This is a genomic window from Bradyrhizobium zhengyangense (assembly GCF_022012435.1).
Classification (GTDB): domain Bacteria; phylum Pseudomonadota; class Alphaproteobacteria; order Rhizobiales; family Xanthobacteraceae; genus Bradyrhizobium; species Bradyrhizobium zhengyangense.
Map to the genome: position 1 here is coordinate 520,001 of NZ_JAKLUA010000003.1, position 55,408 is coordinate 575,408.

Sequence of the window (55,408 nt, forward strand, 5' to 3'; positions counted from 1 at the left end):
TTGTTGCGATAGGCCAACAGGGGTGAAGGTGTCACGCGAGGCGCTCTCGACCGCAGCCCGATCGTGCTTGGTCGGCCCCCCTGCCGCTCTATGTTGCGCTGCGAACGCCAAATCCATGGCCTTGCGGGTCTTCACTGTCGGTCCGTCCCCCAAATTGCATAATTCAAATGCTCGGGGCATCCTGATTCCATGACTTTGATTTTCATTCTCGTGGCAGTCATTGCCGCTGTTGCGCTGACGGAACGGAACGTTGAACATCTGCCGTTCGCGATCGCGGCGCTCCTGTTCAATGCTGCCCTGTTGCTGCTGCTTCTTGCCGATGTCGAGAGGGCGATCCTGCTGTCCGGCATGCTGGCGGTGGCAATCGCCGGCATATCCTCAGTCAAGTTCGACCACAGCGCACTCAAGCTGACCGTCTCTGATTTGCCCCTGGCGTTTGCGGGCACGGTCCCATTTTTTGTCTTGCAATACCCGCGCATGATGCTGGGCGTTCTGGCAGGAAGCGCGCTCTTCGCCTTCGCTTCGGGCGCGGTTCTGCTCTATGCGGCGGGGTCTCCCGTTCCCGCCACATTGCGGGTTCTCTTGTTCCTTCTGGCGCTCATCGGCTTTGCCAAGGCTTCCGCGTCAAAGGGCGTTGCGTCCTTGCGGCTTACTCTGACGCAAGGGCGGTGCTTCTACGCGACCTTCATGGCCTCGCTGGTCGACCCCGCTTGCTGGCGACAGTTCGGCGCGTTGGCGCTGAGCGATATCGCGAGCGAGCCACTGCCCTTGAGGGAGGCGGTGCCAGCGCGTTCCACCTGTTCGCCCGACATTATCGTGATCCAGCACGAGTCCGTCTTCGACCCGCGTATTTTCGGCCTGCCGGTCGAGTCGAGTGTGGAGGCTTTCCTGTCCCCGCCAGGTGCGGAATTTGGCCACCTGAACGTCGACATCTTTGGTGGAGGGTCGTGGCAAACCGAATTCAGCCTGCTGACCGGTCTTTCAAGCGCCAGCTTCGGTTCGAGCGCCTACTATCTCTTCAAGAAGGGCGCCGGCCGTTTTCATAGCAGCTTGCCGCGTTCCCTGGCGTCGCTCGGCTACAAGACGACACTGATATCCAGCTGCCGCCGCGGATTCCTCAGCTACGATAAATTCTACGGCTCGATCGGCATCGACGAGCGCATCTTCGTCGACGAACTTCCTCCGCCATTCGATACCAGGCGTTTCGAGGCAACAAATTCCGATGCAGTGTTTCTGGATGCGGTCGTCAATGCCTATGCCAAGAGGGTCGCTCACGACCAGACACCGAGATTCCTTTATGCGCTGACCAATTTCAATCACGGTCCGCACAGCAGGCAGCTGGTGCCCTCAGGTCGACTCGAGAAAGAACGCGCCTTTGCCAAGGCCAGCCTCCCCAATGCCGAATACGCCGAGTACTACACGCGACTGGCAGAGACCGCGTCGGCCTGGCAAGCCGCCAGAGCCAAGCTGGCAAGCAGCTTTCCTGACCGGCCTGTCCTCATCGTGCATTACGGGGATCATCAACCCGTGCTGACGAAGCAGATCGATCGACAGCTGAAACGACCGGGAGATGGGCGGAGAGCGTTTCGTACCTTCTACGCGATTGAAGCCCTCAATATCCCGCACTTCAGCCCCGGACGAGGCGCCGACCTCGATATCGCCTTCCTTGGCACTGTCGCCCTGCAACGGGCCGGCATTGCGCTCGATCCGATATTTGCCACCCGCGCGAGCTTGCTGGATGACTGCCGGGAAGCTTACTTCGCATCAGCCTCCGAACGGAAACGTCGTTTCCATCGCACGCTTGTGGATCTGGGGCTCATAGACCTGGGGCCGAGCGCCCGGCAAGCTCGTTAAGCTTGCCGCGCTTTCTCCGTTCCCTCCCCCCTTGTGGGGGAGGGTCAGGGAGGGGGGTGCCACACGGGGACGCCATCCGTGGCGCCCCCACACACACGACACATCTTCAACAACCGGCACCTTTTCCTGGGCTACTCCTCTCCCTAGCCCTTCCCCACAAGGGGGGAGGGAATGCACCTTCGTCGGCGCGCCAGTCGAATCTCATCCATCAGACTTTTGTGTTTTCACCTTCGATCCAGAAGCTCGCGAATCTTCAGCGCCAGCCTTGCCTGAGTGACGGGCTTTTCCAGCAGATCGACCCCCTCGTCGAGGCGCCCCTGGTGAACGACTGCGTTGCGCGAGTAACCGGTCATGTAGAGAATCTTCAGCTTGGGCCTGACCTGCTGCGCGCGCCGTCCCAGCTCACGACCATTGATGCCGGGCATGACGACATCGGTCAGAAGCAGATCCAGGTGCTGATCCTCCTGCAATAAAATGGTCATGGCGGCCTGCGCGCTGCCGGCAGCCAGGACCCGATAGTTGAGATCGCGCAGGACGTCCGAAACGTAGGTCCTGAGATCGACATCGTCTTCGACGACGAGAATGGTTTCTACAGCGGCGCCTTCCGCTACGAACTCGTCCGCATCCTCGGAGCTGGGCTGCGCACTGCCCGCGTGACGCGGGAAGTACATCTTGATGCTCGTGCCTTCCCCGACCTCGCTGTAGATCTTCACATGTCCGCCGGACTGTTTGACGAAGCCGTAGACCTGGCTCAGGCCAAGACCGGTCCCCTGTCCAGGCTCCTTGGTCGTGAAAAACGGCTCGAACGCGTGATTGAGGACCTCCGGCGTCATGCCGCTGCCGGTATCGCTGACGCTGATGACGACATATTGGCCGGCTGCGAGCTCCGGGTTCGCACGCGAATAGTCTTCGTCAGCGGAGACATTGGCCGCCTCGATGGTCAGCTTCCCGCCGTCAGGCATCGCATCACGGGCATTGATCGCAAGGTTGACGATGGTCGATTCCAGATGGTTCACGTCCGCCTCGATCTGCCAGAGGCCGGCGCCGCCGACCGTCTGCACTTCGATGCGCTCACCCAATGTGCGCTGAAGGAACTCCTGGAGCCCACTCAGGAAGCCGTTGAGGTTGATCGGCTTTGGGTCGAGCGCCTGACGGCGCGAGAAGGCGAGCAACCGAGATGTCAGCGCCGCGGCACGTTGCGCGCCGCGCTTCGCGTTTGCAAGCGCGCGATGGAGGTTCGGTCCTCCGACATTGCGGCTGTTGCGTTCTGCATTCTCGAGATTTCCCAGCACGATCATCAGGAGATTGTTGAAGTCATGAGCGATGCCGCCGCTGAGCTGTCCGACCGCTTCGAGCTTCTGGGATGCAACCAGTTGCTCCTGGACCCGCTGAAGCTCGTCCTGGGCCTGCTTCCGCTCGGTGAGATCGCGCGTGACCTTCGCAAAGCCGATGATCGTGCCGCTTTCGTCGGTAATCCTGTCGATGACGACAGAGGCCCAGAAGCGCGTGCCGTCCTTGCGCAACCGCCAGCCCTCGGATTCGAACCGCCCTTTTTCGGCGGCCTCCCTCAGCGCCAATTTCGGCACGCCCTTTTCAAGATCCTCTGGCGTGTAGAAGGTGCTGAAATGTCGGCCGATGATCTCCTCCGGCCGATACCCCTTGATGCGCTCGGCGCCGGGGTTCCAGGTCGCGACATTGCCGGAAGGATCGAGTTGAAAAATGGCGTAGTCGACGACGGCTTCAACGAGGCGGCGATATCGTCGCTCGCTTTCCAGGAGGTCGTTATGGGCCTGTTGCCGCTCGGTGATGTCTCTCGTCACCTTCGCGAACCCGACGAGACCGCCTTCCTCGTCACGGATGGCGTCGAGAACGACGAGCGCCCAGAACCGGCTGCCATCCTTTCTGACGCGCCAGCCTTCGGACGCAAAGCGTCCTGTCTCCGACGCGGTGGCCAGCGCCTTGGCGGGTAGGCCCTTCTGCCGATCTTCAGGCGTGTAAAAGGTCGAAAAAGGCTTTCCGATGATCTCGTCGGCCACGTAACCCTTGAGCCGTTCAGCGCCCTTGTTCCAGGTCCTGATCAAGCCGTTGGTATCGAGCATGAAGATGGCGTAATCGACGATCCCGTTAATGAGCAACTCAAGGCTTCGGGGATCCGCGGCGGCGGTTGTTTTCATTCAACGAGGACTCTGGAGGCGGAATGGAGATAATTCGCCACCACTTGACAGGTTCCCGCGGAATAGTGATCCCGCCGGTTCCAGGGAAGCGTGTCCTCATGGCTTAAGCTTCGGCCGCCGCCAACCAAAAGGGCAGCTCATTCAGCGGGTGCGGACTGATCCAAAGCCGGGCGAGCGTCGTATAGCAGACGGAGGCCCGAATGGAGCGCGACAACGTCCTGCAATTCCCCTGTCCCGATCACGGTCTGTCATCAGATGAGTTCGTCTCCGAGCTCACAAGGCTCTGTGATGAGCTGGCATCGGAATTCCCGGGTGGGAACGAATTTGGCGCGTTTGACGAGCAGCTGATGCGCATCGAGAAATCGAGCATCCTGCTGGCAAGCATCAGTCAGCTGGTGTCACGGGGTGGCGACCGCCTGCGGGCAGCTGAGTCATTCGAGCGGATCATGCGTTCAGTAGCCGAGCTTCGCTCCGAAATCGAGGGATATGGATCGCTCGAAGAGCCCGTTTGTAAGCTCACTCGAGGTCCGGCGGATCAGCCGCATCCGACCATCAGTCAGTTTGATTCGATCAAATCCGAATCCCAAGAGACTCTCTCATTCACCTCTTGACAGTCACGCTGACCTCTCCTCCGACGTCAGGTTTGAACCAAGAACGCTACAGCTCCGAAAGATGGGTACGAAGCCGGCCTGTGAGACCGTCCTTTGCGTCCGACCTCACGCGATCTCTGCCAGCGCGACGGATAAGCCATCCATCCAATGAAATTGGTCCCGCGCCACCGATCGCAAGGCTGATCAGACCGGCAAGATAGAGAAGGATGTGCTCGTAACCCACCGGGCCGAACTTCACTCCGTCCGGAGAAATACCCGCGAGCTTGACGGAGAAGAAGCCGTAATGGAGATGGACCGTGAAGAGCGCAGCCAGCAACACGACCGACAACGGCACGCTCGCCGCTGCGACGAACGCGCCGCACAGCACGCAGAGGCCTCCAATCAGTTCGGTTACCGTGGTAGCCCAGGCAAAGAACAGCGGAAGAGGCACATTAAGGGCGTGCAGGAAGGCCGCGAAGCTCTCGGGGCCGCGGCTCAGCTTCGCCCACCCATGGATGATGAAGCCATAGCCCACGATGAGGCGAAGCGGCCATGCGCTCCAGCCCGAAAGATTGCCGGCCAGTTTCGTCCAGCCGGCGATCAAGAAGCGTTGGCGGTCCGATGACAATGCACTCACGAGGTCCATCCTGATTCTTGTGCTTGAGTGCGCACCGATCGCTCTACAGGCTTAAGCGGATCTTAAGGGCAGGTCCTCCGTCACCAGGTCAGGAAGCGCCGGCCGCCGTAATAGCCGCCCGCCGCGGTCGTCGACATCGCGATCGGATACCACGTGATCACGAATAGCGGACTGTCATCGAAGCAGTTGAGCGCATAGAACGTGGCAGCGATCGCGCCCGCGGCGAGACCCGCCACTGCGCCGGTCAATCCCGGATCGCACGAGGCTCCGCTACGCAGCAGGATGAGGAAACATGTCAGCGGAGCCAGAGCCAGAACCGGAATCAGCGTCATGCAGTTCACCGAGTTCGAACCGACCAGGCGAACCATCCACAGCGAGGGGGGCACGAGATCGAGCTCGAACGCCGTCGCCGCAAGCAACAGGCAAAGCGGCACCATGAGTACTTCGAACCGGCATCGGCGCCACATTGCAGGCGCGGCCAACCGGTAGGCCAGCGTCGTAGCTGGCACGGCAAGTGCAAGTGTAACCACGAATTTGAACAGAAACCGCCAGGTCTCGGCCGCGGCCGCAATGTCCGGCCTGGGACCGATCGCTGCAAAGAAAACTACAGCGTCGAAGGCGACCCCCGAGGCGGTGGCGTAGACGAAGGAGCGAAGAAAGGAGCGCCGCGGGCCGATGTCGGCCACCAGTGCGTTGATGAGTTGCTCCGTTTTCATCGCCCTGTGCTCCTGCGATGTGCAAGCTCCGGTCTCACGACGTCTTGGTCACAAAGCGGAGGACCGCGCTGGATCGCCGAGTCCGGACGGGGGCCTTGTCCGAAGGCAACGGCCACACGATCTCGGCGCGCAGTCCGCTGCGGTCGCCGCGGTTGACGAGATTAAGTCGGGCCCCGTTGGCTCGCAGAGCCAGCTCGACGATTGACAGCCCCAGCCCACTGCCGCTGGGGCGCTTCAGACGGCCGCGGAAGAAGCGACGTGTGACGAGTTTCAGTTCGTCCGGCGGGATCCCGGGACCTTCGTCCTCGACGGCGATCACGAGCGCGTCGGCATCGCTGTTGACGCGCCAGCGCACCAGGCCGGAGTCAAAAGTGTGTTCAACAGCATTCTCATGCAGATTGCGTAGTGCTACCGCGAGCAGTGCCGCGTTTGCCGTTACCGTCGTCCTGCTTAATGCCGGCTCGATCTCCACGCGGATGCGGTCATGGCCCCGGGCGGCGTCAACGATCTCGTCGATGGCGGCTCCGAGATTGACGGCGGCGTCTGGTCGTGCGTCGTGGCGGGCATCGAGATCCGCCATTGCCAGCAATTGCCGAACGAGCCGCGTGGTGCGGTCGACCGCAATGAGGATCTGCCGCAGCGCCCGCTCGCGCGCCGGCGGATCGCTGGCGCTGATCGCGACTTGCGCCTGGGTCCGCAGGCCTGCAAGCGGCGTGCGAAGCTCGTGGGCTGCAAACGCCGTAATCTCGCGCTCATGTTGCCGCGCGCTTTCGACCTTCTCGAAGAGCGCGTTGAGGGCGGCCGTCATCGGCAGGATCTCGGGCGGGGCCCGATCCGCCTGCACCGGGCTCATGTCATCCGCGCCGCGGGTCTGAAGTTCGCGCGCAAGCGTGCGTAGCGGCCGCAAGCCGCTGGAGAGGCTAGACCAGATCAGGAAACCGAGCAGTGGAACGATCAGCAGCGTCGGAGTAAGAAGCCCCTTGATGATGCCAGCGACCAGATGCTCGCGAATGCCGAGGCGATCGCCGACCAGCACGCGGATGCCCTTGTCGGCATCCTCGACGGTGAAGACGCGCCAGCTCTCGCCGTCGATGTCGCGTTGGGAGAAGCCGCTTTCGGTATCGCTGAGTCTGGCGCGCGGTGCCCCACTCGACCGCGCGACCAGACGGCCGTCGAGCGACCATATCTGGCAGGAAAGCTGGCGCTCGTAGATCGGTATTCCGTCAAGCGCGTCGTGGCTTGCCTCAGGGGTCGCGACGCCCTTGGTTGGCACGAGCGAAGCCACCATGCGCGCGGCTTCCTGGAGCCGGGCGTCGAGCACACTTTCAACCTCATGCTTTGTGCCGACATAGATCCATCCGATGGCGAACAGCCAGATCACGCCTGTAGCCGCCACCAGGATCAGGAAGAGTCTCGTCCGCAGCGACATCATTATGCGCCCACCCGGATGCGGTAACCGATTCCGCGCACGGTCTCGATCGCGTGTCGTCCGAGCTTGGCGCGGAGCTTGTGGATGTGGACCTCCACAGTATTGCTCTCGATCTCCTCTTGCCAGCCGTAGAGGCTGGCCTCCAGCGCGTCCTTGGAACGCAGCACGCCTGGCCGCTCCATCAGCGCCTGCAGCACGGCGAATTCGCGCCGCGACAAGCTGACCCTCTCGCCATTCGCGGCCGCCGACATGGTGGCAGGATCAAGCACGATGCCGTTGCAGGACAGCAGCGGCGAAGCCCGCCCATTTTGACGCCGAGCGATGGCGCGCAGCCGCGCGCCGAGTTCATCCAGGTCGAACGGCTTGCCGAGATAGTCGTCTGCACCCGCATCGAGGCCCTTGACGCGATCGGCGATTTCGTCGAGCGCGGTCAACAGCAGCACCGGCGTGCGGTCGCCGGCCGCCCGCAGGTCGGCGAGCAGATCGAGCCCAGACCCGTCCGGGAGCATAAGGTCGAGAACGAGAGCATCGAATTCGCTGCTTGCCAGCGCGGCACGTCCGTCCGCGCAGCTCTCCACAACGTCGAGCGTAGCGCCGAACATGCCGAGCCCGGTCCGCAAACCATCTGACAGGACAGGATCGTCTTCGACGACGAGAATACGCATGGCTTTGTCCTCTGCCGTCAAGCCCGTCGCCCTTCAGCCTTAAGGCTGGCTTAAGGTGAGCTCGCCAGATCGACGTTCGCAATCAGGCGAGGCTTTCCATGTCTTACGTGCGGACGATCTGGTTTGTTACCTTTCTCCTTCAGGCCTTTTGGCTCGGCGCGGCCGCGGCGGGACCGAAGCCACCCGACGAGGCCTTCAGATTCGACGTCACACAAGGTGAAGAGGAAGGTGTCGAGCTCTTCTGGTCGATTGAACCGGGGTACTATCTTTATCGTGACCGGATCGCGGCAAGCCTCGGTGGCGAGGCGCTCAAGGTCGTGACCACACGGGGCGAGACCAAGGACGATCCAACCTTCGGACCGACCGAGGTCTACCACCACCAAGCGACCGCTCTTATCAACGCGCTGCCGGAAACTGGCGAGCTTCACGTCACCTATCAGGGCTGCGGCGAGAATACGATCTGCTATCCGCCGATCACGAAGGTCATCGACCTCGCAACGTTGATCGTTCGCGATGCCGACGATAGAAAGGAGGAGATGCGTTCGCTGTCCGCGTCGGCGGCCGAGGATCCGGCGCCTACGGTTCCTGGTGACGTTTCGCCTGCCAGTGCGACCACACCTGATCTGGGCGGCAACCTCCTTCCGACCTTGCTCGCCTTTCTCGGTTTCGGAGTGCTGCTCGCCTTCACGCCGTGCGTTCTTCCCATGGTGCCGATTCTGTCGGGCATGCTGACGCGCTCTGCTGAGAAGCTATCGCCGGCGCAGGGCTTTCTGCTGTCCGCATCCTACGTGCTCGCGATGGCAAGCGCCTATGGCGTGCTCGGAGTTTTCGCCGCCTGGTTCGGTGGCAACCTTCAGGCGATCTTGCAGACTCCGGGCGCCGTCGCCCTGATGAGTCTAATGTTCGTGATGTTGGCTCTCTCGATGTTCGGATTCTATGAGCTGCAGGGACCGCATGCGTGGAGCGCGCGGCTGACGCTCGGGGCGGGCCGCCCAGGATCGATCGGCGGGGCAGCGCTGCTCGGTTTCACCTCCGCTCTCATCGTCGGTCCTTGCGTTACGCCGCCGCTGGCGGTGGCCTTGGTCTATATTGCGCAGACCGGAAAAGCGATGCGCGGCTCGGCGGCACTGTTCTCGCTCGGTCTAGGCATGGGCCTGCCGTTGCTGGTGGTTGGGGCCTTCGGAGCGACAGCTCTGCCCAAGTCCGGGCCGTGGCTGGTTCGTGTCAAGCAAGCGTTCGGCATCGTCTTCATCGGCGTCGCAATCTGGATGATGTCACGGATCTTGCCACTGCCCTTGATCGCAATCGCGTGGGGAGCGTTTTTCGTCGGGATCGCATTTTGGCTCGGGTGGCCGCAACCGGACGGCGCCCGATCCACGCCGCACTGGGGACGTGTGGCGTCCGCAATGGCAGCCGGTACGCTCGCGATCTATGGTGGGCTTGTGACCATTGGAGGCATCACCGGATGGTACGCGCCTCTGCAGCCATTCGCATGGGCGGGTGTGACCCTGCCCATCTCCGCATCTGGCCTCGAATCCGACGGCTTTCAAACGATAACCAATGAGCATGATCTCGACACGGCCATCGCCACCGCCAGTGTGGAGGGGCGCCCCGTCCTGATCGATTTTTCGGCCGAGTGGTGCACTGAGTGCCGGTTGATGGAGCGTACCGTCTTCGCGGATGAGGCGGTGCGCCAGCGGCTGAGGACGCTGCGTCTGATCCGGGCCGACATGACACGGTACAACCTCGCGAGCAGGAGGCTCATGGAGCGGTTCGAGGTGGTTGGCCCTCCAACGCTGGTCTTTCTCAACGCCACAGGCCGGGAAGTCGACGGCACCAGAACGATCGGCGCGACCGCCGTGCGCGACCTCCTGGACAAGATCTCCGTAGCCGAACGCGGTTAACGCAAGCATCTCCTGGAGCAACACATGAGTAAAGCAGTTTCCCGCTCGACCTTCCTCCGCCTTGCCGGAACCGCCGCGCTATTGCTCACCAAGACCTTCGCGCGCAGCGCTGAAAACGAAATCACAAGCGAGATGATCCTTGCTGATCCCGAAGCGCCGACAGCGGGCAATCCTGAAGGCGATATCACGATCGTGGACTTCTTCGACTATAATTGTCCGTTCTGTAAGGATGCCGCCGTTCATCTCGAGCGTCTCGTGAAGGCGGACGGAAAGATAAAACTCGTCTACAAGGACTGGCCGGTGCTGGCCCCAAGCTCGATCGTCGGCGCTAAGCTCGCGCTTGGAGCAAGATACCAGGATAAATATCTCGCTGCGCATCACGCCCTGATGAGTGTCCCCGGCTACGGAATTCCGCAGCAGCAGATGATCGACGCAGTGCGTAACTCCGGCGTCGACATGAACCGCCTCAATGCCGACATCAAGGCAAACGACGCGGCTATCACCGGTCTGCTCAAGCGAAACCTGGCGATTGCCGACGCGGTCGGCTTCCAGGGAACGCCGGGCTTCCTCGTCGGCCCCTACAAGGTCAATCAGGCGCTCACATACGACGGTTTCCAGCACGTCGTGGCCGACGCCCGCGCCAGGCAAGCCGGTCAGAAGGCCGATTGACGCAACTAAACTCGAGAACTCCAACTTATGCTCGCAAATTTTCAGAGAATCGCCAGGACACTCTTCGTGGCGATCGCACTTCCCTTGACCGCGGCAGGATGCGTTACAACCGATGCGCCCCGCCTTGCCGAACGCGATTCGGCCGGCGCAGGACATTATGCGGCGATACCCTCGGAGAAGTTCACCGTCGATGCGATCGACGTGTCGTCGGTCGACCCGCGCTTTCTGCGCCAAGTCGTCGATTACCGTACGACGGAGCCCCCTGGAACGATCGTAGTCGATCCGCATAATCGCTTTCTGTACCTCGTCAAAGAAGGCGGCAGGGCCGTTCGCTACGGAGTCGGGGTTGGTCGCGCCGGCCTCGAATTCACGGGCACGGCGAACATCCAGCTCAAGCGGGAATGGCCGCACTGGACCCCGACCGAGGCGATGATCGCGCGTGAGCCGAAGCGCTATGCCAGATGGGCGGGCGGCATGGACGGCGGAGAGAGTAATCCGCTCGGCGCGCGAGCGCTCTATCTGTTCAGGGGCGGACAAGACACCCGCTATCGCATCCACGGCACGACCGAGCCGGAATCGATTGGAAAGGCGGTCTCGTCCGGATGCATCCGCATGATGAATCAGGACATCATTGATCTCTACGGGCAGGTGCCTCTGCACACGAAAGTCGTGGTGCTCTAGGAGCTTGTCATTCGTCAGGCCAGTTGGAATTTTGCAGGACTACGCGATATCCATCGCAGTCTTCGAACGTGACGCCATGTGTTTCCCAGAAGGGATTGAAAGGCTGAACCGGACAATAGCCGCGATTCTGCATGCGCGAGATAGCCGCTTCCCACTCCGATCTCAGGGGAAAATAGAAGACGAGGAGGTTCTCTTTGCTCGGTGCCCTGCCCGCATCGTGGCCGTGTGCCCGGGTAAACTCAAGATGGTAGGATTCTCCGGGGCGCCCCAGCATGACGCCGTCGAAACCCTCGTGTTGTTCAAAGCGATAAAGCTCGCTGAGTCCAAGCCCGACCTTGTAGAACGCGATGACTGCGTCGAGATCGTTGGTGGGACGCGCGATACGAAGCAAAGTCTGGGCTTTCATGCGATTTGCTTTCCTGGGCTGAGCTTAACGAACGCCGCCTCCATCGCCTTGCGCGTCTTGATCGTCTCGCTGTTCGCGTCGAACTCGACGTCGCTCCAGCGCACGATCTCGCCATGGGCGACGTCGTGCTTCAGCTTGAGCCGATGGGCGAGGCCGATCGGCAGGGCACCGGCCTTCAGGCTCGTGGCTGCCGGCACCAGCTTGCCCCATACGGTGTAGCCGCCTTCGCCGTCGAGCATTTCGCCGGCGCGCAAGTTGCGCTTGGCGACCGCCGCGACGTCGCCGCGGAAGCCGTATGGCTGGCCGGTCGGCTCGCCTCGTAGCGCAGCCGACAGCACCGAGATGTTCAGCTCGAGCCCGATCAGATGATAGGGCTTGTACATCGCGGCAAAGCGCCCGCTGGCGTCGGTCTTCAGGCCATACTGCCTGAAGCAGTCGGCGGCGTAGTCGTTCGGCGCCTCCAGCACGACATAGACGCCCCAGCGCAAATCGCGAAACACCGGCCGGCCGTCGCGTTCCAGCGAAGAGACGACCTCGACGACGCCCGACCGCTCCAGCACGCCGCCGCGCGACCGCGGCCGCATGATGTGCGGCAGATCGTCGACACCGCAGGGCGGAAACAGAAGTCCCTCCGAGGGCACGTCGAGGGCGCAAGCATTTGCGATCGCGGCCATCTCGATGGCCGATTTGGTCCCGTCGAGGAAGGAGTTGAACATCTGCGGGTTCATGCCGGCCGACTGCGCTTCGCCGGCGGTGAGACCATAATGCTGCCAGACGCCGTCAGGCGTCACGTCGTGATAGGCAGGCAGATATTTCGTTCCTTTGCCGGCGGCGACGACGCGAAAACCTGTGGCGCGCGCCCAGTCGACCATCTCGGCGGTCAGCGCCGGCTGGTCACCATAGGCGAGCGAATAGACCACGCCTGCCTTGCGCGCTTCCTCGGCCAGCAGCGGGCCTGCCAGTACCTCCGCCTCCACGTTCACCATCACGATGTGCTTGCCCGCCGCGATTGCCGCGCGCGCGTGACGGATTCCGACGGCGGGATTGCCGGTCGCCTCCACCACCACATCCATCGCCCCGCCGGCGATGGCGCGTGCGCCGTCATCGGTGAAGACGGTTTTGGCGATGCGCTCGGCGTCCCAGCCGACGGTGCGGCAGGCCTCGCGCGCGCGGTCGCGGTCGATGTCGACGATGATAGGCACTTCGAGCCCCGGCGTGTGTGGCACCTGCGCGAGGAACATCGAGCCAAATTTGCCGGCGCCGATCAGCGCGACACGGACAGGTTTTCCGGCGGACGCGCGGGCCTGGAGGAGGCGGAAGAGGTTCATGTTGGAAATCCGTAGGTGCAACAATCAAAGGTCGTCGTCATTCCGGGGCGCGCGAAGCGCGAGCCCGGAATCCATCCATCCACAGTCTCTGCGGCCCAATTGATTCCGGGTTCGCGCCCAAGGGGGCGCGCCCCGGAATGACAGATCACTCCGCCGCCTGCCGCGGCGCTCTTGCAAGCCGTACCAGCGCGTCATCAGCCACCGTCTTGATCGGCGTGAAATCGCGGTGCGCGATATACTCCGGCCGCGTCGGGGTGCGGATGTAGTTCGAGACCGCGTTCAGCGTCAGGTACACGATCTTGCGCGGATACGGCGTGATGTTGCCGCTCGAGCCATGCACGAGATTGCCGTGGAACATCAGCATGCCGCCGGGCTTGCCGGTCGGCGCGACGATGCCGCCCTGCTTGACGAGGCGCGTCACCGTGTCCTCGTCCAGCGTCCACAGCGGATAGGAGGTGGTGGCGAGGTCATGGGAGGCTTCGAGATCGCCGGCGTCCTGGCTGCGCGGCACCAGCATCAAGGGACCATTGATCGGCATCACCTCGTCGAGGAAGATCGCGATGTTCATCGCGCGGGGTTCCGGCATGCCGTCGTCGCGCTTCCAGGTGCCATAATCCTGATGCCACTGCCAGACGTCGCCGGTGAAGGCCGATTTCGCGTTGATCTTGAACTGGTGCATGTAGACAGGCTCGCCGAAAACCTGCTCGACCGGCTCGATCATGCGCGGATGCGCGCCGAGAATACGGAAGGCCTCGTTGTAGAGATGCGCGGCAAAGGCCGTGCGCGGCGCGCCGCTCTTCTCGCGCCAGACCTCCGGCCGGTTGGTATCATAAATGCCGACCGCCTCGCGCGCGAGGAGATCGACCTCCTCCTGGGTAAACAGTTCGGGCAGGAACAGCCAGCCCTCGCGTTGGAAGAACTCCAATTGCTCCTGGGACAGTTTCATGGGTCGTCCTCCTGTATTGTTCTTGTTGTCATTCCGGGGCGCGCGAAGCGCGAGCCCGGAATCCATTCATCCTCAGTCTCTGCCGTCCGATGGATTCCGGGCTCGGTCCTGCGGACCGCCCCGGAATGACGGCGCGTGTTGCAGCTACGCCGCCACCTCGTCCGTCGCCCTCAATCTCTCCTCAGTCATCCGTCCCGCCGTCTGCGCGTGGGCCAGCGCCGCGCGCTCGGCCGCGTCAGCGTCGCCTGAGAGAATGTGCTTGGCGATATCGGCGTGTTCCGCCCAGGCGCTGCCGCGATAGTCGAGCTCGGACAGCACGGTTGCCATCGAGCGGCGCATATGCGGCCATTGCGGCGTGATCGTTTCCTCGATCACGGGATTGCCTGCGAGCTGATAGATGGCGCGGTGGAATTCGACATCGAGCGCGATCAGATCCGTGAGCGCGGTCTTGCGATCGATGCGGCGTCCGGCGGCGAGCGCCGCCTCAAGCCGCGCGCGACCGGCGGCATCAGTTGCGGCACGCTGGGCTGCAAGCCGGGCCGCGAGCGCGTCGACGGCGCCGCGCACCTCGTAGAGCTGGCGGATCCGCGCGGGATTGAGCTGGGTGACCTCAAAGCCGCGTTTGCCGCTTTCGGCGACGAGGCCTTGTCGATGCAACAGATGCAGCGCGTGCGACACCGGCTGGCGCGAGACGCCGAGCTTGTCGGCGAGCTCGTTCTGGCGGATGCGCTGGCCGGGCTGAAGCGTGCGATCGGAGATCGCCTCCAGGATCCGGGCATAGACCTGGTCGATCAGGTTCGGGAGCGGGTCGAGAGGAATCACGCCGGCGGGCTCCAAGAAGGGAATACGGAATTCCGTATGCGAAGATATCGCCAGAGGGCGAGCCCGTCAATATTGTCGTTTTTGGTCGCGTAAGCCTTTGATTCTATTAGAGCGGTCTACTGTGCATGGGGTTGTTTCGGTGGGTAGGGCCGCCTCAGATCTCCAGCACCTCCACATCCAGCGCGGCAACCCGCTCTGCATCGGCCATGGCCTCAATCCCGGCGATGCGGTCCCCGTTGAAGGTAAGGCGCAGCGCGATGCGCAGATGTCCGCCGAGGATGACAGCGACCCCGATCGCGCCATCGACCAGCGCGGTGCGCGCCGCCTGGGCGCGACCCTTGTAGAGTTGCGCAATCGCCACCGCGCCGCGGACCTCCGGCGGCGAGCCCAGCCGCACCACGGCGTCGTCGGCGCGCAACACGACATCGGGGTCGAGCACCGCCAGCAATCCTTCGAAATCGCCTTCGCGCGAGGCCTTGAGAAAAGCATCGACGATCGTGCGCTGATGCGACAGGTCAGCCTCCGGCACCGGTACGCCCTGCACGCGTCGCCGCGCGCGGCTTGCCAATTGCCTGGAGGCATCGACCGAGCGCCCGACGATCGGCGCGATCTCCTCGAAGGGCACTGCGAACATGTCATGCAGCACGAAGGCGAGCCGCTCCGCCGGCTGCAAGGTCTCCAGCACGACCAGCAGCGCCGCGCCGACGGAATCGGCCATCTCCGCCTCCCGCTCCCGCGTCTCGTCGACCGGCTCGGGTACATGCGGGCCCATCGGATCCTCCTTGCGCGACTTGCGCGCGCGCAGCATGTCGAGGCAGATGCGGGCGACCACGGTGGTCAGCCAGCCTCTCAGGTTCGCGACGTCGGACGTGTCGCTGCGGCTCAGCCGCAGCCACGCCTCCTGCACGGCATCGTCGACCTCGCCGCGCGAGCCCAGCATCCGGTAGGCGACGGCGCGCAGATGGTCGCGGTTGGCCTCGAACTGCAGGGTCAGAAAATTTTCTTCGGTCATCGGTCACAGTCCCTCGTCGCGATCCGTCATGCCCAAGACGAAGCCAATCCGGCAGATGTGACCGGAACCTTCGAAATTCGATCTATGGAGACGAGACATGATGCACGCCCGCATGAATCACCCGGTGATGGTCCTGCCCGAGGCCATGAACCTCCTTCAAGCCCTCGCCAACCTCACCAAGCAAGGCCTGCCGGAAAAGCTCCTGGAACTGGTGCATCTGCGCGCCAGCCAGATCAACGGCTGCAGCGTCTGCGTCGACATGCATCCCAAGATCGCCCGCAAGCTGGGCGAAACCGACGAGCGATTGTTCGCAGTCTCCGCCTGGCGGGAGGCGCCCTATTTCTCCGACGCCGAACGCGCCGCGCTGGCGCTGACGGAGGCGGTCACGCGCGTTGCCGATCGCGAGGATCCGGTGCCGGACGCGATCTGGAACGAGGCCGCCAAGCATTTTGACGAGCGCGAGCTCGCAACCCTGATCCTCGCGATCGCGACGATCAACGTCTGGAACCGGCTGAACGCGACCATCAAGATGCCTGTCGGCGTCTGGAAGGTGTGAGGCCTTTCCCTGTATGCGAGGCGAGAGCTACTCCGTCAGGAACCGGCTCACCGCCTCGCCAAACTCCAGCGGCGCCTGCTCGAACATCCAGTGTCCAGCATTGGGAATCACCGCCGTCTTGCTACCGGCGATGTGCGCGGCCAGCACGCGCCACATCACCGACAGGCTGCCGGTGGTGGCGCCGCCGCCGATCAGCAGCGTCGGCGTCTTGATTGCCTGCGCATCGCTGAGAGTGTAAGGCCGCCGCTGCTCATTGATCTGGCCGAGGAAGGTCAGCGTGTTGTCGCGCAATTGCTGCTTGGCCGTCGCCGGCACGCGCCGCCACGAGCCGTCGCCTTCGATGCCTTCATAGAAATTTTGCAGCGCGCCTTCGATGTCGCCGGCGCGGATCATCTCGACCGAGCGTATCGTCTTCGCCGCGAGCGGTGGGTAGGCAGGCGTGCCTTCCGGCACCGGCAGGCTGGCGTCGAGATCGCCGCCGGGCTCGGCCAGCACAAGTTTTCGCAACAGCTCAGGCCGCGCCTGCGCGACGCGGAAGGCGATGTGCCCGCCGCGCGAATGGCCCATCAGGTCGACTGGTCCGGGTTCGACCTGTTCGATGAAGGCGATCACGTCAGAGACGTGCTGCGCCATCTTGTAGTCATCGCCGACGGCGTCCCAATGTTCAGGGAAGAAATGCCGCAGGCTGACCGCGATCACGCGATGATTGGCCGATAGCGGGCCGAGCACCGAATACCAGGTGCGGAAATCCCCGAGCGTGCCATGCACGCAGACCAGCGGATGGCCCTCGCCGACTTCGAGATAGGCCATGTCGTAACCGTTGACGCGGAAGCTCTGCATGATTCAGCTCGCCAGAAAGTCGAGGACGACTTCGGAATATTTCTGCGGCGCCTGCTCGAACATCGGATGCGTCGCGTTCGGGATGATCGCCGTCCTGGAATAGGGTACGTGTGCCGCGAGCGCGTGCAGCACTTTCGGCAGCAGGCCCTTGGTCCGCGCGCCCAGGATGAACAGCGTCGGCATCAGAATCGCCTCCGCATCCGCTTTGGAGAAAGGCGGGCGGTTGTCGCGGACCTGGCCGATCAGCGTGTACGCGTTGTCGCGCAGATTCTGCTTCACCATCGCCGGCAGCCGCGGCCAGGTGCCGGCGCCCTCCAGCGTGTCGACGAACACGGCGAGACCGCCATCGACATTGCCGGCTGCGATCTTCTCGGCCGAAGCCGTGAAGCGCGCCAGCAGCGGCGACGGGCCGCCAGCATAGTCGGGATCAAGGCTCGCATCGAGCTCGCCGCCGGGCTCGGCAAGAACGAGCCGCCGCAGCAGATCAGGCCGCTGCTGCGCCACGCGGAAGCTGATGTGGCCGCCGCGGGAGTGGCCCATCAGATCGACCGGGCCGAGGTCGAGCTTCTCAATGAAGGCGATGACGTCACTAACATGCTGGACGATCGAATAGGTATCGCCGACGCCATTCCACTTGGCCGGAAAGAAGTGCCTCAGGCTGGGGACGATCATCCGGTGCCGCTGCGTCAACGGCCCGAGCACGCAGCCCCAGACGCGGAAGTCGGAGAGCGAGCCATGCACGCAGACCAGCGGCGGCCTGTCTCTGTCCTCGCCCACGTCGAGATAGGGCATGTCGTATCCAAGGACGTGGAGGCTTTGCATTCTCGGCTCGCGGAAAGGTGTGCGGAACTCCTGTGCAAGATTCCCGGAAACCGGGTGGATCGCAACTATTTCCAAGCCTAGATTTAGACCGAGATCACATTGGGGGCATGCGAGAGGACGCAAGCCAGGAACCAAGCCATGACCGACCAGCATTTCGCCCTGTTCGACACCAGAATCGGCCTCTGCGCCATCGCCTGGGGCCCGCGCGGCATCAACGGCACGCAGCTTCCGATGGGCGGCGAGCAGAAGATCCGCACCCGGATCAGCCAGCGCCATGCCGACGCCACCGAGGCGGAGCCGACTCCCGAGGTGCAGCACGCGATCGACCGCATGACCAAACTGCTCGCGGGCGAACGCGACGACCTCACCGATATCGAGCTCGATCTCGACGGCGTTCCCGAGTTCAACCGCGGCGTCTACGAGATCGCCCGCGCCATCCCGCCCGGCAAGACCATCACCTATGGCGACATCGCCAAGCAGCTCGGTGGCGTCCAGTTGTCGCGCGACGTCGGCCAGGCGCTCGGCCGCAACCCCTGTCCGATCGTCGTGCCCTGCCACCGTGTGCTCGCTGCCGGCAACAAGCCCGGCGGCTTTTCGGCGAATGGCGGCGTGGTGACGAAGCTGAAGATGCTCGAGATCGAAGGCGCGCTGGTGAACCACACGCCGAGTTTGTTTGATTGAGCCTTAAATCTTCGCCGCGGTTTTCGGCCAGTACTTGTCGCGCAGATGCCGCTTCACCAGCTTGCCCGTCGGCGTGCGCGGCAGCTCGGCTTCGAAATCAATCGAGCGCGGGCATTTGATGGCGGAGAGGCGGGTCTTGCAGTAGGCGATCAACTCGGCCTCGAGCTGCTTGCCGGCGCTCTTCATGTCGTGCGGCTGCACCACCGCCTTGACCTCTTCGCCCATCTCCTCGTTCGGCACGCCGAACACGGCGACGTCGGCGATTTCGGGGTGCGTGATCAGCACGTCCTCGGTTTCTTGCGGGTAAATGTTCACCCCGCCCGAGATGATCATGTAGGACTTGCGGTCGGTGAGGAACAGGAAGCCGTCCTTGTCGAGATAGCCGACGTCGCCGAGCGTCGACCATCCCTTGGCGTTGTAGGCCTTCTTCGTCTTCTCGGGGTCGTTGTGATAGGTGAAGGCTGGCGCGTCGGCGAAATACACCGTGCCGATCTCGCCAACCGGCTGCTCCTCGTCGTTCTCGTCCAAAATCTTGATCTTGCCGACTACGGCGCGGCCGACGCTGCCGCGATGCTCCAGCCATTGCTGCGAGTTGCAGACGGTGACGCCGTTGCCTTCCGAGCCAGCATAATACTCGATCAGGATCGGCCCCCACCATTCGATCATCTTGGCCTTCACGTCGACCGGGCAGGGTGCGGCGGCGTGGATTGCGCCCTTCAGCGTCGAGACATCGTATTTGGCGCGGACCTCGTCCGGCAGCTTCAGCATGCGCACGAACATGGTCGGTACGAGCTGGGATTGGGTGACCTTGTACTTCTCGACGAGCTTTAAGAATTCCTCGGCGTCGAAATGCTCCATGATGATGGAGGTGCCGCCCAGCACGATCGCCATCATGTTGAAGCGCAGAGGAGCCGCATGATAGAGCGGTGCCGGCGACAGATATGTGCTCTCGGCATTCATGCCGCACATGTCGGCGCAGAGCACGCGCAGGAATGCGTTCGGCACCTCAATCTTGTTGCCTTCGAACGCTTTCTTTATGCCCTTGGGTCGGCCGGTCGTGCCCGACGAATACAGCATGTCGTAACCGGCGACCTCGTCCGCGATCGGCGTGGTCGGTTGCGCCGCTGCCTCTTTGTCGTAGGAGCGGAAGCCGGGCAGGGGCTCGTCGACCATGTAGAAGATCGGTTCGCCCGGTGCGCCCTTGACCAGGTCCTTGATCTGCTCAGCGCATTTCGGCGTGGTGATCACGACCTTGGCGCCGCAATCGCCGATGATGTAGTCGATCTCGTCCTGCTTCAGGTAGCGGCTGATCGCGGTGTAATAGAGCCCGCTGCGTTGCGCGGCCCAGCAGATCTCCATGAAGGCGAGGCGGTTCTCCATCAACAGCGCGATGTGGTCGCCGGCTTTCAAGCCGAGCGAGCGGAACAGCTGCGCGCCCTGGTTCGAGAGTTCGTCGAGCTCGCGATAGGTGATCGCCTTGCCGGTCCCGGCCATCTGGTAGGCGATCTTGTCAGGCGTGCTCTTCGCGTAGATGGACGGATGCGTCATGGCGTTTCCTAAAAAAAAGAGGCGAGCGGTGAATGGCGATAGGGGCGGAAGCCACTCCCCATCACCAGTCACCACTCGCCATTTGTTCTTCGCTTTTCTTCTTACAGTCGTTCGACGATCGTCACGTTGGCCATTCCGCCGCCTTCGCACATGGTCTGGAGACCATAGCGCTTGCCGCGCTGGTGCAGCGCGTGGACCAGCGTCGTCATCAGCTTGGTGCCGGAGCCGCCGAGTGGATGACCGAGTGCGATGGCGCCGCCATTGACGTTGAGGCGCGCTGGATCGGCACCGGTGGTCTTCAGCCAGCCCGTCGGCACCGAGGCGAAGGCCTCGTTGACCTCGAACAGGTCGATGTCGTCGACCTTCATGCCGGCCTTCTCCAGCGCCTTCTTGGTGGCGTGCAGCGGCGCATCGAGCATGATGACGGGATCGCCGCCGGTCATGGTCAAGTGGTGGATGCGTGCGAGCGGCTTCACACCGAGCTGCTTGAGGCCGCGCTCGTTGACGACCATGACGCCCGAGGCGCCGTCGCAGATCTGGCTGGCGCTGGCGGCAGTCAGCTTGCCGTTCTCGGCGATCAGCTTGACGCCCTTGATGCCTTCGAGCGTGGCGTCGAAGCGGATGCCTTCGTCGATGTGGTGGGTGTCCTTGCTGCCGTCGGCTCTGACAATCTCGAGAGGCACGATCTCCTTCTTGAAGTGACCCGCCTGGGTGGCCGCAATTGCGCGCTGATGGCTCTGGAACGAATATTCGTCGAGGTCATCCTTCGACAGCCCATACTTCTCGGCCATCATCTCGGCGCCGGTGAACTGGCTGAATACGATGTTCGGATATCTCGCCTCGATGCCAGGGCTCTTGTAATTGCCAAAGCCGTTCTTGGCAGGCAGCTGCGAGGACAGGCCCATCGGCACGCGCGTCATGGATTCCACGCCGGCCGCGATCACCACGTCCATGGTGCCGGACATCACGGCCTGTGCTGCAAAGTGCAACGCCTGCTGCGAGGAGCCGCACTGACGGTCGATCGAGGTGCCCGGCACGCTCTCCGGCAGCTTCGAGGCCATGATCGCGTTGCGCGCGACGTTGTTGGACTGCTCTCCGACCTGCATCACGCAGCCCATGATCACGTCCTCGACCAGCGCGGGATCGACCTTGGTGCGATCGACCAGTTCGTCCAGCACCTTGGCAGCGAGATCGGCCGGATGCCAGCCGGCGAGGCGGCCCCCCTTGCGCCCGCCCGCGGTACGCGCAGCGGCGACGATATAAGCCTCGGCCATTTCGGTCTCTCCCATGATTGTTCTGAATTGGGTTTTCGGGGTTTTAAGGGCCGGGATATCGTTTAGTCAATCGATCAATTAACTCTTGTGGGGAGGCGCTGCTTGGGCTTATCTGCGGCCCGCTTGAGGCGACGAGGACAAGGGATCTCCGTGACTACCAGTGTACCGAGCAGGCTCCCTAGCGGAAGAAATTCCACGGCAGAGAAATTGCTCGTGGCCGCAAGCGAGTTGATGATCGAACGCTCCTCGATCGAGATCTCGCTCTCCGACATTGCCCAGAAGTCAGGCGCCAACGCAGCGCTGGTCAAATATCATTTCGGCAACAAGGACGGCCTGCTGCTGGCGCTGCTCGCGCGCGATGCCGCGACCGAAATGTCCAATCTCGAATATCTGCTGGCGCAGCCGATTACAGCGACGGCAAAACTGAAGCTGCACATCGCCGGCATCATCCGCGCTTATCACCGGTTCCCTTACATGAACCGGCTGATCCATTATCTGCTGCACGAGAGCGTTGCCGGCTCCGCCGATGAAGTCTCGAAATTCTTCGTCGCGCCGCTGCTCGACTTTCATCGCCGCCTGCTCGACGAAGGCGTCAGCCGCGGTGAATTCCGACAGACCGATCCGGTGTTGTTCTACACCAGCCTGATCGGCGCTTGCGATCATCTGTTCTTCGGCCGGCACGCGATGTCTCGCGCGACCGGCGTCGGCCCGGTCACCGACGAAGTCTGCCGGCAATACATCAAGCACATGGAAACGCTGATCTGCGGTGGCATCCTCACGCAAGCCGAGGAAGCTGCTGCCGCCGGATAATCCGGCCAGGACTCATAAGTAAGTCTAGAGAAGAAACGCCCAAGGAAAGGTAGCCTGTCATGGAATTGAAAGACGTAGCCGTTCTCATCACCGGTGGTGGCTCGGGTCTCGGCGAAGCGACCGCGCGCGCCATGGCGGCCAAGGGCGCCAAGATCGGCGTGATCGACCAGAACAAGGAGAACGCCGAGAAGGTCGCCGCGGAAGTGAAGGGCATCGCGCTTCATGCCGACGTCACCAGCGAGGAGCAGATCAAGGCTGCGATCGCCAAGGCGGAAGCCGCGCATAGCGTTGCTCGCGTGCTGATGAACTGCGCCGGCATCGGCGGTTCGCAGCGCATCGTCGGCCGCGATGGCGTCTACCCGCTCGAAAAGTTCGCGCGTATCATCAACGTCAATCTGATCGGCACGTTCAACTGCCTGCGACTGTTCGCCGAGCGCCTCGTCACGATCGAGCCTGTTGGTGAGGAGCGCGGCGTCATCATCAACACCGCGTCGGTGGCCGCCTATGAAGGCCAGATCGGCCAGATCGCCTATTCGGCCTCGAAGGGCGGCGTTGTCGGTTTGACCTTGCCTGCCGCACGCGATCTCGCGAGCCAGAAGATTCGCGTCAACACCATCGCGCCCGGCTTATTCTTCACGCCGCTGCTGATGGGTCTCAATGAGGAGGCGCGCAAGAGCCTGGGCGCTCAGGTGCCGCATCCCTCGCGCCTTGGCGATGCCAAGGAGTACGGCGCACTCGCCGTGCACATCGTCGAGAACGCGATGCTCAACGGCGAGACCATCCGCCTCGACGGCGCCATCCGCATGGCTCCGCGGTAGGCTCTTCCCTTCTCTCCTTGTGGGAGAAGGTGGCATAGGCGGCCTCCGGCCGCCGTCCTTAGTAGGACGCCGATGCTTTGCATCGGCTATAGCGCCGGATGAGAGGTTCTCTCCACGGAGACAGACCCCTCACCCAAGCGAGTATGTGGCTAGCGAAGTACATGCCCTCTCCCACAAGGGGAGAGGGCGCAGCAATCGGCGCCGTGACTCGCGGCTAGCACGAGGCTTTCCATGTCCCAACCGCTGCTGATCGAGCATGACGACGGCGTCGACCGGGTGACGCTCAATCGGCCTGACAGTCTCAACGCGCTCGATCCTGCGCTGATCGATGCGCTCAACGTCTATTTCCAGGGACTCCAGCGCAACCGCGACACACGCGTCGTCGTGCTACGCGGTGCCGGCAAGAATTTTTGCGCCGGCCTCGATCTGAAGGCGGCGATGGCGCGCCGCGCCGGGCAGCAGGAGCCGCCTGGCGTCACGGAGTCGCTGGATTCGCAGCGACGCATCGCCGACATCGTGATGCTGATGCGCCGCTGTCCGCAGCCGATCCTGTCGCTGGTGCAGGGCGCGGCGGCCGGCGGCGGTTTTGCGCTGGCGCTGGCCTCCGACATTCGCATTGCGACGAAGTCGGCGCGGATGAACTGCGCCTTCATCAAGCTCGGCCTTGGCGGCTGCGACATCGGCACCAGCTATTTCCTGCCGCGGCTGGTCGGCGTGTCGGTGGCGTCGGAACTGATCCTCACGGGACGCTTCATCGGCGCGGAGCGGGCACTTGCGGTCGGGCTCGTCTCTGAGGTCGTGGACGAAGACAAGCTCGACGCGGCCGCCGAGCCTTACGTCGATGCGATGATCACGGCCTCGCCGGTGGGGCTGCGCCTGTCAAAGGAATGTCTTAACATGAGCGTCGATGCAGGATCGCTGGAAGCCGCGATCGCGATGGAGGACCGCAACCAGGTCCTGTGCAGCCGCTCCGAGGAATTTTCGGAAGGCATCAGGGCCTTCCTTGAGAAGCGAAAGCCTGTCTATATCAAGCGCTGAACAACGAATATCCGCAAAGGACAAGAAATTCCGGGAGACGCAAAATGAGTGGAAGCGCGGCGGCGGTGATGTCAAAGCCCGCCTTTCGCAGGGTCGAGTGGCTCGCGCGCGACATCGATGTCGAGCGCCGCGCTGATGGCACGGTGGTGCTGAAGTCGCGCATTCCGCTGCAGGCTTACGAAAAGCATCTTCCGGCTTCGCTGGCGAAATGGGCCAGGGAAGCGCCCGAGCGCATCTGGCTCGCGCAGCGCGGCGGCCCGAACCGCGAATGGCGAAAAGTCTCGTATGGCGAAGCCAAGCGCACGGTCGATGCGCTGACGCAGGCGCTGCTGAATCTCAAACTCGACGGACGCCCGGTCGCGATCCTCTCCGGCAATTCGATCGAGCACGCGCTGATGACGCAGGCGGCGATGCAGGCACGCGTCCCGGCGGCCCCGGTGTCGCCGGCTTACTCCTTGATGAGCCATGATCACGTCAAGCTGAAGTATCTGTTTGACCTGATCAAGCCGGCTGTGGTGATGGTGCAGGACGGCCCGACCTTCGAAAAGGCGCTGAAAGCCCTCGATCTCACCGGCGTCACTGTCGTGCACGTCTCCCGGCCCTGTGAGGGCGTCAAGAGCGTCAGCTTTGCCGACCTTGCGGCAACACCTGTGACGAAGGATGTCGAGGAGTCGATCGCGAAGATCACGCCCGACACCGTCGGCAAGTTGCTGTTCACGTCGGGCTCGACCGGCATGCCCAAGGCCGTCATCAATACGCAAGAGATGATGTGCGCCAATGCCGCGATGATGATGCAGGTGCGGCCGCGCATCCCGGGCGGTCCGCTGCCGGTGGTGCTGGACTGGATGCCGTGGAATCACACCATGGGCGGCAATGCCGCGTTCCATCCGGTGCTGGTCGATGGCGGCACGCTCTATATCGACGACGGCCGGCCGATGCCGGGACAGCTCGAGGAGACGATCAGGAATCTCCGCGAGATCTCGCCGACTTATTATGCCAACGTGCCGGCCGGCTATGCTGCGCTGGCGGCGGCGATGGAAAAGGACGACGCGCTGTGCCGCTCCTTCTTCAAGAACCTTTCGATTATGGCCTATGGCGGTGCGCGGCTGCCCGACGATCTCTACGATCGCATGCAGGCGCTTGCGGTCAAGACCACCGGTGAGCGCATCGTGTTCTACACTGGCTGGGGTTCGACCGAGACCGCGCCGACTTCGACCGGCACCTATTGGGACACCGAACGCGTCGGCCTGATCGGCCTGCCGTTCCCCGGCGTCGAGCTGAAGATGGTGCCGTGCGGCTCGAAATACGAGTTGCGGCTGCGCGGCGTCAACGTCACGCCTGGCTATTTCGGCCAGCCCGATCTCACCAAGAAGATGTTCGACGAAGAAGGCTTTTACTGCATCGGCGACGCCGGCATTTTCGTCGACGACAACGATCCGGTGAAGGGCATCATCTTTGCGGGTCGGGTCGTCGAGGACTTCAAGCTCACCACCGGCACGTTCGTTCATGTCGGCTCGCTCCGCACCGACGCGATCGCGGCGGCGACGCCGGTCGTGCATGACGCGCTGGTTGCAGGGCAGGATCGCGCTTTCATCGGGCTCCTTGCCTGGCCGAACCTGCATGCATGCCGCCAGCTCGTCGGCAATCCCGATCTCAGCTTCGAGGATGCGGTGAAGCATCCCGAGGTGATTGCGTGCTTCAATCGCGGCCTCCAGGCCCACAACAAGGAATGCGAGGGCGCCAGCAGCCGTATCATCGCGCGCGCGATGCTGATGGTCGAGCCGCCTTCGATCGACGGCAACGAGCTCACCGACAAGGGCTATATCAACCAGCGCGCCGGCCTCGAGCGCCGCGCGGCGCTGGTCGAGCGGCTCTATGCGGACAAACCGGATCAGGATGTGATCGTGCTGCGATGAAGCACTTCTCTCTCCACTCGTCATTCCGGGGCGCGCGCAGCGCGAACCCGGAATCCATCGGGCCGCATAAAGGCGGTGAAATGGATTCCGGGCTCGCCGCTACGCGACGCCCTGGAATGACGGTCTCTAACAACAAATAAGAGGGCAGGCCGCCATGAACTTCGATTTCTCTGACGACCAGAAACAGCTCCGTGACCAGGCGCGCAAATTCCTCACAGAAAAATGCTCACCCAAAGCCGTGCGCGTCGTGCTCGACGGCAAGACGCCTTACGACAAGGAACTCTGGAAGGGCCTTGCCGAGATGGGCTTCCTCGGCGTTGCAATCCCCGAGGAGTTCGGCGGTGCCGGCGCCGGCCATCTCGAGCTTTGCGTGATCGCTGAGGAGATGGGCCGCGCCAATGCGCCGGTGCCATTCTCCTCGACAGTTTATCTTGCCGCCGAAGCGCTGCTGATCGCCGGCAGTGACGCGCAAAAGAAGAAGTGGCTGCCCGCCATCGCTTCGGGCGAAGCGATCGGCACGCTGGCGCTGTTCGAGGGCAAGGGCAATCCGGCGCCGAAGAACGTCAAGCTTACGGCTGCGAACGGCGTGCTCAACGGCGTCAAGAAGCCGGTGCCCGATGGCGCGATTGCTGACTTTGCTGTGGTTGCAGCGCGCACGGGATCGAGCGGGCGCGACGGTGACATCTCGCTGTTCCTCGTTGACCTCAAGGCAGGCGGCGTCGAGGTGAAAAGCCTCACCAATCTCGACCCGACCCGTGGTCAGGCCGAGATCACCTTCAAAGATGCCAAGGCTGAGCCGCTCGGTGTGGCCGGCGAGGGTTGGAGCATTTTAACCGAGGTGCTCGACCGCGCCGCGGTGCTGTGCGCCTTCGAGCAGGTCGGCGGCGCTGACCGCGCGTTGGAGATGGGCCGCGACTACGCGCTCGACCGTATCGCCTTCGGCCGCCAGATCGGCTCGTTCCAGGCGATCAAGCACATGCTCGCGGACATGTATGTCTCGGCGACGCTGGCGCGCTCCAACAGCTATTACGGCGCCTGGGCGCTCTCGACCAACGCGGCCGAACTGCCGGAAGCCGCTGCCGCCGCGCGCATCAGCGCGACGCAGGCGTTCCAGCACTGCGCCAAGAACAACATCCAGGTTCACGGCGGCATGGGTTTCACCTGGGAGTTCGACTGCCACATGTACTACCGTCGCGCCAACGCGATGGCACTCGGGCTCGGCAGCCTCACCTATTGGGAAGATCAACTGATCGATCGCATGCGCAAGAAGAACGCGGCTTAGGCGAAGGACACTGTCATGAACTTCGACGACACTCCGCAGGAAGCCGAATTCCGCGCCACCGCGCGGGCGTGGATCGGCGCCAACGCGCCGAAGCAATATGAGGAGGATCTGCGCAAATCCTCGCTCGGTCGTACCGTGCTCAGGAACGCTGACATTCTCGAGGTTGCAAAGGCCTGGCAGAAGAGGAAGGCCGATGCCGGCTGGGCCTGCCTGCACTGGCCAAAGGAATATGGCGGCCGCGGCTCATCGCCGATCGAGCGCGTGATCTGGCAGCAGGAGGAGGGGCCGTTCGGCCAGCTGTCCCGCATGTTCATCATCGGCCACGGCATGTGCGGGCCGACCATGATGGCGTTCGCACGCGAGGAGCATAAGCGCACCTACCTCCCGCCGCTCGCATCAGGCGAGAAGGTCTGGTGCCAGCTGTTCTCCGAACCGGCCGGCGGCTCCGATGTCGCTGGCCTGCGCACGCGCGCAGAGAAGGATGGCGACGACTGGGTCATCAACGGCCAGAAGATCTGGACGTCGGGCGCGCATTATTCCGACTACGGCATCTTGCTCACCCGCACCGATCCCACCGTGCCCAAGCACAAGGGTCTCACCATGTTCTTCCTGGACATGAAGAGCCCGGGCGTCGAAGTGCGGCCGATCAAGCAGGCGAGCGGTGCGTCCGACTTCAACGAAGTTTATTTCACCAATGTCCGCATCCCCGACCATCAGCGCCTCGGCGAGGTCGGTGACGGCTGGAACGTTTCGCTGACCACTCTGATGAACGAACGCAGTGCGATCGGTGCGGCCGTCTCGACCGGTTTCCCCGAACTGTTCGAATATTGCTCCAGCCTGATGCTCGATGACGGTCCGGCGATCGAGGATCGCGCGGTGCGCTCGAAGCTCGCCAACTGGGCGGTGAAGGCGAGCGGGCTGAAATACACCAGCATGCGCGCGATCTCCGCGCTGTCGAAGGGCGAGCGGCCTGGTCCGGAGAACTCGATCGGCAAGCTCGTGGCGGGCTCCATGATTCAGGACGTCGCGACCTACGCACTCGATCTGCAAGGTGCCGCCGGCGTCGTCAGCGGCGAGGATGCCGAGCTCGCCGGCCGCTTCCAGGCGATGCTGCTGCGTGCGCCGGGCACCCGCGTCGAAGGCGGCACCGACGAGATCATGCGGAACATCATCGCCGAGCGGGTGCTGGGCCTGCCCGGCGACATCAGGGTCGACAAGGACGTGCCGTTCAACAAGATCCCGACCAGGGGAAGAGGGTAGAGGTTCGCCATGAATTTCGACGATACCCCGCAGGAAGCCGCATTCCGCGAGACCGCGCGCAAATGGATCACCGCCAACGCGCCGAAGGAGTTCGAGCAGGAGCTGTCAAAATCCTCGCTCGGCCGCATCAGGCTTGCCAAGCACGACATGGTCGAGGTCGGCAAGGCCTGGCAGAAGAAGAAGGCCGAAGGCGGCTGGGCCTGCCTGCACTGGCCGAAGGAATATGGTGGTCGTGGCGCCACGCCGATCGAGCGCGTGATCTGGCAGCAGGAAGAGGGCGTCTACGGCAAGCTGACGCAGCCATTCCAGATCGGCGAGGGCATGTGCGGCCCGACCGTGATGGCTTGGGGCACCGAGGACGCCAAGCGCCGCTATTTGCCGAAGCTCGCCTCGGGCGAGGAGATCTGGTGTCAGCTGTTCTCCGAGCCGTCCGCCGGCTCTGATGTCGCGGGCCTGCGCACGCGCGCGGAGAAGAAGGGCGACGTCTGGGTTGTGGACGGCCAGAAGATCTGGACTTCCGGCGCGCATTACTCCGACTACGGTCTGTTGATCGCGCGCACCGATCCAAATGTGCCCAAGCACAAGGGCCTCACCATGTTCTTCCTGGACATGAAGAGCCCTGGTGTCGAGGTGCGGCCGATCAAGCAGGCCAACGGCATGCAGGAGTTCAACGAGGTCTATTTCACTGATGTCGTCATCCCGGACAGCCAGCGTCTCGGCGCGGTCGGCGAAGGCTGGAGCGTCTCGCTGACCACGCTGATGAACGAACGCATGTCGATCGGCGCGCGGCTCGCGACCGGCGTCCCTGAGATGTTCGAGTTTTGCTCGAACCTGACGCTGGAGGATGGTCTCGCCATCGACGATCCCGCTGTGCGCTCAAAGCTTGCGAGCTGGGCGGTGAAGTCGAGCGGGCTGAAATACACCAGCTACCGCGCGATCTCGGCGCTGTCGAAAGGCGAGCGGCCGGGACCGGAGAACTCCATCGGCAAACTGGTCTCGGGCATGATGCTCCAGGACATCGCGACCTACGCCATGGACCTCCAGGGCGCGGCCGGAGTGCTCACCGGCAGCGACGAGGAGACGGTGCACGGCCAGTTTCAGCAGATGCTGCTGTCCTCGCCCTCGATGCGGATTGCCGGCGGCACCGACGAGATCTTGCGCAACATCATCGCCGAGCGGGTACTGGGATTGCCGGGGGATATCCGCGTCGACAAGGATGTGCCTTACAACAAGATCCCGACCAAGGGGCGGTGACAACTTCAATCACGGAATCGTAGGGTGGGTTAGTTAGCGCAGCGTAACCCACCTCTTAGCTTCCGCAGAGGAGACAGAAGTGGTGGGTTACGCCGCGCGGTTTGCGCTTCGCGCAATCCGCGGGGTTAACCCACCCTACGAAGAAAGCGACGCGAGCTAGATCATGGACGCTAAAGTCAACCAAAACGACCGCATCGGCGTGCTCGAAGAGCTCCTCAACGAGCGTTACTCCGTGCGCGCCTTCCTGCCCAAGGAGGTCGATCGCGCCACTATCGAGCATGTGCTGACCACGGCGCAGCGGACCGCGTCCTGGTGCAACAGCCAGCCCTGGCAGGTCATCATCGCCAGCGGCGAGGCGAAAGAGCGCTTCCGCCAACTGATCTACAAGGAGGCCTCAGGCGGCCTTGGTGACGATTATGATTTCACGCCGCCGCGCGAATATGTCGGCGTCTATCTCGAGCGCCGCCGCGAGAGCGGCTTTCAGCTCTACAACACGCTCGGCATCCCGCGCGGCGACAAGATGGGTTACGCCAAGCAGGCGCTGGAGAATTACAATTTCTTTGGCGCGCCGCATGTCGCGATCATTCACACCAATGAGCCGCTCGGCATCTATGGCGCGATCGACTGCGGTGCCTATGTTTCAAATTTCATGCTCGCCGCGCAAGCGCTCGGGCTCGGCACGATTCCGCAGGCCGCGCTGGCGCGCCATTCCGGCCTGATCCGCCGCCACTTCAACTTGCCCGACGACCGCCGTGTCGTCTGCGGCATCTCGTTCGGCTATGCCGATCATGCGCACAAGGTCAACAGTTACCGCACCTCGCGCGCATCAGTCGCTGACACAGTGACGTTCGTCGAGACATGACTCGAGCCGAGTTGGCTTGTTCACACGCGCGCAAAGACGGCCGCACAAACGGCCGCCTTCGCGAGCTGCCTTGATCAAATGACGCGCTATCCGCCGCTGCCGCCGATCACGGCGCGCACGGTCTCGTCGGGCCCGAAGTCCTCGGCGCCGTCGACATAGAGCAGCGCGGCGAGCTTCGAGCGCGCGCGGTTGACGCGGCTCTTGATGGTGCCGACGGCACAGCCGCAGATCGAGGCCGCATCCTCATAGGAGAAGCCAGAGGCTCCGACCAGGATCAGCGCCTCACGCTGATCTTGGGGAAGCTTCTCGAGCGCGGTGCGAAACTCCTCGAACTCGAGATGAGCGTTCTGCGAAGGCTGCGTCTTCAGCGTCTTGGCATAGTTGCCCTCGGCGTCCTCGACCTCACGCCGCCGCTTGCGATAGTCGGAGCGAAACAGATTGCGCAGGATCGTGAACAGCCACGCCGGCAGATTGGAGCCGGGCTGGAACGAGTCGATGTTGGCGAGCGCGCGGAGCAGCGTCTCCTGCACCAGATCGTCGGCGCGGTCGGCATTGCCGCTAAGCGATATGGCGAACGCGCGCAGGCTTGGCACGGCCGCCAGAATGTCGTCACGCAGGGAGTTTGTGAGAGGCATTAGTCCCTCCCATTGTTGTCGTTGGAGCCCCCAGCCCCATTCTCGTTTGGAGACCCACCTCCCGGCGCATCAAGCTTTTTGATGAGCTCCGCGAACCGGTCCGGAACCCCCTGCCGCACGACATCATCATACATCGCGCGCAGTTGATGCCCTATCCGGGATTGGATCTCCGGAGTGAGGCCTCCCTTGCCGGGGGTCGTGCTTTTGCTGGCTTGAGACTTGAGATCTTTCATGACCTGTTCCACGTTTCCCCGAGTTAAGTGACTGCAAAATAGAGAAGTTTTCTCAACCGGGAGCCGTTCCCTGGACGAGTTCAATTCAGGGTTCGACAAAAAGTTCCCAGCCAAAGGGAACTTTTCTTATCCTGAGGCGTAATCAGCCCCAGCAGGGGAACCCGGGCCTCCCCTCATGTTGCCTGGTTCCTCAAGGTTGGCCCGATGATGAATGGAGTGGGGATGTCCCGTTCACAGCTCGTTGCTGAACACTTGCCGTTGTTGCGCCGGTATGCGCGCGCCCTGACGGGCAGCCAGGCCTCCGGCGACGCCTATGTCGCAGCCATGTTGGAAGCCATGCTGGGAGATCCGTCAGTGCTCGACGAGAGCCATGGGCCGCGGGCCGGCCTGTTCCGGCTGTTTACCCAGATCTGGAATTCGGTTTCGGTCAATGACGATTCCGAGGTGGCGACACTGCCGATGCCGCCGGAACGCCGGCTGTCCAATATCACGCCGCTGCCGCGCCAAGCCTTCCTGCTACTCTCGCTCGAGGGCTTTTCGGAAGAGGAAGTCGCTTTCGTCCTCGGCACCGACGTTGCCGAGACGCGCCGGCTGGCTGACGCCGCCGGCCGCGAGATGGCGGCGGAGATCGCAACCGACGTGCTGATCATCGAGGACGAGACCTTCATCGCCATGGACCTCGAGAGCCTGGTGAAGAATCTCGGCCACAATGTCGTCGGCGTCGCGCGCACCCATGCCGATGCCGTGGCGCTGGCCAAGAACAAGCGGCCGGGCCTCATCCTCGCCGATATCCAGCTCGCCGACGGCTCCTCGGGCCTCGATGCGGTAAACGAGCTGCTGCGCACCTTCGAGGTGCCTGTCGTGTTCATCACCGCCTATCCCGAGCGCTTCCTCACCGGCGAACGCCCCGAGCCGGCCTTCCTGATCTCAAAACCGTTCCAGCCCGCGATGGTGTCGGCGGTGGCGAGCCAGGCGCTGTTCTTCCAGCGCAACTCGCGCAACCGCGCGCCGAAGGCCCCGGCGGCGTAGCGCGACCAGCCATCTGGCGATGACGTTCGATCCGGCGTGCCGCGAGGCACGCCGGATTTTTCGTGCCCGCTTGACTGGTATTGAATTCGCCGCCCATACCTCGTGCATCTCGACAATCGGAGACGTACCCATGGACCAGCAACTGCTCGACCGCCTCGCCATCCGCGACCTCGTCGAGAACTGGGCGGTGTGGCGCGATGCCGGCGACTGGGAGCGCTTTGCCACCGTCTGGCACGAGGAAGGCTGGATGTCCGCCACCTGGTTTCAGGGGCCGGCGCGGGAGTTCATGCGGGTCAGCCAGGAAGGCTTTGCCACGGGCGTGCGCATTCTGCATTTCCTTGGCGGCAGCAGCATCGACCTTTCGCGCGAGCGTGCCATTGCGCAAACCAAGATGACGATTTCGCAGCGGGCCCTGGTGCACGACGTGCTCTGCGACGTCGTCTGCACCGGCCGCTTCTACGATTTCCTGGAGAAGCGAAAGGATCAGTGGGGCATCGTCCGCCGCCAGCCGATCTACGAGAAGGACCGGATCGATCCGGTCGATCCGGCAGCAGAGCTTCGCCTCGACCAGCAAGCGCTCGCTGCGCTGCCCGAAGGCTACCGCCACCTCGCCTACATGCAGGAGCTGATCGGCTACAAGGTCAAGCGCGACATGCCGGGCCTGATCGGCCCCGAGGTCGAGAAGCTCTATGGCGAGGGACGGGACTGGCTGGCGGGGAAGGCCAAATAGTCTGCAAGCAAGGTGAGCCCCAGACAAAAGTAAGGCGCGACTGGCATCACCACAGTCGCGCCCTACGTCGCCGGCTTATGGGGCAGGGGGGAATAGCCGGCTGTTGAGACGACTCCCAGCCAAGAGAGTCGTTCCCAGTGGTCGCAAAATTTTTTAAGCGGCTTTTGTGCGCTCTGGCGTGAATTTGGCACACGGTTAAGTGATCTTAACTTCTGGGAAACTCCGGTCCTCCCCTCGCGTTGTTCCCGCGATCGCCATGGGGCGAGGGACCGATAGTCATGCCACAGATTCAAAAGGTAATTTTTGGTGCCGTCGCGCTTATAGCGACGCTGGGCGCCGTTCAGGTCGGCGCCGTGCAACTGGCTTCCGGCCAGGATCTGGCCGAGCGCTGGGAAGCGCTGGCCGACCAGCCGGGCCAAACCTCAGGTCGCAACCTCGCAACTCATAACGTCAACCGCGCCGGTAAGTCCGACCGCCTCGCCGACCTGAAGCCGGCGGCGGTTCCGACTCGTACCGTCTCGATGCGGTTGAACGACCTTGCCGATACGTCCGTGCTGCTGCGGGTCCCCGCGGTCACCGAGACCGGCAACGCCAAGCCGGCGTCGTTGCTTCTGACGCCGGGCCGCAAGCCCACGATCGCCTGCGAGCCGATGGTCAGCTCCCTGACCGAGGTCGCCAAGCTGCTGCAGCCTGGCCGCTGCGTGACCTGATCCGCATCGGCCCTCCGCGCAAAAACGTCCTCCCGTCGGGAAGGCGGCTTTGCACGCGCACTTGATCCGCCGTCCCATCGCGTTATATCCCGGCTTTCTCCATTTCTGATTGACCGGGTAAACGCATGACGACGTCCGATACGGCCACGCATACGCAGCCTTTCCAGGCTGAGGTTTCCGAGCTCCTGCACCTGATGGTGCATTCCGTCTATTCGGAGACCGACATTTTCCTGCGCGAGCTGGTCTCCAACGCCTCGGATGCCTGCGACAAGCTGCGCTATGAGGCGATTGCTAGTCCCGCCCTGCTGGGCGAGGGCGACGCGCTCAAGATCCGCATTATCCCGAGCAAGGCGTCCGCAACGCTGACCATTGCCGATAACGGCATCGGCATGGAGCGGCAGGAGCTGATCGACCATCTCGGCACCATCGCCCGCTCCGGCACCAAGGCCTTCGTGTCGAAGCTGAAGGAGGCCAAGGACGGGCTTGGCCTGATCGGCCAGTTCGGCGTCGGCTTCTATTCCGCCTTCATGGTCGCCGAGAAGATCGTGGTGATAAGCCGCCGCGCCGGCGAAAGCGACGTCTGGAGCTGGACATCGTCAGGCGGCTCCGGCTTCGAGATCGCGCGCGCCAGTGACGAGGAGGCGGCCCGCGTGGCGCGCGGCACCGAGATCGTCCTGCACCTGAAGGATGACGCCAAGAAATATCTCGAAACATACGAGATCGAGCGCATCGTCAGCGCCTACTCCGACAACATCCTGTTCCCGATCGAGCTCGTGCCGGAAGAGGGCGATCCGCGCCAGATCAATTCGGCAAGCGCGCTTTGGCAGCGCTCGAAATCCGAGCTTTCGCCTGAGGACTACAAGAAGGCCTATCAGCAGATCGCGTCCGCCTTTGACGACCCCGCGATGACGCTGCACTACCGTGCGGAGGGGCGATACTCCTACGCCGTGCTGCTGTTTGCGCCCTCGACCAAGCCGTTCGACCTGTTCGAGCCGAACCGCAAAGGCCGCGTCAAGCTCTATGTCCGGCGCGTCTTCATCACCGATGATGCCGACCTGTTGCCCGGCTATCTCCGCTTCATCCGCGGCGTCGTCGACAGCGAGGATCTTCCGCTCAACATCTCGCGCGAGATGCTGCAGAACAATCCGCAGCTGGCGCAGATCCGCAAAGCGGTGGCGACCCGCGTCGTCAATGAGCTCGAAAGCCTCGCCGAAAAGGACGCGGAGAATTTCGCAAAGATCTGGGATGCCTTCGGCGCGGTGCTGAAAGAGGGCGTCTACGAGGATTTCGAGCGCCGCGAGAAGCTGCTGGCGCTGTCGCGCTTCACCACCACGACCGGTGAGAAGCGCGCGCTCAAGGACGTCGTGGCCGATTTCAAGCCGAACCAGACCGAGATCTATTATCTCGTCGGCGACAGCATCGAGCGGCTGAAGTCCAGCCCGCGGCTGGAAGCCGCGACCGCGCGCGGCATCGAGGTGCTGCTGTTGTCTGATCCGGTCGACGCCTTCTGGACCTCGATGCCGACGGAGTTCGAGGGCAAGCCGCTGAAGTCGCTGAGCCAGGGCGAGCTCAATCTCGACCTGATCCCGCGCGTCGACGACAAGGACGAGGCAAAGAAGGAGGAGCCTGCCGCGGACGAGGCCGCCACCATCGCAGTGATCAAGGCGGCGCTCGGCGAGCGCGTCAGCGACGTCAAGGCCTCGACCCGCCTCACCAGCTCCGCCTCCTGCCTCGTCGCCGACAGCCAGGGTCCGAGCCGCGAGCTCGAGCGCATCCTGGCGCAGCAGAACCGCGGCATGCGGACCAAGCCGATCCTGGAGATCAATCTGCGTCACCCCATGGTGACGGCGATCACCAGGGCCCAGGCCGGCTCGACGACGGTCGACGATCTCAGCCTGCTCCTGCTCGAACAAGCGCAGATCCTGGATGGCGAACTGCCGGAAGATCCGGCCGCGTTTGCTGCAAGGCTGAACCGGCTGGTGTTGCAGGGGCTGGGCTGAGGCCCATCTCCCCCCGCCGTCATTGCGAGGAGCTTGCGACAAATTGCGTGGCAAGTTTGCGTTGATGCGACGAAGCCATCCAGAGATGTTTCCACGGAGGCAGTCCTGGATCCCTTCGCTCGCAATCACGGGGGCCGAGGGGTGCGTTAGTTACTCTGCCGCGTCCTCCTGCTCTTCCAGCTCGACCTCCGCCTCCGGTTTCTTCTCCATCCAGCGTGACAGGGTGTTGGAGAAGCGGTCGAGGTAGAGATAGACGACGGGCGTCGTGAACAAGGTCAGTGCCTGGCTGACGATGAGGCCCCCGACCATGGCGTAGCCGAGCGGCTGGCGGATTTCCGCGCCCGTCCCGGTGCCGAGCATCAGGGGCACGCCGCCGAGCAAGGCCGCCATCGTGGTCATCATGATCGGCCGGAAGCGCAGCAGCGCGGCCTGGCGGATCGATTGCTCCGGCGTCAGGTGCTGCTCGCGCTCGGCAGCGATGGCGAAGTCAACCATCATGATGCCGTTCTTCTTGACGATGCCGATCAGGAGGATGACGCCTATCAAGGCGATCAGGCTGAAGTCGAAGCCTGCGATCATCAGAATCGCGATTGCGCCGACGCCGGCCGACGGGAGTGTGGACAGGATGGTCAGCGGATGGATGTAGCTCTCGTAGAGGACGCCGAGCACCAGGTAGACGACGACGAGCGCGGCGAGGATCAGCATCGGTACGGTGCCGAGCGACTGCTGGAACGCCTGCGCAGTCCCCTGGAAGCTCATTGACAGCGTTGGCGGCGCGCCCATCTCGCTGACCGCGCGCATCACGGCCGCGGTCGCCTGTCCGAGCGCAACGTCCTCGGCCAGGTTGAAGCTGATCGTCACTGCCGGAAACTGGCTCTGATGCGCGATCGCGAGCGGACGCACCGGGTCGTTGTTCCAGCGGCAGATGACCGAGAGCGGGACTTCGTCGCCTGTCAACGGCGACTTGATGTAGAGCTTGTCGAGCGTGTCGAGCTTGCCTTGCAGCGCGGGGGTGATCTCGAGCACCACGTGATAGCTATTGGTCTGCGTGAAATATTGGGCCACCTGGCGTTGGCCGAACGCGTCGTAGAGCGTGTCGTCGATCAGCTGCGGCTGGATGCCATAGCGTGCGGCGGTGTCCCGGTTGATCGTCAGCTGCAGCGTCGTGCCTTCGGTCTGCTGGTCAGTGGCGACGTCACGAAGTTCCGGCAGGCTTCTCATCTCCCCCAGGATTTTTGGCGCCCACGTATTCAGCTCGGTAAGATTGGCGTCCTGGAGCGTGAATTCGAACTGGGTGCGGGTGGCGCGGCCGCCGAGCCGGACGTCCTGCGAGGCCTGCATATAGAGGCGGGCGCCCTCGACCTTGGCGAGCTTTGGCCGCAGCCGCGCAATGATTTGCTGCGCATTGGCGTCGCGCTCCCCGATCGGCTTCAGCGTGACGTACATGCGTCCCGAATTCAGCGCCGTGCCGCCTCCGCCGATGAACATCGCGATGGAATCGACGGCTGGGTCTGCCTGCACGATGGCATTGAGTTCCTCCTGACGCCGCTTCATCTCGGTGAAGGAGACATCCTGGGACATTTCCGACACCGCAGTGAGGAAGCCATTGTCCTGCTGCGGGAAGAAGCCCTTCGGGATCAGGATGAACAGCAGGGCCGACAGCGCGACGGTGCCGAAGAAAACACAGAGCGTGATGAGGCTGTGCCGCAGCGCGAGGTCGAGCCCGCGCTCATAGGCGCCGAGCAGGCGCTCGAACAGCCGCTCGCTCCATTGGTAGAAGCGGCCGGCGCGGGCCTCGTGATCGGAGCGCAGAAAGCGCGAAGCCATCATTGGTGTCAGCGTCAACGAAACCATGAGCGAGACGAAGATCGCCATCGACAGCGTCACCGCAAATTCGCGGAACAGCCGGCCGATGATGCCGCCCATCAGCAGCAGGGGGATCAGTACGGCGACCAGCGAGATGCTGATGGAGACGATGGTGAAGCCGATCTCGGCCGCGCCCTTGTAAGCGGCGGTCACCGGGTTCTCGCCCCGCTCGACATAGCGCGTGATGTTCTCCAGCATCACGATGGCGTCGTCGACCACGAAGCCGACCGCGATGGTCAGCGCCATCAGCGACAGATTGTCCAGCGAGTAGCCGAACACCCAAATCAAGGAGCAGGCACCGAGCAGGGCCAATGGCACGGTGATGCTCGGGATGATCGTAGCCCAGAAGCTTCGCAGGAACACGAAGATCACCATCACCACCAGCATGATGGTGATCATCAGCGTGATCTGTACGTCGTCGACCGCGGCGCGGATGGTGATGGTGCGGTCGCTGATGATTTTGATCTTGATCGCCGGCGGGATCGCCGCGATCAGCCGCGGCAACTTCTCCTTGATGCGGTTCACCGTGTCGATGACGTTGGCCCCCGGCTGCTTGAAGATCACCAGGAAGACGCCGCGCTTGCCGTCGGCCCAGGCCGCGGTCTTCATGTCCTCGGGCCCCGATACCGCTTCGCCGATATCGCGAATCCGCAAAGGCGCGCCGTTGCGATAGGCGACGATGACGTCCTGCCACTGGCTGGCTTCGAGCAGTTGGTCGTTGGCATAGACGGTATAGGCGCGCCGCGTGCCGTCGATGTTGCCCTTCGGGCTGTCCGTGGTGGCGATCGCGATCTGGTTGCGCACGTCCTCCAGCGACAGTCCCTTGGCGACCAGCTTGGCCGGATCGACCTGGATGCGCACGGAAGGCTTCTGCTGCCCGCCGACGAACACCTGGGCGACGCCGGGAATCTGGCTGATCTGCTGTGCGAGCTGAGCGTCAGTGCGATCGCTGACGGTGGTGAGCGGAAGTGTCTCTGATGTCGCCGACAGGATCATGATCGGCGAGTCCGCCGGATTGACCTTGCGATAGGTCGGAGGTGAGGGCAGGTTCTTCGGCAATTGGCCGCTCGCCGCGTTGATCGCAGCCTGCACGTCGTTGGCCGCGGCATCGATCAGGCGTGCACGTTTACACTGGAGGCCCTACCGGCGGCGGCTCTGACTGGTTCGATTGCTCTTTCACATCGCTGGAGCAGTGCCGCGCCACGGCGTCCGGTCTTGCCGCATCCTGCGACGTCAATCCGTATTATACGACGATCACGCCGCCATCGCGCCCGTACCACAGGCGGCACGGTTAGAATCGAGCGGTCACCCGTCCGGGTGATCGATCCGCCTTGCGCGCGGAGCCGCGCTATTCCTTCTTGATCCCCGACAGCGACACCACCTTGCGCCATCGCTCGGTCTCGGCGACGAGCATGCCGCCGAACTCGCCGGCATTGCCATGCAGCGGGATCGCGCCGAGTTCGGCGATGCGGCCCTTGATTCCGGTGTCCGATAACGCCGTGTCGATCTCGCGATTGAGCAGATCGACGATCTCGCGGGGCGTGTCATAGGGCGCGCCGACGCCGTAGAACGAGGATGTCTCATAGCCGGGCAGCGTGTCCGCGATCGGCGCCACGTCGGGCAGGATGTCCGAACGCTCGCGCGTGGTGACGCCGAGCGCGCGCAGCTTGCCCGCACGTACCAGCTCGAAGGACGAGGTGACGTTGTCGAACATGCCCTGGATCTGGCCACTCATCACATCGGTCAGGCCCGGCGCGGAGCCACGGTACGGAACGTGCGCGAACTGCACGCCGGCGATCGACTTGAACAGCTCGCCGGAGAGATGCAGCGAGGTGCCGATGCCGGAGGATGCAATCGACATCTTGCCGGGATTGGCCTTGGCGTAGGCGATGAAGTCGGCGACGCTCTTCACCGGCAAGTCATTGTTGACGACCAGCACCAGCGGAATGCGCGCGACGCCGGCAACCGGTGCGATGCCCTTGGCGAAGTCATAGGGCAGGGTCGGGTCGAACGAGGCGTTGATCGCGTTCGCCGTCGAGGTCAGCAGCAGCGTGTATCCGTCCGGTGCGGAGGTGATCACGGCCTGCGTTCCGATATTGCTGCCGGCGCCGGGCTTGTTCTCGACGATGAATGTCTGGCCGAGCCGGTCGGACAGCCGCTGACAGATCAGCCGGGAGAGCATGTCGGTGGCCCCGCCGGGTGCGTAAGGCACCACCCATTTCACGCTGCGTGAAGGATAGGAGGGGTTGCCGACGGCAAAGGCGCGCGGCGCCGCGAGCGCAGCTGCGGCGCAGGTCGTGCCCTGTAGCAAATGTCGCCTGGTGATCATCGTGGCCTCCAGCTCATCGCGCGCGCAGCGCGTCCGAATGACTGGACTTGCTATCGCAAGAATTGCGCCAGGCCGCACGCCGATCCCGTCGGCTTGGTAAAGGATGATCGCAGTTAATCGAGAGCTAACCGAGTTTTACCTTGTCTCTTAACACCTGCGCAGGGCGTGCGGGCTAAGCTTGAGGGAACAAGCGGATACCGCCCGAAAGAATGAACAGCATGACCACTGGCGTCATCGAACAAGCCAAGGCCGCACGCGCGCCTTCGGCCTCAAAGATCTGGCTGAAGGCGATCGAGCTGACCGCGCGGATCGAGACGTTGCCCGGCCGCCTGTTCGCCGATGTCGTCGACGACTGGGCGCGGCGCCAGCCTGACCACGTTGCACTGGTGACGGACGATGCCGAGCTCGACTATGACGGTCTGTCGAAACGCATCAATCGCTATGCGCGCTGGGCGCGCTCGGTTGGCGTCGTCAAGGGCGACACAATCGGCCTGATCATGCCAAATGGCATCGACTACGTCGCAGCCTGGCTCGGCATCAGCCGCGTTGGCGGCGTGGTGGCGCTGCTGAACACCAAGCTTGTCGGTCAGTCACTCGCGCATTGCATCGATGTGGCCAAGCCCTCGCATCTCATCGTCGCGCACGAACTGACGGAGACGCTGGCCAGCGCAATTCCGCATCTGAAGACCGAGGCGAAAATCTGGAGCCATGGCGATGCCCGCAGCGAGCGCGCGATCGATGTCGCGCTGGCCGCGCTCGATGACGGGGCGCTGTCGCCTGACGAGCACGGCGACGTCACCATCGATGACCGCGCGCTGCTGATCTACACGTCGGGCACGACAGGCCTGCCGAAGGCTGCCAGCATCAGCCACCGCCGCATCCTGAACTGGGGATTCTGGTTCGCCGGCCTCACGGGCGCAACGCCGCAGGATCGGCTGTATGACTGCCTGCCGCTGTTCCATTCGGTTGGTGGCATCGTCGCGCCGTGCAGCATGCTGGCCGCCGGCGGCTCGGTGGTGATCGCGGAGAAGTTTTCGGCCTCGAATTTCTGGCCCGACATCGCCAGGCACGATTGCACGCTGTTTCAATATATCGGCGAACTCTGCCGCTATCTGCTCAAGGCGCCGCCGTCGGAATACGAGAACCGCCATCGGCTGCGGCTGGTCTGCGGCAACGGCCTGCGCGGCGATATCTGGGAGGATTTCCAGAGCCGCTTCGCGATTCCGCGAATCCTCGAATTTTATGCCGCGACCGAAGGCAATTTCTCGCTGTTCAACGTCGAGGGACAGCCGGGCGCAATCGGCCGCATCCCGCCGCTGCTTGCGCATCGCTTTCCGGCAAGTCTCGTCAAGCTCGACCCCGACAGCGGCGTGCCGTTGCGCAACAACGAGGGATTCTGCGTCGCCTGCGCCCGCGGCGAGGCCGGCGAGGCGATTGGCCGCATTGGCAAGGCCGAGGAGGGGGGCGGCCGTTTCGAGGGCTACACTGACGCGGGCGAAACCGAGAAGAAGATTTTGCGCGACGTCTTCACCAAGGGCGATGCCTGGTTCCGCACCGGCGATCTGATGCGGCTCGACGACAAGGGCTTTTTCCATTTCGTCGATCGAATCGGCGACACCTTCCGCTGGAAGGGCGAGAACGTCGCGACCTCGGAGGTCAATGACGCCGTGCGCGATTTCACCGGCGTGATCGATGCCATGACCTATGGCGTCAATATTCCCGGCGCCGATGGTCGTGCCGGCATGAGCGCGATCGTGGTTAACGAGGGTTTTGACATCGAAGCGCTGCCGGCTTATCTCGCCCGGCGTCTGCCGGCCTATGCCCGCCCGGTCTTTATCCGCATCTCGCGCGAGCTCGATGCGACCGAGACCTTCAAGCAGAAGAAGGGCGACCTCGCGCGCGAGGGGTTTGACCCAGCCGCGATCGCCGAACCGCTGTTCATGCTGGAGCCGAAATCCGGCGCATATATCGCGCTCGATTCATGTGCTTTTGCGCAGATCGTGGACGGGACGATCAGGCTCTAGCCGCAGCAAAATCGGCAGATAGGTCCAATTTTATCTGAATTGTCCAAGAGGCCATTTACTTCTGTCGGGTAAACAGACGGCATGGGAGGCGGTCATCAAGAGCCGCCGCAAGACATACTATCGATTAACGAAGGAAGAGGCGAGCCAGCCATGTCGGTAAGGTCCAAGGTCATCGAGGCGATCCAGCAGATCGCAAAGGAACAGCAGGTCAAGCTTCCAGCGCTCACGGATGATCTGTCCCTGCACGAGACGGGCTTCGACTCGCTCGCCTTCGCGATCCTGGTCGCTCGTCTCGAGGACGAGACCGGCGTCGATCCCTTTACCATTTCCGAGGACGCTGCGTTCCCCGCCACCGTGGGTGATTTCGTGCGGGCCTACGAAAATGTCCCCGCGTGAGGTCTTTGCGCTCCGCGACCATCTCGGCGCGGAGCTGAAGGGACGTACGCTGTCGGATGCACATGATGTCGTGTCGCTGACCGACGTCCTGTCGCAGACCGTGCTGGGCGGCCGCTTGCGCGAGCTGTCCGGCCGCGCCGTCCTGCTCAAGCTGTCGGACCAGCTCCGCTCGGGCCTTGCCATGATCGAGCTCGACGGCATCGCCCGCCGCATGCTGCTGTGCCCGCCCGACCTCAATCCGGCGCATCTTGACGCGGTGATCGCGGATGCCGGGATCGATGCCGTTGTCTCCGACGAGCCCGATCGCTGGGCCGACGCCGGCGTGTCGCTGGTCGTCACGGCACAATTGCCGCTTCAAGCCACCACGCCCGCGAAGACCGAACGCGCGACCGAGTGGCTGATGCTGACCTCGGGCACCTCAGGCGTGCCGAAGATCGTCGGTCACACGCTGGAAGCGCTCACCGGCGCGATCGTTGCGGAAGGCCCTGCCAAGGGGCCCGCGCCTGTCTGGGCCACGTTCTATGACATCCGCCGCTATGGCGGCTTGCAGATCTTCCTCCGCGCCATCCTTTCCGGCGGCTCGATGGTGCTGTCGGACCCGCATGAAGCGCTCGCCGATCACGTTGCCCGGCTGAACGCGCGCGGGGTCTCCCACATTTCCGGCACGCCCTCGCACTGGCGCAAGCTCCTGATGAGCGGTTCGGCGGCGCAGTTCGCGCCAGGTTACGTTCGCCTCTCCGGCGAAATCGCCGACCAGGCGGTGCTGGACGGCCTGAAGGCGGCATTCCCCAGCTCCTCCGTCGGTCACGCCTATGCCTCGACCGAGGCCGGTGTCGGCTTCGCCGTCAATGACGGGCTCGAAGGTTTCCCGGCCGACTATCTCGGCAACCGCAACGGCGTCGAGATGAAGGTCGTCGATGGCTCCCTGCGCATTCGCTCGACGCGCACGGCGCACGCCTATATCGGCCGCAACGCCGCGGCGCTAACAGATGGCGACGGCTTCGTCGACAGCGGCGATATCGTCGAGTTGCGCGGCGACCGCTATTATTTCGTCGGCCGTCGCGGCGGCATCATCAATATCGGTGGGCTGAAGGTCCATCCGGAAGAGATCGAGGCGGCGATCAACCGGCATCCCGATGTGCGGATGTCGCGGGCCAAGTCTCGCCGCAGCCCGATCACCGGCGGTATCGTCGTCGCCGACGTGATCCTCGCTGAAGGCACCGATCCGGCACGAGCCAAAGAGATCCGGGACCAGATCCTGGATCAGTGTCGCGCGCAGCTTGCCTCGCACAAGGTGCCTGCGGTGATCCGCTTCGTCGAGGCGCTCGACGTCACCCCGGCCGGCAAACTGGCGCGCACCGATGCATAATGTTCTCGTTACCGGCGGCAGCCGCGGCATTGGGCTTGCGATCGGCCGGCGTCTCGTCGGCGCAGGCTACAACGTGATCGCGGCCGCGCGGCGCGAGAGTGACGAGCTCAGATCCGAGATCGCTGCCTCCGAGGGACGACTGCATTTCCGTGCGTGCGATCTGGCGGTGATCGATGCGATCCCGGCCTTCGCAAAGCTCGTGCGCGACGAATTCGGCCCGATCTACGGCCTCGTCAACAATGCCGGCCTTGGCACCGAGGGCCTACTCGCCACCATGCACAATTCGGAGATCGAGGCGCTGGTGCAGCTCAACGTGCTGTCCCCGATCATCCTCACCAAATATGTGGCGCGCCAGATGATGGCCGATGGCGCCGGCCGCATCATCAACATCTCCTCGATCATCGCGACGACAGGCTATAACGGCCTCTCGGTCTATGGTGCCACCAAGGCGGCGGCGACCGGCTTCACCCGCTCGCTCGCGCGTGAGGTCGGCAAGCTCGGCATCACAGTGAACGCGATTGCGCCCGGCTTCATCGATACCGAGCTCACGCACAATCTCTCCGACGAGAGTCGCAAGCGCATCGCTGGCCGCAGTGCGCTGCGCCGCCTGCCAGAAACCGACGACGTCGCGCGCATGGTTGAATATTTGCTCGGCGACGGCGGTCGCAACGTGACCGGCACCGTGTTCACGATCGACGCAGGGAATACGGCCTGAGACGGAACCCGACCGACAAAATGACGTTGATCCGGCACAATGACAACGAGCCGGATTTGGTCGTAAGATGCCGCGTCATCGATTGGGTTATGTCAATCGAACTGCCCTAAACGAAAGGGAGCAGTCCATGGCAACGCCAAACGTCAACGTTGCGATTGAGGGCCGGGCATCCGCGGAGCGGTCGCCCGCGAAACTGGACGATGCGCGCTGCCCGCCGATGTCGCATCAAAATTCCGGTAGCCACGGCTACGAGATGTATCCGCAGCAATTCGTGCGCCTGATCGGCTGTCATGACGCGCCGTCGCCGAGCTTGCGCAAGCGCCAGGATGAGAAACTGCACTAGCGCGCGTCCGCGCTTACGTCTCGGGTTTCGGAAGGTCAATCCGTGCGTGCGAGAATTCCGGCGGCCCTTCGGTCAGCCGGCGAATACGGCGTTCGCGCTCGTCCGCGGGCAAGGCGGGATCGAGCAGTCCCTCGATCTCGTGCACGGCGATCTCTTCGATCTTGGCGGCGTCGGATGCGACCGTGATGTGTGGTGACGTCGGCGCTGCCGGAGCGACCTTGAGACCCAGCTCGACCAGTTTGCAGATCGCAGCTGCGCGCGACAATTGCTGGGTCTCAGCCCAGGCGTCCACGGCCGCAGTCAGCCCCTCCGGCATCTTGACGGCACTGATGATGTCGAGGCCGGTACGTCGACGTACCGGACGGTCGGAATCCTTGTTGTCGTAGTCAGACACCCCTGATGGTCCCGTGTGACACATAGACAACCCGAGCGTAAGCATGATCTCCGGTCGGCTGTTTGATGCTGATCAATGACGAGATGCGGCATTGCGGCGCGGCGCGACCTTGTCGTCCGGCGCCATTTCGGCCAAAGATCGCCCTCGGGGTGAACCCCGATCGATCCTGCCACGTATCTCGTTCGGACGCGTCCCAACCATCCGGCTTCATCCGATGATCCCAGGCGAATCCTTTTACGGCAGCATCCCCGTCTTCCGTGGCTTCACCAGCCTGATGGATCCTGCGCTGTACCTGCCGCTGCCTGACGACTGGTGCATCGGCGTCGCCGACATCGTCGATTCCACCAAGGCCATCGCGGCGCAGCGCTACAAGGCGGTCAACATGGCCGGGGCCGCCGTCATCGCGGCGGTGACGAATGCGCTGGAGGGCCGCGAATTTCCCTTCGTGTTCGGCGGCGACGGCGCGAGTTTTGCCGTTGCGCCCGATGATCTCGAACTGGCGCGCGAAGCGCTGGCCGCGACCGCGACCTGGGTACGGGAAGACCTCGATCTGAAGATGCGCGTCGCGCTGGTGCCCGTCAGTGCCATCCGCGCCAAGGGCCTCGACGTGCGCGTTGCGCGTTTCGGCCCGTCGGCCAATTTGTCCTATGCCATGTTCTCCGGCGGCGGCCTCGCCTGGGCTGACGCGGCGATGAAGCGTGGGGAGTTCGCGGTGACCGAGGCGCCTCCCGGCACGCAGCCTGATCTCTCTGGCCTGTCCTGCCGCTTCGAGGTGATGCCCGCCTCGCGCGGGCTGATCCTGTCGGTGCTGGTGATGCCGGCTGCTGGCGCCGACCCGCTCGCGTTCCGCAAGGTGATCGAGGACATCATTCATCTCGTCGAGCGCAGCCCGGATGCAGGCCGTCCCGTGCCGCCGCAGGGGCCGCCGCTGAAATGGCCGCCGCAGGGGCTGGACTACGAGGCGCGGGCAATCCGCGGAGGGTCGTTGTTCAGACGCCGCGCCGGCCTGCTCGCCTTTACGTTTTTCGCCTATATCCTGATGCGCTTCGACATCAAGGCCGGGGGCTTCCTGCCAAAGGTCTACAAGCGCCAGGTGGTCGAGAATTCCGACTTCCGCAAATATGACGATGGCCTGCGCATGATCCTTGACTGCACGGTAGAGCTCGAGCGGGCGTTGAGCGATCGTCTCGCCGCGGCTGCACGCGACGGTGTCGTGCGCTACGGCCTCTATCAGCAGGACGCCGCAATGATGACTTGCTTCACGCCTTCGACGCTGCGCAGCGATCACGTGCACTTCATCGACGGCGCGCGCGGCGGCTACGCCTCGGCGGCAACGGCGCTGAAGGCGATGGCGGCGGCAGCAACCTAACGCCCCACGCGGCTCCAGGTCTCGCCGCCGCAGAGCGCGCCGACGCAGCCTTCGACCCGCAGACTTTCAGCCGATGTCACCGTGATGCTGCTCGCATAGGTGCTGCCGTCGTCGGCATTGTAAATCTGGCCCGACCATCTGTTCGGTCCTGCGGGCTGCATGCCGGAGAACAGCGGCAGTCCGATCATTGACCGCTTGGCAAGCGCTGGATTGGGATTCTTGCTGTCAGTCGCGGGCTGGCCGGTCGCGGTGTCCATGGGCTCGCGCAGCCAGACGATGTGGCCGCAGATGCCGCCGCCGCATTTGCTGATTTTGACGCGGGCATCGCCCGCCTGGGTGAGCCAGGTCCCATTCGCCTCGGCGCTCTGGGCGGTCGTCGCGCCCGACAGGGCAGCCAGAAGGACGGTGAGAACGGCAAATCTGCGGAACATGGGGGAGGGACCTCGGAATGGAGGCGTCTCAATAGCAGCAAACTAGGATCGTGCAACGCCTGATGGAATCACATTCCCGCGCTCATTTGCCACGGCGAATCTCTCACCAGGGCAGGCCGCACAGGTCGATGGTGCCGAGCGTCGGCGCGCGCACGATGTTGAAGACATAGGGCGCCATGTAGTCGAAGCGGATTCGCCCCTCCGGCTGCTCGCAATAGACCTCGCCCTTGAAGGGCAGCCAGCTGCGGGCCTGGTAGAACGCGACATTGTGCGGCTCGCAGAACAGCAGTGCAAAGCGAACCGCCTCGTTGGCGCGCATGGTATGCACCGCTGCGTCGATCGCCATGGTCGCATAGCCTCTGTTACGGCGATCCTCGCGCGTGCAGACGCCGCCGATCCCGCCGACATGCACCTTCTGTCCATTCCAGGTGACGGTGCGGAAGTAGATGCCGACATGACAGACGAGGCCGTCCTCGGGCGTCTCGATCAGTACGCGCAAATCGGCATTGGCCCATTTGACGTGCCCCCAGGGCTGCTTCTCGGCGATATGAGGTCCCCAGACGGCTTGATGTAGCGCCTTTGCGATTGGCCACGAGGCGTCGCCGTTCAAAATGTCGATTTCGATGCTCATGACGATGTTGGATTTGTTGCAGGGCGGCAGAAGGTTGGTGATTTCTATCACAGACGGCGCTCGGTTGCCGGGATAGAGTTGAATGATATGCTCGCCCGTTGGAACGCGGGAGTTTCGATGCGCCGGCTGGTCGCCTCTCTGCTCACGGTCTTGCTGGTTGGCTGCGCTAGCGGCCCCGCAATGGCTGACAAGCGCGTGGCTTTCGTGGTCGGCAACTCCAACTACCAGAATGTCGTGGCGCTTGCCAATCCGGCCAATGACGCCAGTGCCATTGCCGACTTGTTCAGGAAGACTGCTTTCGATGTCGTGGAGAGCCGCCGCGACCTGAAGAACACGGATATGCGGCGCGCGCTGCGCGACTTCACCGAGAAGGCGCGCGATGCCGACATCGCCGTGATTTACTATGCTGGTCATGGCATGGAGGTCGACGGGACCAACTACCTGATTCCTGTCGATGCCGTCCTGGAGCGCGACACCGACGCCTATGACGAGGCGATTGCGCTCGATCGGATCCTGCAGGCCATCGAGCCGGCCAAGCAATTGCGCCTCGTCATCCTCGATGCCTGCAGGGACAATCCCTTCGTCAAGAGCATGAAGCGGACGGTGGCGTCGCGTTCGCTTGGCCGGGGTCTTGCCGGCGTCGAGCCGTCGCGGCCGAATACCCTCGTCGCCTTCGCTGCAAAGGGCGGATCGACCGCCATGGATGGCGATACCAAAAACAGTCCCTTCACGACCGCGCTGCTGAAATATCTGGGAACGCCGGGCCTCGAGCTCGGCAAGGCGTTCAGGCTGGTCCGCGATGATGTGATGAATGCGACCGCCAACAGGCAGGAGCCGTTCGTCTATGGCTCGCTCGGCGGCAACGATGTCGTGCTGGTGCCGGCCGCGGCGCCTGCCTCGGCCACCAACGCGGACACCCGCGCCGATTACGAGCTGGCCGAGCGCGTCGGCACGCGGGAGGCGTGGAACTCCTTCATCGCAGCGCATCCGAATGGCTTTTACGCCGATCTCGCCAAGGCCCAGCGCAACAAGCTGGAGCAGGGCAAGCCGCCGGCGCCGGTGGCGGAAGCCGAGGCAAAACCGGCGCCCCCGGCGGCAGAGCCGGTCAAGCCCGCCGAGATGGTGGTCGCCTCGCGCGCCCCGGCCGAAACGAAGCCGCAGCTCTCATTGCCGCCGGACCTTCCGCGTCTGCTCCAGACTGAGCTGAAGCGGGTCGGCTGCAAGGCAGGCGAGGTCGGCGGCGACTGGGATGCGGCCGCGCGGCGGGCGCTCGCCGCGTTCAACGACAATGCCGGCACCAAATTCGACATCAAGCTCGCAAGTCTCGATGCGCTGGACAGCGTCCGCGCCAGGACGGGGCGTGTGTGCCCGCTCGAATGCGACCGCGGCTTCCGCGCGGCAGGGGAGGCTTGCGTCAAGATCGTCTGCGACGATGGCTACGTGCTGGGTCCGAAGAACACCTGCGAGAAGCGTCCCGAACGCAAGGCGACATCAGCCCCGCGGCGCGCCACGGGAGGCGGCGGCCGCCACTGCTTCGTTTATGGCGGCAACTCTTTCTGCGAATAGAGGCCGCTCAATACGGCGTGCACTCGCTGCGCACGATCCGTGGTCTCGAGCAGAGCGCGGTCCCGATATTGCCCTGGAAGGCATATTGCCGCTGGCCCGGCTTCAGCTTGTTCTCGATCTTGAGCGAGCAGGCGTTACCGATCACGGTCATGTAGACGATGATGTAGTTGTTCGGATATTCGCGCACGGCTTTGAGGGTGTGCCGGCCCGCTACGCGCAGCGAGGCGGAGCCACCGACGGCTTCCGTCGGCTTGGCGCCGAGCTTTGCCGTGTACTGCATATGGCCCTCGACATTGGATTGCATGTCGAGCGTCGCCGTGCGGTCGGTCGAGAGCGTGCCGGTGCCCTCGGCATGGACAGGAAAATCCTTCACGGAAGGCTGCTGGCAATCGGCCAGCGCGTCGAACGAGAATTTGGCGCGCACGGTAACACTGGCGGCATCGCTTTGCGGAGACGTCAGCAGGAAGATGGCGGCAAGCGTGCTGAAAATGCAGGCGGACTTGAGCTTGGACATTTCAACCACCCCCAAGTTAAACATTTCATTCGCAATAATAATTTGGGGATTAAATTCCATCCGCGGGCGGGACGCAAATGGGCCATGCCGTCACATCACGCCTTTTCGCAAATTGGCGGTATTTAACGGCGCAGGAACCTTCTATAAGGGGTGACCGTTAGAACACGTTCCCCACCAGTTGCGGACAAGAACCCATGACATTCACGCTGCCCCCACTCCCTTACGCCTATGACGCCCTCGGCCAGTTCATGTCGAAGGAGACGCTGGAATTCCACCACGACAAGCATCATCAGGCCTACGTCACCAACGGCAACAACGCGCTCAAGGGCACCGAATGGGAAGGCAAGTCCCTTGAGGAGATCGTCAAGGGCTCGTTCGGCAAGAACCCCGCGGTGTTCAACAATGCCGGCCAGCACTACAACCACATCCACTTCTGGAGCTGGATGAAGCCCAATGGCGGCGGCACCAAGCTGCCGGGCAAGCTCGAGAAGAAGATCAACGAGGACCTCGGCGGCTTCGAGAAGTTCAAGACCGACTTCCAGGCGGCAGGCGTCGGACAGTTCGGCTCGGGCTGGTGCTGGCTCCAGGTCAAGAACGGCAAGCTCGAGATCTCCAAGACCCCGAACGGCGAGAATCCGCTGGTGCATGGCGCCACCCCGATCCTCGGCTGCGACGTCTGGGAGCACTCCTACTACATCGACTATCGCAACCGCCGTCCTGATTACCTCAAGGCGTTCGTCGAGAACCTCGTGAACTGGGAATACGTCGAGTCCCTGTTCGAGAAGGCCTGAGATCTCACCTCGTCATTCCGGGCTCGCGCTTCGCGCGCCCCGGAATGACAAAAAGGCGGTCGCTCGCGCGGCCGCCTTTTTGCTGCGCGGAATTGCCCCGCGCGGCGCCCCTGAGTCGGTCGTGGACATCTGTAATGTTATAATATAACATCGAGCGCATGGTTCCCGCCGCGTCCCACACCCACCGCCACGATCACGCCCATGGTCATTCTGGCCGCTCCTATGGCCATTCCCACGACCATGGGCATTCGCACGGGCACGACCACACCCACGCCCATGTCCACGACGCCGCCTCGCCGCATCCGGCCCAGGATGCGCCCTGGTCGATCCTGCGCATGACCATGGCCGGCCGTCTGTCGGCCGCCATTGCCGTTTGCGCGGTGCTCTGGGGCATCGTTTGGCTGGCGATGAGGTGACCATGGCCCAGCTCGCGTTCCGCAACGTCACGCTTGGCTATGATCGCCATCCGGCCGTGCACCATCTCAATGGCGAGGTCGCATCGGGCGCGCTGGTCGCCGTGATCGGCCCCAACGGCGCCGGCAAGTCGACGCTGCTGCGCGGCATCGTCGGCATCCTCAAGCCGCTCGACGGCAGTATCCATCTCGGCGGGTTGGACGCCCGCGACATCGCCTATCTGCCGCAGAGCGCAGACATCGACCGCACCTTCCCGATCTCGGTGTTCGATTTCGTCGGCACCGGGCTGTGGCGCGGGACGGGCCTGTTCGGCGGCATCGGCAAGGCCGCACGCGAAAAGATTCTTCGCGCGATGGCGTCCGTGGGACTCAATGGTTTCGAGAACCGTCCCATCGGCACGCTCTCCGGCGGGCAGATGCAGCGCGTGCTGTTCGCACGCGTGCTGCTCCAGGACGCGCGCTTGATCGTGCTCGACGAGCCCTTCAATGCCATCGACAGCAAGACGACGGCCGATCTGCTTGCGCTGGTGAAGCACTGGCATCACGAGGGCCGCACCGTGCTCGCCGCCCTCCACGATATGGAGATGGTGCGCACCCATTTCAGCGAGACCCTGGTGCTGGCGCGCGGCCCCGTGGCCTGGGGGCCGACGGCGGAGGTGCTGACGCCCGAGAATTTGATGATCGCGATGCGGATGTGCGAGGCCTTCGACGATAGCGCCACGGCTTGCGCGGCTGACGATGTCAGCTCACGGGCGGCGTGATCGCAGATGGTCCATGACGCGCTGATCGGTCCGTTCACCGAATTCGAGTTCATGCGGCGGGCGCTCGCCGCCGTCATCGCCCTGTCGCTGGCGGGCGCGCCGATCGGCGTGTTCCTGATGCTGCGGCGGATGAGCCTCGTCGGCGATGCCATGGCGCATGCGATCCTGCCCGGCGCCGCGGTCGGCTTCCTGCTCTCCGGCCTCAATCTGTTCGCGATGACGGCCGGCGGCCTGATCGCGGGCTTTGCCGTCGCGATCCTTGCCGGCGTGGTGGCGCGCTCGACCGGGCTGAAGGAGGACGCTTCGCTCGCGACCTTCTATCTGGCCTCGCTGGCGCTTGGAGTCACCATCGTCTCGATCAAGGGCACCAATATCGACCTGCTTCATGTCTTGTTTGGCAACATCCTGGCGATGGACGACCAGACGCTGCTGGTGGTCGCCTTCAACGCCACGGTGACGTTGCTGGTGCTTGCTGTGATCTACCGCCCGCTGGTGATCGAGAGTGTCGATCCATTATTTTTGCGCACAGTCAGCCGGGCCGGCGGCCCCGCGCATCTCGCCTTCCTCGCGCTCGTTGTGATCAACCTCGTCAACGGCTTTCAGGCGCTCGGCACCTTGCTCGCGGTCGGCCTGATGATCCTGCCGGCCGGCATCGCACGGTTCTGGTCGCGCGATCTCACCGTCATGATCTGCATCGCGGTCGTCGCGGCCGTGGTCTCAGGCTATGCCGGCCTCGTGCTGTCATTCCAGACCCGCATACCCTCGGGCCCTGCGATCATTCTGGTGGCAACGGTGTTCTACATCGTCTCCGTTCTGTTCGGCCGCGTCGGCGGCGTCGTCAGGCAGATGTTTCCCGGCCGGCATCTGGAGGCGTGACGATGCGCGTCCTTCTCGTCTTGGCCTCGCTGCTGATCGCCTCGCCGCTGCAAGCGGCCGAGCGGATCAATGTCGTCGCGAGCTTCTCGATCCTGGCGGATTTCGTCCACACGATCGGCGGCGACAAGGTCAATCTGACGACGCTGGTTGGCCCCGACAGCGATGTGCATGTCTACACCCCGGCGCCCGGCGATGCGAAGCGCGTGGCGGAGGCGAAGCTCGTCATCGTCAACGGGCTCGGACTGGAAGGATGGCTGCCGCGCCTCGTGCAGTCGGCAGGAAGCAAGGCGCAGGTCGTCACCGCAAGCGCTGGCATCGCGCCCTTGAAGCTGGGCTCGGCCGCCGATCCGCATGCCTGGCAGTCCGTACCCAATGCCAAGATCTACGTAGCCGACATCACCGACGCGCTGGCCGCCGCCGACCCTGATAATGCGGATTTCTTCCGCGCCCAGGCCAAGGCCTATCTGGAAAAGCTCGAAGCGCTCGACCGCGAGGTCCGCGACGCCGTGGCCAATATCCAGCCCGAGCGGCGCAAGGTGATCTCGACCCATGATGCCTTCGGCTATTTCGCCGCCGAATACGGCATCCAGTTCATTGCGCCCCTGGGGGTCTCCACCGAGACCGAGCCCAGCGCGCGGGACATCGCCGCCATCATCGGCCAGATCAAGGCCGCGAGCATCCCTGCCGTTTTCCTCGAAAATATCAGCGATGACCGCCTGATCCGGCGGATCGCGGCCGAGACCGGCGCCAAGGTCGGCGGGACCCTGATTTCGGACGGTTTGACCGGCGAAAAGGGGCTTGCACCCACTTACATTGACATGGTCAGGCACAATATAAAGGCCCTGACCAGCGCGCTTGACCATTAGGGCAGGGGGCCACCCCGCCGCCTCGCGTCGCGCGGAAGAGCCCGATCCGGAGTTGTTATGTCTGAAGCGACCGCCCAGAAAATTCCCGTGACCGTCCTGACCGGCTATCTCGGTGCCGGCAAGACCACGCTGCTCAACCGCATCCTGTCGGAGAACCACGGCAAGAAATACGCCGTCATCGTCAACGAGTTTGGCGAGATCGGCATCGACAACGACCTCATCATCGGCGCCGATGAGGAAGTGTTCGAGATGAACAATGGCTGCATCTGCTGCACCGTGCGCGGCGACCTCGTCCGCATCATGGACGGGTTGATGAAGCGTAAGGGCAAGTTCGACGCCATCATCGTCGAGACCACCGGTCTTGCCGATCCGGCGCCTGTGGCCCAGACCTTCTTTGTCGATGAGGACGTGCAGAAGAATGCCCGCCTCGATGCGGTCGTTACGGTCGCGGATGCCAAATGGCTGTCCGACCGGCTCAAGGACGCGCCCGAGGCCAAGAACCAGATCGCCTTTGCCGACGTCATCGTGCTGAACAAGACCGATCTCGTCACCAAGCCGGAGCTCGCCGAAGTCGAGGCCCGTATCCGCGCCATCAACCCCTATGCGAAGCTGCATCGCACCGAGCGCTGCTCGGTGGCGCTCGCCGACGTGCTCGACCGCGGCGCGTTCGACCTCGACCGCATCCTCGACATCGAGCCCTCCTTTTTGGAGGCCGATGATCACGACCACGCCCATGATCATCACCACCATCATGGCCACGATCATGATCACCACCATGATCATGGCCACGGCCTGAAGCACTATCACGACGAGGACATGCAGTCGCTTTCGCTCAAGACCGACAAGCCGCTCGATCCGAACTTGTTCATGCCCTGGCTCCAGAACCTGGTGCAGGTCGAGGGCGGCAAGATCCTGCGCTCCAAGGGCATCCTCGCCTTCCACGACGACGACGACCGCTACGTCTTCCAGGGCGTCCACATGATGCTGGAGGGCAACCACCAGCGGAAATGGAAGGACGGCGAGAAACGCGAAAGCCGCCTCGTCTTCATCGGCCGCGAATTGCCTGAGAAGGCCATTCGCGAAGGTTTCGAGAGCTGCATCGTCTCGTGATGAAAGAGTTTACGCCGGCCCCCGATTCCGCCTCGATCGTCTCCGTCACCGACCGCGTCAAGCCTGTTGCGCTCGGCATGGGGGTGACCTCCGTGCATTTCCTCGGCCCCCGCGCCGCCTTCGTCGGCGGCGAGGAGAACGTGGCGTTCGTCGACGACAAGGGCGAGGTCACCACAGTTGCCGTACACAGCGGCGGCATTCTTTCGACCGCCTCCGACGGCAAGCGCCTCATCATGGGCGGCGACGACGGCAAGGTCGTCTCGCTCGACGCCAAGGGCGAGGTGACGCTGCTTGCCACCGATCCGAAGCGGCGCTGGATCGATGCGGTCGCGCTGCATCCCGACGGCGCCTACGCCTGGTCGGCCGGCAAGACGGCGACCGTCAAGAGCGGCAAGAGTGAAGAGAAGTCGCTCGACGTTCCCTCGACCGTCGGCGGTCTCGCCTTCGCGCCGAAGGGGCTGCGGCTCGCGATCGCGCATTACAACGGAGCGACGTTGTGGTTTCCGAACATGG

General features: G+C 63.5%; 54 protein-coding genes and 2 pseudogenes (1 of these 56 only partly in view). 34 read left to right on the plus strand and 22 right to left on the minus strand.

Going from position 1 to position 55,408, the window contains the following annotated elements; genetic code table 11:
• Nucleotides 1–189 precede the first annotated feature (189 nt).
• On the plus strand, nt 190–1,854 hold the full coding sequence (locus tag L6637_RS13930) for a sulfatase-like hydrolase/transferase (RefSeq protein ID WP_237866564.1): 1,665 nt from the start codon (nt 190–192) through the stop codon (nt 1,852–1,854).
• Nucleotides 1,855–2,078: 224 nt separating this feature from the next.
• Here L6637_RS13930 and L6637_RS13935 read toward each other — a convergent pair whose 3' ends face one another.
• Nucleotides 2,079–4,028, minus strand: coding sequence for a hybrid sensor histidine kinase/response regulator (locus L6637_RS13935; RefSeq protein ID WP_237866566.1), 1,950 nt, complete (start codon nt 4,026–4,028; stop codon nt 2,079–2,081).
• 200 nt (nt 4,029–4,228) lie between these two features.
• Here L6637_RS13935 and L6637_RS13940 point away from each other — a divergent pair, with 200 nt between their 5' ends.
• The gene (locus L6637_RS13940) at nt 4,229–4,639 is read left to right on the plus strand and encodes a hypothetical protein (protein ID WP_237866567.1); all 411 of its coding nucleotides are present in this window, start codon (nt 4,229–4,231) and stop codon (nt 4,637–4,639) included.
• 46 nt (nt 4,640–4,685) lie between these two features.
• Here the strand turns inward: L6637_RS13940 and L6637_RS13945 are convergent, their stop codons facing one another.
• The 4 genes from L6637_RS13945 to L6637_RS13960 form a co-directional block, all read right to left on the minus strand.
• Entirely contained in the window at nt 4,686–5,222 is a 537-nt protein-coding gene (locus tag L6637_RS13945) for a DoxX family protein (protein ID WP_237866568.1), read from the minus strand.
• Nucleotides 5,223–5,335: 113 nt separating this feature from the next.
• On the minus strand, nt 5,336–5,971 hold the full coding sequence (locus L6637_RS13950; RefSeq protein ID WP_237866569.1) for an NrsF family protein: 636 nt from the start codon (nt 5,969–5,971) through the stop codon (nt 5,336–5,338).
• Nucleotides 5,972–6,005: 34 nt separating this feature from the next.
• Nucleotides 6,006–7,403 (minus strand): ATP-binding protein, encoded by a 1,398-nt coding sequence (locus L6637_RS13955; protein ID WP_237866571.1) that lies wholly within the window; start codon nt 7,401–7,403, stop codon nt 6,006–6,008.
• Complete coding sequence (locus L6637_RS13960) at nt 7,403–8,065, minus strand: response regulator (RefSeq protein WP_237870927.1); 663 nt, start codon at nt 8,063–8,065, stop codon at nt 7,403–7,405. The genes L6637_RS13955 and L6637_RS13960 overlap by 1 nt, the downstream gene beginning before the upstream one ends.
• A 98-nt stretch (nt 8,066–8,163) precedes the next feature.
• On the opposite strand from L6637_RS13960, the gene dsbD reads away from it, so the two are divergent.
• From dsbD to L6637_RS13975, 3 genes are read left to right on the plus strand one after another with little or no spacing between them, the layout of a single operon-like run.
• On the plus strand, nt 8,164–9,969 hold the full coding sequence (gene dsbD / locus L6637_RS13965) for a protein-disulfide reductase DsbD (RefSeq protein ID WP_237870929.1): 1,806 nt from the start codon (nt 8,164–8,166) through the stop codon (nt 9,967–9,969).
• A gap of 24 nt (nt 9,970–9,993) precedes the next feature.
• Nucleotides 9,994–10,638, plus strand: coding sequence for a DsbA family protein (locus L6637_RS13970; protein ID WP_237866576.1), 645 nt, complete (start codon nt 9,994–9,996; stop codon nt 10,636–10,638).
• A gap of 27 nt (nt 10,639–10,665) precedes the next feature.
• A complete protein-coding gene (locus tag L6637_RS13975; protein WP_249802045.1) occupies nt 10,666–11,319 on the plus strand; it encodes a L,D-transpeptidase in 654 nt (217 codons plus the stop codon).
• A gap of 7 nt (nt 11,320–11,326) precedes the next feature.
• Here the strand turns inward: L6637_RS13975 and L6637_RS13980 are convergent, their stop codons facing one another.
• The 5 genes from L6637_RS13980 to L6637_RS14000 all read right to left on the minus strand — a co-directional run bounded on the left by L6637_RS13980 (nt 11,327) and on the right by L6637_RS14000 (nt 15,833).
• Nucleotides 11,327–11,725, minus strand: coding sequence for a VOC family protein (locus tag L6637_RS13980; protein WP_237870933.1), 399 nt, complete (start codon nt 11,723–11,725; stop codon nt 11,327–11,329).
• Entirely contained in the window at nt 11,722–13,053 is a 1,332-nt protein-coding gene (locus L6637_RS13985; protein ID WP_237870935.1) for an NAD(P)H-dependent oxidoreductase, read from the minus strand. The genes L6637_RS13980 and L6637_RS13985 overlap by 4 nt, the downstream gene beginning before the upstream one ends.
• A gap of 145 nt (nt 13,054–13,198) precedes the next feature.
• Nucleotides 13,199–13,999: a phytanoyl-CoA dioxygenase family protein gene (locus tag L6637_RS13990; RefSeq protein WP_237866581.1), complete on the minus strand. Its 801-nt coding sequence runs from the start codon at nt 13,997–13,999 to the stop codon at nt 13,199–13,201.
• Nucleotides 14,000–14,143: 144 nt separating this feature from the next.
• The gene (locus L6637_RS13995) at nt 14,144–14,821 is read right to left on the minus strand and encodes a GntR family transcriptional regulator (RefSeq protein WP_237870937.1); all 678 of its coding nucleotides are present in this window, start codon (nt 14,819–14,821) and stop codon (nt 14,144–14,146) included.
• A 154-nt stretch (nt 14,822–14,975) separates the two neighbouring features.
• A complete protein-coding gene (locus L6637_RS14000; protein WP_237870939.1) occupies nt 14,976–15,833 on the minus strand; it encodes a sigma-70 family RNA polymerase sigma factor in 858 nt (285 codons plus the stop codon).
• A gap of 100 nt (nt 15,834–15,933) precedes the next feature.
• Between L6637_RS14000 and L6637_RS14005 the strand changes: the two genes are divergently transcribed.
• Complete coding sequence (locus tag L6637_RS14005; RefSeq protein WP_237870961.1) at nt 15,934–16,389, plus strand: carboxymuconolactone decarboxylase family protein; 456 nt, start codon at nt 15,934–15,936, stop codon at nt 16,387–16,389.
• A gap of 27 nt (nt 16,390–16,416) precedes the next feature.
• Here L6637_RS14005 and L6637_RS14010 read toward each other — a convergent pair whose 3' ends face one another.
• Both L6637_RS14010 and L6637_RS14015 read right to left on the minus strand, forming a co-directional pair.
• Complete coding sequence (locus tag L6637_RS14010; protein WP_237866585.1) at nt 16,417–17,229, minus strand: alpha/beta fold hydrolase; 813 nt, start codon at nt 17,227–17,229, stop codon at nt 16,417–16,419.
• Nucleotides 17,230–17,232: 3 nt separating this feature from the next.
• Nucleotides 17,233–18,051: an alpha/beta fold hydrolase gene (locus L6637_RS14015; protein ID WP_237866586.1), complete on the minus strand. Its 819-nt coding sequence runs from the start codon at nt 18,049–18,051 to the stop codon at nt 17,233–17,235.
• A 138-nt stretch (nt 18,052–18,189) separates the two neighbouring features.
• Here L6637_RS14015 and L6637_RS14020 point away from each other — a divergent pair, with 138 nt between their 5' ends.
• Nucleotides 18,190–18,732, plus strand: a complete 543-nt coding sequence (locus L6637_RS14020; protein WP_237870941.1) for a methylated-DNA--[protein]-cysteine S-methyltransferase — start codon at nt 18,190–18,192, stop codon at nt 18,730–18,732.
• 3 nt (nt 18,733–18,735) lie between these two features.
• On the opposite strand, the gene L6637_RS14025 is transcribed toward L6637_RS14020, so the two are convergent.
• Nucleotides 18,736–20,280, minus strand: coding sequence for an acyl-CoA synthetase (locus L6637_RS14025; RefSeq protein ID WP_237866589.1), 1,545 nt, complete (start codon nt 20,278–20,280; stop codon nt 18,736–18,738).
• Between the two features lie 101 nt (nt 20,281–20,381).
• Nucleotides 20,382–21,554, minus strand: a complete 1,173-nt coding sequence (locus L6637_RS14030) for an acetyl-CoA C-acetyltransferase (protein ID WP_237866590.1) — start codon at nt 21,552–21,554, stop codon at nt 20,382–20,384.
• A 207-nt stretch (nt 21,555–21,761) separates the two neighbouring features.
• On the opposite strand from L6637_RS14030, the gene L6637_RS14035 reads away from it, so the two are divergent.
• The 8 genes from L6637_RS14035 to L6637_RS14070 all read left to right on the plus strand — a co-directional run bounded on the left by L6637_RS14035 (nt 21,762) and on the right by L6637_RS14070 (nt 30,794).
• A complete protein-coding gene (locus tag L6637_RS14035; RefSeq protein WP_237866594.1) occupies nt 21,762–22,364 on the plus strand; it encodes a TetR family transcriptional regulator in 603 nt (200 codons plus the stop codon).
• 59 nt (nt 22,365–22,423) lie between these two features.
• A complete protein-coding gene (locus L6637_RS14040) occupies nt 22,424–23,182 on the plus strand; it encodes an SDR family NAD(P)-dependent oxidoreductase (RefSeq protein ID WP_237870943.1) in 759 nt (252 codons plus the stop codon).
• 231 nt (nt 23,183–23,413) lie between these two features.
• The gene (locus L6637_RS14045) at nt 23,414–24,220 is read left to right on the plus strand and encodes an enoyl-CoA hydratase/isomerase family protein (RefSeq protein ID WP_237866596.1); all 807 of its coding nucleotides are present in this window, start codon (nt 23,414–23,416) and stop codon (nt 24,218–24,220) included.
• 44 nt (nt 24,221–24,264) lie between these two features.
• Entirely contained in the window at nt 24,265–26,136 is a 1,872-nt protein-coding gene (locus tag L6637_RS14050; protein WP_237866597.1) for an AMP-binding protein, read from the plus strand.
• A gap of 154 nt (nt 26,137–26,290) precedes the next feature.
• Nucleotides 26,291–27,418, plus strand: a complete 1,128-nt coding sequence (locus tag L6637_RS14055) for an acyl-CoA dehydrogenase family protein (RefSeq protein WP_237866598.1) — start codon at nt 26,291–26,293, stop codon at nt 27,416–27,418.
• 15 nt (nt 27,419–27,433) lie between these two features.
• Nucleotides 27,434–28,678, plus strand: coding sequence for an acyl-CoA dehydrogenase (locus L6637_RS14060; RefSeq protein WP_237866599.1), 1,245 nt, complete (start codon nt 27,434–27,436; stop codon nt 28,676–28,678).
• Between the two features lie 9 nt (nt 28,679–28,687).
• Complete coding sequence (locus L6637_RS14065; RefSeq protein ID WP_237866601.1) at nt 28,688–29,932, plus strand: acyl-CoA dehydrogenase; 1,245 nt, start codon at nt 28,688–28,690, stop codon at nt 29,930–29,932.
• A 163-nt stretch (nt 29,933–30,095) separates the two neighbouring features.
• Complete coding sequence (locus L6637_RS14070; RefSeq protein WP_237866602.1) at nt 30,096–30,794, plus strand: nitroreductase; 699 nt, start codon at nt 30,096–30,098, stop codon at nt 30,792–30,794.
• Nucleotides 30,795–30,880: 86 nt separating this feature from the next.
• Here the strand turns inward: L6637_RS14070 and L6637_RS14075 are convergent, their stop codons facing one another.
• On the minus strand, nt 30,881–31,429 hold the full coding sequence (locus L6637_RS14075; RefSeq protein WP_128954138.1) for a sigma-70 family RNA polymerase sigma factor: 549 nt from the start codon (nt 31,427–31,429) through the stop codon (nt 30,881–30,883).
• Nucleotides 31,429–31,662 (minus strand): NepR family anti-sigma factor, encoded by a 234-nt coding sequence (locus L6637_RS14080; protein ID WP_194478017.1) that lies wholly within the window; start codon nt 31,660–31,662, stop codon nt 31,429–31,431. Before L6637_RS14080 ends, L6637_RS14075 begins: the two co-directional genes overlap by 1 nt.
• A 222-nt stretch (nt 31,663–31,884) precedes the next feature.
• Between L6637_RS14080 and L6637_RS14085 the strand changes: the two genes are divergently transcribed.
• From L6637_RS14085 to htpG, 4 genes are all read left to right on the plus strand, one after another.
• Nucleotides 31,885–32,691: a response regulator gene (locus tag L6637_RS14085; protein ID WP_177243503.1), complete on the plus strand. Its 807-nt coding sequence runs from the start codon at nt 31,885–31,887 to the stop codon at nt 32,689–32,691.
• Between the two features lie 130 nt (nt 32,692–32,821).
• The gene (locus tag L6637_RS14090; RefSeq protein WP_237866603.1) at nt 32,822–33,421 is read left to right on the plus strand and encodes a nuclear transport factor 2 family protein; all 600 of its coding nucleotides are present in this window, start codon (nt 32,822–32,824) and stop codon (nt 33,419–33,421) included.
• A gap of 278 nt (nt 33,422–33,699) precedes the next feature.
• Nucleotides 33,700–34,131 (plus strand): hypothetical protein, encoded by a 432-nt coding sequence (locus tag L6637_RS14095; RefSeq protein ID WP_237866604.1) that lies wholly within the window; start codon nt 33,700–33,702, stop codon nt 34,129–34,131.
• 125 nt (nt 34,132–34,256) lie between these two features.
• On the plus strand, nt 34,257–36,131 hold the full coding sequence (gene htpG, locus L6637_RS14100) for a molecular chaperone HtpG (RefSeq protein ID WP_237866605.1): 1,875 nt from the start codon (nt 34,257–34,259) through the stop codon (nt 36,129–36,131).
• 150 nt (nt 36,132–36,281) lie between these two features.
• Here htpG and L6637_RS14105 read toward each other — a convergent pair.
• Nucleotides 36,282–39,116 (minus strand): annotated as a pseudogene (locus L6637_RS14105) (efflux RND transporter permease subunit); the annotation flags it as partial.
• Between L6637_RS14105 and L6637_RS14110 the strand changes: the two are divergent.
• Nucleotides 39,116–39,292: pseudogene (locus tag L6637_RS14110) on the plus strand (DUF3551 domain-containing protein); the annotation flags it as partial. The pseudogenes L6637_RS14105 and L6637_RS14110 overlap by 1 nt on opposite strands.
• 53 nt (nt 39,293–39,345) lie before the next feature.
• Here L6637_RS14110 and L6637_RS14115 read toward each other — a convergent pair.
• Nucleotides 39,346–40,326, minus strand: coding sequence for a Bug family tripartite tricarboxylate transporter substrate binding protein (locus tag L6637_RS14115; RefSeq protein WP_237866608.1), 981 nt, complete (start codon nt 40,324–40,326; stop codon nt 39,346–39,348).
• A 209-nt stretch (nt 40,327–40,535) separates the two neighbouring features.
• Between L6637_RS14115 and L6637_RS14120 the strand changes: the two genes are divergently transcribed.
• From L6637_RS14120 to L6637_RS14140, 5 genes are all read left to right on the plus strand, one after another.
• A complete protein-coding gene (locus tag L6637_RS14120) occupies nt 40,536–42,350 on the plus strand; it encodes a long-chain-acyl-CoA synthetase (protein WP_237866609.1) in 1,815 nt (604 codons plus the stop codon).
• Between the two features lie 150 nt (nt 42,351–42,500).
• The gene (locus L6637_RS14125; RefSeq protein WP_237866610.1) at nt 42,501–42,746 is read left to right on the plus strand and encodes an acyl carrier protein; all 246 of its coding nucleotides are present in this window, start codon (nt 42,501–42,503) and stop codon (nt 42,744–42,746) included.
• A complete protein-coding gene (locus L6637_RS14130) occupies nt 42,733–44,115 on the plus strand; it encodes a class I adenylate-forming enzyme family protein (RefSeq protein ID WP_237866611.1) in 1,383 nt (460 codons plus the stop codon). Before L6637_RS14125 ends, L6637_RS14130 begins: the two co-directional genes overlap by 14 nt.
• Nucleotides 44,108–44,830: an SDR family NAD(P)-dependent oxidoreductase gene (locus tag L6637_RS14135; protein WP_237866613.1), complete on the plus strand. Its 723-nt coding sequence runs from the start codon at nt 44,108–44,110 to the stop codon at nt 44,828–44,830. Before L6637_RS14130 ends, L6637_RS14135 begins: the two co-directional genes overlap by 8 nt.
• 127 nt (nt 44,831–44,957) lie before the next feature.
• Nucleotides 44,958–45,173: a hypothetical protein gene (locus L6637_RS14140; RefSeq protein WP_237866614.1), complete on the plus strand. Its 216-nt coding sequence runs from the start codon at nt 44,958–44,960 to the stop codon at nt 45,171–45,173.
• Nucleotides 45,174–45,186: 13 nt separating this feature from the next.
• Here L6637_RS14140 and L6637_RS14145 read toward each other — a convergent pair whose 3' ends face one another.
• On the minus strand, nt 45,187–45,591 hold the full coding sequence (locus L6637_RS14145) for a hypothetical protein (RefSeq protein WP_237866662.1): 405 nt from the start codon (nt 45,589–45,591) through the stop codon (nt 45,187–45,189).
• Nucleotides 45,592–45,781: 190 nt separating this feature from the next.
• Between L6637_RS14145 and L6637_RS14150 the strand changes: the two genes are divergently transcribed.
• Nucleotides 45,782–46,936 carry a DUF3095 domain-containing protein gene (locus L6637_RS14150; protein WP_237866616.1) on the plus strand — a complete coding sequence of 385 codons (1,155 nt, stop codon included), beginning with the start codon at nt 45,782–45,784 and terminating at the stop codon, nt 46,934–46,936.
• On the opposite strand, the gene L6637_RS14155 is transcribed toward L6637_RS14150, so the two are convergent.
• Nucleotides 46,933–47,367 carry a DUF2147 domain-containing protein gene (locus tag L6637_RS14155; RefSeq protein ID WP_237866618.1) on the minus strand — a complete coding sequence of 145 codons (435 nt, stop codon included), beginning with the start codon at nt 47,365–47,367 and terminating at the stop codon, nt 46,933–46,935. The two genes, L6637_RS14150 and L6637_RS14155, sit on opposite strands and share 4 nt — an antisense overlap.
• A gap of 103 nt (nt 47,368–47,470) precedes the next feature.
• Entirely contained in the window at nt 47,471–47,998 is a 528-nt protein-coding gene (locus tag L6637_RS14160) for a GNAT family N-acetyltransferase (RefSeq protein WP_237866619.1), read from the minus strand.
• Between the two features lie 117 nt (nt 47,999–48,115).
• Here L6637_RS14160 and L6637_RS14165 point away from each other — a divergent pair, with 117 nt between their 5' ends.
• Nucleotides 48,116–49,564: a caspase family protein gene (locus tag L6637_RS14165; protein WP_237866620.1), complete on the plus strand. Its 1,449-nt coding sequence runs from the start codon at nt 48,116–48,118 to the stop codon at nt 49,562–49,564.
• Between the two features lie 7 nt (nt 49,565–49,571).
• Here L6637_RS14165 and L6637_RS14170 read toward each other — a convergent pair whose 3' ends face one another.
• Nucleotides 49,572–50,078, minus strand: a complete 507-nt coding sequence (locus L6637_RS14170; protein ID WP_237866621.1) for a hypothetical protein — start codon at nt 50,076–50,078, stop codon at nt 49,572–49,574.
• 194 nt (nt 50,079–50,272) lie between these two features.
• On the opposite strand from L6637_RS14170, the gene L6637_RS14175 reads away from it, so the two are divergent.
• From L6637_RS14175 to L6637_RS14205, 7 genes are all read left to right on the plus strand, one after another.
• Nucleotides 50,273–50,869, plus strand: coding sequence for a superoxide dismutase (locus L6637_RS14175; protein WP_084808431.1), 597 nt, complete (start codon nt 50,273–50,275; stop codon nt 50,867–50,869).
• Between the two features lie 158 nt (nt 50,870–51,027).
• Nucleotides 51,028–51,285, plus strand: a complete 258-nt coding sequence (locus L6637_RS14180; protein WP_237866622.1) for a hypothetical protein — start codon at nt 51,028–51,030, stop codon at nt 51,283–51,285.
• Nucleotides 51,286–51,287: 2 nt separating this feature from the next.
• The gene (locus L6637_RS14185; RefSeq protein WP_237866623.1) at nt 51,288–52,043 is read left to right on the plus strand and encodes a metal ABC transporter ATP-binding protein; all 756 of its coding nucleotides are present in this window, start codon (nt 51,288–51,290) and stop codon (nt 52,041–52,043) included.
• A gap of 6 nt (nt 52,044–52,049) precedes the next feature.
• The gene (locus L6637_RS14190) at nt 52,050–52,919 is read left to right on the plus strand and encodes a metal ABC transporter permease (RefSeq protein ID WP_237866624.1); all 870 of its coding nucleotides are present in this window, start codon (nt 52,050–52,052) and stop codon (nt 52,917–52,919) included.
• Nucleotides 52,920–52,921: 2 nt separating this feature from the next.
• Nucleotides 52,922–53,785, plus strand: a complete 864-nt coding sequence (locus L6637_RS14195; protein ID WP_237866625.1) for a metal ABC transporter substrate-binding protein — start codon at nt 52,922–52,924, stop codon at nt 53,783–53,785.
• A 57-nt stretch (nt 53,786–53,842) separates the two neighbouring features.
• Complete coding sequence (locus tag L6637_RS14200; RefSeq protein WP_237866629.1) at nt 53,843–54,895, plus strand: CobW family GTP-binding protein; 1,053 nt, start codon at nt 53,843–53,845, stop codon at nt 54,893–54,895.
• Nucleotides 54,895–55,408, plus strand: partial view of a WD40 repeat domain-containing protein gene (locus L6637_RS14205; protein ID WP_237866663.1) — the 5' portion only. The gene runs 506 nt beyond the window's last position; 514 of the gene's 1,020 nt are visible here — the first part of the coding sequence; the start codon lies at nt 54,895–54,897; the stop codon falls past the right edge of the window. Before L6637_RS14200 ends, L6637_RS14205 begins: the two co-directional genes overlap by 1 nt.

What these genes read in the sequence shown, in the direction of transcription:
- L6637_RS13980 (WP_237870933.1), bottom strand. Translation starts at nt 11,725, where the DNA reads ATGAAAGCCCAGACTTTGCTTCGTATCGCGCGTCCCACCAACGATCTC.
- L6637_RS14045 (WP_237866596.1), top strand. Translation starts at nt 23,414, where the DNA reads ATGTCCCAACCGCTGCTGATCGAGCATGACGACGGCGTCGACCGGGTG.
- L6637_RS14075 (WP_128954138.1), bottom strand. Translation starts at nt 31,429, where the DNA reads ATGCCTCTCACAAACTCCCTGCGTGACGACATTCTGGCGGCCGTGCCA.
- L6637_RS14015 (WP_237866586.1), bottom strand. Translation starts at nt 18,051, where the DNA reads ATGCAAAGCCTCCACGTCCTTGGATACGACATGCCCTATCTCGACGTG.
- L6637_RS13950 (WP_237866569.1), bottom strand. Translation starts at nt 5,971, where the DNA reads ATGAAAACGGAGCAACTCATCAACGCACTGGTGGCCGACATCGGCCCG.
- L6637_RS14090 (WP_237866603.1), top strand. Translation starts at nt 32,822, where the DNA reads ATGGACCAGCAACTGCTCGACCGCCTCGCCATCCGCGACCTCGTCGAG.
- L6637_RS14155 (WP_237866618.1), bottom strand. Translation starts at nt 47,367, where the DNA reads ATGTTCCGCAGATTTGCCGTTCTCACCGTCCTTCTGGCTGCCCTGTCG.
- L6637_RS13975 (WP_249802045.1), top strand. Translation starts at nt 10,666, where the DNA reads ATGCTCGCAAATTTTCAGAGAATCGCCAGGACACTCTTCGTGGCGATC.
- L6637_RS14195 (WP_237866625.1), top strand. Translation starts at nt 52,922, where the DNA reads ATGCGCGTCCTTCTCGTCTTGGCCTCGCTGCTGATCGCCTCGCCGCTG.
- L6637_RS14190 (WP_237866624.1), top strand. Translation starts at nt 52,050, where the DNA reads ATGGTCCATGACGCGCTGATCGGTCCGTTCACCGAATTCGAGTTCATG.
- L6637_RS14165 (WP_237866620.1), top strand. Translation starts at nt 48,116, where the DNA reads ATGCGCCGGCTGGTCGCCTCTCTGCTCACGGTCTTGCTGGTTGGCTGC.
- L6637_RS13970 (WP_237866576.1), top strand. Translation starts at nt 9,994, where the DNA reads ATGAGTAAAGCAGTTTCCCGCTCGACCTTCCTCCGCCTTGCCGGAACC.
- L6637_RS14080 (WP_194478017.1), bottom strand. Translation starts at nt 31,662, where the DNA reads ATGAAAGATCTCAAGTCTCAAGCCAGCAAAAGCACGACCCCCGGCAAG.
- L6637_RS14095 (WP_237866604.1), top strand. Translation starts at nt 33,700, where the DNA reads ATGCCACAGATTCAAAAGGTAATTTTTGGTGCCGTCGCGCTTATAGCG.
- L6637_RS14145 (WP_237866662.1), bottom strand. Translation starts at nt 45,591, where the DNA reads ATGTGTCACACGGGACCATCAGGGGTGTCTGACTACGACAACAAGGAT.
- L6637_RS13955 (WP_237866571.1), bottom strand. Translation starts at nt 7,403, where the DNA reads ATGATGTCGCTGCGGACGAGACTCTTCCTGATCCTGGTGGCGGCTACA.
- L6637_RS14200 (WP_237866629.1), top strand. Translation starts at nt 53,843, where the DNA reads ATGTCTGAAGCGACCGCCCAGAAAATTCCCGTGACCGTCCTGACCGGC.
- L6637_RS14120 (WP_237866609.1), top strand. Translation starts at nt 40,536, where the DNA reads ATGAACAGCATGACCACTGGCGTCATCGAACAAGCCAAGGCCGCACGC.
- L6637_RS14005 (WP_237870961.1), top strand. Translation starts at nt 15,934, where the DNA reads ATGCACGCCCGCATGAATCACCCGGTGATGGTCCTGCCCGAGGCCATG.
- L6637_RS13985 (WP_237870935.1), bottom strand. Translation starts at nt 13,053, where the DNA reads ATGAACCTCTTCCGCCTCCTCCAGGCCCGCGCGTCCGCCGGAAAACCT.
- L6637_RS14160 (WP_237866619.1), bottom strand. Translation starts at nt 47,998, where the DNA reads ATGAGCATCGAAATCGACATTTTGAACGGCGACGCCTCGTGGCCAATC.
- L6637_RS14170 (WP_237866621.1), bottom strand. Translation starts at nt 50,078, where the DNA reads ATGTCCAAGCTCAAGTCCGCCTGCATTTTCAGCACGCTTGCCGCCATC.
- L6637_RS14000 (WP_237870939.1), bottom strand. Translation starts at nt 15,833, where the DNA reads ATGACCGAAGAAAATTTTCTGACCCTGCAGTTCGAGGCCAACCGCGAC.
- L6637_RS13940 (WP_237866567.1), top strand. Translation starts at nt 4,229, where the DNA reads ATGGAGCGCGACAACGTCCTGCAATTCCCCTGTCCCGATCACGGTCTG.
- L6637_RS14020 (WP_237870941.1), top strand. Translation starts at nt 18,190, where the DNA reads ATGACCGACCAGCATTTCGCCCTGTTCGACACCAGAATCGGCCTCTGC.
- L6637_RS14085 (WP_177243503.1), top strand. Translation starts at nt 31,885, where the DNA reads ATGTCCCGTTCACAGCTCGTTGCTGAACACTTGCCGTTGTTGCGCCGG.
- L6637_RS14065 (WP_237866601.1), top strand. Translation starts at nt 28,688, where the DNA reads ATGAATTTCGACGATACCCCGCAGGAAGCCGCATTCCGCGAGACCGCG.
- L6637_RS14115 (WP_237866608.1), bottom strand. Translation starts at nt 40,326, where the DNA reads ATGATCACCAGGCGACATTTGCTACAGGGCACGACCTGCGCCGCAGCT.
- L6637_RS14030 (WP_237866590.1), bottom strand. Translation starts at nt 21,554, where the DNA reads ATGGCCGAGGCTTATATCGTCGCCGCTGCGCGTACCGCGGGCGGGCGC.
- dsbD (WP_237870929.1), top strand. Translation starts at nt 8,164, where the DNA reads ATGTCTTACGTGCGGACGATCTGGTTTGTTACCTTTCTCCTTCAGGCC.
- L6637_RS13930 (WP_237866564.1), top strand. Translation starts at nt 190, where the DNA reads ATGACTTTGATTTTCATTCTCGTGGCAGTCATTGCCGCTGTTGCGCTG.
- L6637_RS14060 (WP_237866599.1), top strand. Translation starts at nt 27,434, where the DNA reads ATGAACTTCGACGACACTCCGCAGGAAGCCGAATTCCGCGCCACCGCG.
- L6637_RS13960 (WP_237870927.1), bottom strand. Translation starts at nt 8,065, where the DNA reads ATGCGTATTCTCGTCGTCGAAGACGATCCTGTCCTGTCAGATGGTTTG.
- htpG (WP_237866605.1), top strand. Translation starts at nt 34,257, where the DNA reads ATGACGACGTCCGATACGGCCACGCATACGCAGCCTTTCCAGGCTGAG.
- L6637_RS14140 (WP_237866614.1), top strand. Translation starts at nt 44,958, where the DNA reads ATGGCAACGCCAAACGTCAACGTTGCGATTGAGGGCCGGGCATCCGCG.
- L6637_RS14070 (WP_237866602.1), top strand. Translation starts at nt 30,096, where the DNA reads ATGGACGCTAAAGTCAACCAAAACGACCGCATCGGCGTGCTCGAAGAG.
- L6637_RS14125 (WP_237866610.1), top strand. Translation starts at nt 42,501, where the DNA reads ATGTCGGTAAGGTCCAAGGTCATCGAGGCGATCCAGCAGATCGCAAAG.
- L6637_RS13935 (WP_237866566.1), bottom strand. Translation starts at nt 4,028, where the DNA reads ATGAAAACAACCGCCGCCGCGGATCCCCGAAGCCTTGAGTTGCTCATT.
- L6637_RS14010 (WP_237866585.1), bottom strand. Translation starts at nt 17,229, where the DNA reads ATGCAGAGCTTCCGCGTCAACGGTTACGACATGGCCTATCTCGAAGTC.
- L6637_RS14175 (WP_084808431.1), top strand. Translation starts at nt 50,273, where the DNA reads ATGACATTCACGCTGCCCCCACTCCCTTACGCCTATGACGCCCTCGGC.
- L6637_RS14055 (WP_237866598.1), top strand. Translation starts at nt 26,291, where the DNA reads ATGAACTTCGATTTCTCTGACGACCAGAAACAGCTCCGTGACCAGGCG.
- L6637_RS14180 (WP_237866622.1), top strand. Translation starts at nt 51,028, where the DNA reads ATGGTTCCCGCCGCGTCCCACACCCACCGCCACGATCACGCCCATGGT.
- L6637_RS14135 (WP_237866613.1), top strand. Translation starts at nt 44,108, where the DNA reads ATGCATAATGTTCTCGTTACCGGCGGCAGCCGCGGCATTGGGCTTGCG.
- L6637_RS14050 (WP_237866597.1), top strand. Translation starts at nt 24,265, where the DNA reads ATGAGTGGAAGCGCGGCGGCGGTGATGTCAAAGCCCGCCTTTCGCAGG.
- L6637_RS14185 (WP_237866623.1), top strand. Translation starts at nt 51,288, where the DNA reads ATGGCCCAGCTCGCGTTCCGCAACGTCACGCTTGGCTATGATCGCCAT.
- L6637_RS14040 (WP_237870943.1), top strand. Translation starts at nt 22,424, where the DNA reads ATGGAATTGAAAGACGTAGCCGTTCTCATCACCGGTGGTGGCTCGGGT.
- L6637_RS14025 (WP_237866589.1), bottom strand. Translation starts at nt 20,280, where the DNA reads ATGACGCATCCGTCCATCTACGCGAAGAGCACGCCTGACAAGATCGCC.
- L6637_RS14130 (WP_237866611.1), top strand. Translation starts at nt 42,733, where the DNA reads ATGTCCCCGCGTGAGGTCTTTGCGCTCCGCGACCATCTCGGCGCGGAG.
- L6637_RS13990 (WP_237866581.1), bottom strand. Translation starts at nt 13,999, where the DNA reads ATGAAACTGTCCCAGGAGCAATTGGAGTTCTTCCAACGCGAGGGCTGG.
- L6637_RS14150 (WP_237866616.1), top strand. Translation starts at nt 45,782, where the DNA reads ATGATCCCAGGCGAATCCTTTTACGGCAGCATCCCCGTCTTCCGTGGC.